Below are 48,517 nucleotides of genomic sequence, written 5' to 3'. Positions count from 1 at the left end.
CGTCCTTGCCATCGACCATGCCGGGAGCACCCGATGACCGACCCCCACCTGTTGCAGGCCGCCGCCCAGGGCGACGCCGCCGCGCGTGGCGCGCTTGCCGCGGACTACGCCGGTGCCGGCGCCGAGGAGCGGATCGCGATCCTCGACGGCCTCGGTGCGCTCGCAGCGACCGGTGCACTGCCGGCGACCGAGCTGCTGCTGGAGCTGGTCCACCGGCACCGGATCGCACAGCCGGCGATCACGAGCCTGCTCATCGATCCCGCCGACATCGAGGACGCCGCCCAGCTGACCCTGATCGCGGTGCTGGAGAACATCGCCCAGTTCGAGGGGCGCTCGCGGTTCCAGACCTGGGTGCGCGCGATCGCGCGCAACGAGGCGCTGCAGGTGCTGCGGCGCAAGCAGCGCAAGACCGAGCCCAGCGGCGAGGAGGTCCCCGAGCTGGCGGCGTTCAGCCGCCGGCTCAGCTCGGTCGTCGCCGACGAGCACGCCGTGCGCCAGGCGCTCGACCGGGTGCCCGAGCCCTACCGCGAGGCGCTGATCCTGCGCGAGTTCGACGGCCTCGGCTACGACGAGATCGCCGAGCGGCTCGGCGTCCCCGTCGGGACGGTGCGATCGCGGATCGCGCGCGCCCGTGACCTGCTCGCGAAGCAGACCTGGAACTTCTCCTGAAAAAACTTTCGCGGATCCGGGAACTGGACCCGGGGCGAGATGCATCCCGTGGATGAGGCCGGCCGCAGCGGCGGGCCACAACCCGAAGGAGACATCATGCGTGCCATCCGAATCATCACCCTGGGTGCGGCCGCCGTTGCCGGCGTCGCTGCCTTCACCGCCAGCCCCGCGTCCGCCATCACCGTCGTCGGCGGCCACCTCAACGACACGCTGTACGGCTCGTCCTACCAGGACGACATCTACGGCTACGAGGGCGACGACAGCCTCTACGGCTACGCCGGGCCCGACAACATCTACGGCGGCTACGGCTACGACTACCTCGACGGCGCCGACGGCCGCGACCGGCTCTACGGAGGTCCCGACGGCGACTACATCGCCGGTGTCGGCGGCGGCGACCGGCTCTGGGGCAACGACGGCAACGACACCCTGGTGCCGGGCTTCGGGCCGGACGTGGTGCGGGCCGGCTACGGCGACGACTACCTCTACGTCTACGCCGACGGCAACGCCGACCTCATCAAGTGCGGCCCCGGCTACGACACCGTCTACTACGACGCCACGGACCCGGGCGACGAGTTCTACGGCTGCGACTACTTCTACGCCGTGTGACCCGTGGGCTCGGTGAGGACCCGCGGCAGCTCCCCGGAGCTGTCGCGGGTTCAGCCGCGTCCGCTGCCGGAACGGCGGCCGCGGGTGATGCCCACGAAGTCCTGGTGGATCGGGCTGTCGTCCTCGCGGCGCCAGACGAGCGCCACCTCGGTGGGCGGCAGGTCGCGCACCGGCCGATGGACGACGTCCTTGCGGTGGTGGAGCCGCGCGATCGCCATCGGCAGGACCGCGACGCCCGTCCCGGCGGCAGCGGTCTCGATCGCGTCCTTCACCGACATCGGGGGGAAGGTCAGCTGGTCGACGGTGGGCCGCCACCCCGACCGTTCGGGGAGTACCAGCTGCTCCTCGGCCAGGTCCTCCGTGCCGACCTCGTCCGCCGCGGCGATGAAGTGGTCGGCGGCGGCGACCACCACCGGGACCTCCTCGTACAGCACGACCCGGTGCAGGGGAGTGGGGCGATCGAGGTCCACCGGGAGCCGGACCAGGGCCAGGTCCGCCGTACCGTCGTCGAGAGCGGATCGGGCCTGCTCCTCCTCGACCGGCAGCAGGTCGAGCGGGATCCGCGGGTGGCGCTCCCGCCAGACCTTGGCCCACTTGTCCGGCGTCACGCCGGGGACGAACGCGATACGCAACCGATCCACGCTTCGAAGAATATTGCGGCAACTTCGACGAAACCCTGGTGGCGCGCGCATGAGCCATGCTTAGGGTGCGGCAATCACCCGGCAATCACCCGGCAACCACCCGGCAACGACGCGGCGATGATCGTGCAGCGGCACGCGGAGGAGGAGGCGCGATGACCCACGTGGCTCACGCTCCGGTCGTGCTGCTCAACGCCTCCTACGAGCCGCACGACGTGGTCTCGTTCCCGCACGCGGTGCGGATGCTCTTCCGCGGCGTCGCCGTCGTGCACGAGGCCGACGAGGACCGGCGGATCGGGCCCCACCCGTGGCCCAAGGTGCTGCGGCTGGTGCGCTACGTCGTCGCGAGCTGGATGTACCGGCCGGCGGCGTACGGCCGCGAGGGGGTCCTGCGCCGGGACCAGTACCGCTGCGCCTACTGCGGGGCGCACGCCACCACGATCGACCACCTGGTGCCGCGCTCCCGCGGCGGCACCTGGACCTGGCTCAACACGGTGGCTGCCTGCGGGCGCTGCAACAGTCGCAAGGGGAACCGCACGCCGGTCGAGGCGGGGATGCACCTGCGCTACGAGCCGTGGGTGCCGACGCGCAGTCAGGTGACCACCTGGGCGCACCGCCGCTGAGTGGTCCGCGACCCGCTCCGGCGTACCCCTTCCGGGTCTTTACCGTCCGTGTGACCTCGGTCGCGGAAAGGCACGTGACTGAGCGGTAACTGGAACGCGTTCTAGTGGGCTGGGTCACACGCGACGCCTGCAGAACTTGAAACCGACGGTCTGACTTTGGCTCACTTGTGGAGCAGTGCTTGCAAAAGTAAGCACTTCGCAAGCCAAAGGAAGCGTCGTGAAGAAGCAGTCCACCACCACCCGCCGAGTCCGTCGTGCGGTCGCCGCGCCCGTGCTGATCGGTGCGATGGCGTGCTCTGTTCTCGGGGTCCCGGAAGCCGCTGCCGCTGCCGAGCAGAACACACCCGCCTGGCTCGTGTCGGCCAACGCCCCCGGCCCGAAGGCCGGCAAGAAGGTCCACATCGTGCAGGGCCTGACCGTGCGGCCCACGCCGCTGGTCAAGGTGCTGCCCGTCCACGGCTACCGGATCACCGCGACGTTCGGCAACGCCGGCAGCCTCTGGTCCAGCGACCACACCGGTCTCGACTTCGCCGCCCCCGAGGGCACGGCGCTGCTCGCGGTCGGCGACGCGGTCGTCACCGAGGTCGGCTACGACGGCGCTTACGGCAACAAGACCGTCCTGGAGCTCGAGGACGGCACCGAGGTCTGGTACTGCCACCAGTCCGCGCAGAACGTCTCGGTCGGCCAGCAGGTCTCGGCCGGGGACGTCATCGGCGCGGTCGGCAGCACGGGCAACTCGACCGGCCCGCACCTGCACCTCGAGGTGCACGTCGGCGGCGAGCCGACCGACCCGGCGGTGGCGCTCGCCGGATGGGGCCTCAAGATCTGACCCGAGGGCCAGGCGTCCGGGCAACAATCGGGACCAAAGTCCCGCTAGCCCCGTCGAGAACCTCGCGTTAGTAGGGCATGACCACGACGACCACCGAGCGAATCCCGCAGGCCACCCTGCGTGAGGAGTGGTCGGCGTCGCGGCTCAGCCACTGGGCCCGCAACCTCGAATCCTCCGTCGAGGCGGCGCGTGCTCCCGTGGGCCCGGGAAACCCCACCCCCTCCCGTGGGCGGAATCCGCGGCTGGCCGATGCCCTCCTGAGGCTGGCCGCGGATCCCCGGGCGACGATCCACGAGCGGGCGCTCGCGGCCGACCGGGCCGCCGAGGCCCTGCGCCGCGGCTGACCCGCGCTGGTGTCCTGGGCGGAGCCCCAGGGTCGGTCCCGGGTGGGGCCTCAGGCCTGGTTGAGGAGCCCGAACTCGACGTTGCCGGACGCGTCGATCCCCGCGTCGAGGACCTTGTCGTCCAGCTGTTCGGCCGCAGCCGAGTCCAGGTAGACCCGGGCGCCGTCCTGCTCGACGAGCTGGTCACCTGCGACCGGCTCGTCCGCAGTGGTCACCGCGAGCTGGGTCTCCGAGCTGCTGGTGATCCGCAACCCGGCCTCCGCAGGCGTGTCCGGGTGGTCGGTGTAGCGCTTGACGATCGTGCAGGCGTTCTCAGTGAGAGTCAGCATCGGCTGCTTTCCGAGATAGACAGCAAAGGCATCTCCACCGTGACAGGGCCGACAGCCCCGTTCAAGTCGACCGCGGCGGGGGTGCTGCAACGGTGGTGCGGAAGTGGCCCCGATGCGGCCTCCCGGGCCGACCTTTGCTAACGTTTCCCCGCACTCGTCCGGGTGGCGGAATTGGCAGACGCGCTAGCTTGAGGTGCTAGTGCCCGTATTAGGGCGTGGGGGTTCAAGTCCCCCCTCGGACACCAGCGCTGACCAGCGCAAACACGGACCGAAGGCCCCTCCTCGCTATCACCGAGGAGGGGCCTTCGCCGTTGAATGTCACGGTGAATGTCACGGATGCATTGGCTAGGAGCCGCTGACGGCCCGCGCCAGCACCCCGCCGAGGGCATCCCCGGCCTGGTCCACGTCGTCTTCCCGAGCGAACAGGTAGACGCTCAGGTGGACCGCCAGCGTGTGCCCCAGGAAAGCCGCCGCTCGGACCGGCGGCACCCCGGCGTCGTGGAGCAGGTAGGCCACTGTGTGCCGCGTGGAGTGGTGCCGGATCACCGGCACCCCGGCCTCACCCGCGAGCAGCGCGAACCGGTCTGAGAACGACTTCGGAACCACCGGCTGACCAGCAGCGTCCACCGCGACCAGGCCCGCCGGGTTTGCCCGGCGGTCAATCAGAGACGCCAGTCGCAGGGCCTTGAGCGCCTTCATCGTTCCCGGCTGGATCGAGTCGGGCCGGATGGTCCGCTTCGACGCCGCCGACTTCACCGGACCGAGCATCCATCGGCGCGGGTCAGTGCTGGAGGAGACGGCCACGCGGGTCTGCCGGATGGTGACGGTGCCCCCTTCGAAGTCGACGGCGTCCCAGGTGAGGCCCAGCACTTCCTCACGCCGGAGACCGAGAGTCGAGAGGCGGAAGGCAGCACCCAGCGGATCGGCGTCGGCGGTCCGGGTGAACTTGACCAACTCCTCCGCCGTCCAGCGCTCCAGCCCCTCGTCATCGGCGTGGAGCACCTTCGGGGGCTTGACTCCACGGGCCACGTTCTCGGAGACGATGCGCTCGATTCGGACACCGTGGTCGAGCACCTGCTTGAGGGCGGTGAGCGAAGCCTTGGCGGCGTGCTCGCCGAGGCCCTGACCAGTGCGGCCACCCTCGCGGACCAGCCACGTCCGGAGGCCGACCACGTCGGCGTGGGTGATGGTGTCGACCATGCGGTCCCCGAGGCGGCGACGGACGGGCTTGAGGGCGTGGGAGTAGGTCTCGCGGGTCACCTCCCGGATCTCGCCACGTCGCGATTCCAGCCACCGATCACACAACGTGTTCAACGAGATCCGGTCGGCTATCACCCGACCGGACTTCCGCTCCGCCCGCAACGCCGCGCCCCGGACCCGCACGTGCTCGCGGGCGTCGGAGAGCGTGTCGTGGAGCCGGGTCTCCTGCTTGCGCCGCCCCTGGGCATCGGTGCCCATGTCGAGCGTGGTCCGGTAGCGGACGCCAGCACCGTTGACCATGCGCCGGATCGGTTCGTCGTACTTCGGACAGTGCTGGCAGGTGTAGCCCGTCACCTCACCACGGCGGAGCACCGGAGACCAACGTGGACTCCGACCCCCTTTGCTGCAGGAGACGCACGTGGGCACCTCCGGGTGTCGTCGGCCCAGGTCTCCCGGGCCCTGTGTGTTGACTGTCACTCCTGGTTCTCCTTTTCGGTGGTGGCGGGCTTGGGCGCTCGCCGGGTTTTGGTGGGTGGCTGTCGCTTGCGGCCTGTGGTGGCCATCGGGATCAGGCCGAGGTCGCGGGTCTCGCGAATCCAGTCGTCGATGGTGAACGGGCTGACGGGTGAGAAGTGGGTGATCAGGTCCTTGCGCCGCTTCCCCTGCCGCCAGAGGGCTGCGATCTCTTGTGGACTGGGCCTCTCGCCGGGGAGCATTGGAGTCCGCGAGTTGAAAACCGCCATGCCTTCCTTCTCCTGTTCGATGAGGTGCAGGCCGACGGCTTCCGCGATCCGCTGAACCGGGACGGCGCGGATCATCGACTGGTCGATCCGCTGGCCCTTGCGGGTGGTGAGGATCGTGAGGCCCGTCAGGTACGCGCCTGACGGGCCGCGCTCGATCGTGGCCTCGTAGATCAGGTTGCGCTCCCGGTCCGTGATCCTTGCTCCAGTGACCTCGACGGCGAGTTCGTTCTCCGGGCTCGCGGGAGGGCCGATCGGGCGCTGGTGGCTGCCCAGGCTCGACCGCAGGATCCGGAACGGTGCGACCGACCATTCAGGGCGGGCTGTCTTCATGACCCAAACTCTACACCTAGATCTTTGGGTCCACGAAGTGCCACGCTGAACCTGTGCAGACCACTACAGAGACGCCGGTCGCAGACCTCCCGACCGTCACCCTCGCTGACTTGCGAGAGGGGTCGGTGACGATCCCGGTCTACCACCCCACGGAGCCGAGCCTGTGCGCAGTGCTCCGCTGCTCTCGGGCACACGGTTACCGGCTCGCACGGACGGGCAAGGTGCCGACCGTTCGCTTGGGTGGCGCAGTGCGCGTCGTCGTGCCTGTACTGCTCAAGGACGTGCTCGGGGTCGACCAGTGACGAGCCGCTTCCGGCCGTTCGAATGGATCGAGGCGGTGTACACAGCGATTGGTGAAGGTCGTCTGACAGCGGCTCAGGCTGCCGTGGTGCTTGCACTCCTCAAGTTCTGCGACAACAAGACGGGTGAGAACGCTTGGCCGACGGTGTCAACGCTGTCACGCCGGACGGGGCTCTGCGAGCGCTCCGTGCGCTACGCCCTCAAGGCTGGAGTCGAGGCCGGCGTGCTGATCGAAGGCCGTCGAGGTGGCGGCCAGGGATCCTCGGCCAAGGGCACCACCTATCACCTCACCTCGCTGAACTCCGGCATCGAGTTGCCCGAGTTGACCGAAACGCACTCCGGCAGCGTGGTGCCTCAGTCGAAGAACTCCGGCGCGAACTCCGGCACGAACTCCGGCACGAACTCCGGCAGCGTGGTGCCTACAACCGAGCCACCGAGCCACCGAGCCACCACTACTAGCCGTCCTACGTCATTCCTCACGCGCGAACTCGCCGTACTGGGGATCGAGGAGGAGGCTGTGGAAGCGTTCTGCGACCACCTCCGTCGAGACCGAGGCGTGAAGAACCCGACCGCTTGGCTGAACCAGGTGCATGTAGCGGGTGACCTCCCCGACGTCGTTGCCGACTACCTGGAGCCGGTGACCGAGCCCGCCTCCACCGGGACCGGTGGTGTCGGCAACTTCCACCGCGATGCCGACCGTGAACGGCTCCGCCTGATCGGCGAGCAGGCCGGTGCTGATGCCACCGCAGTCGAGGGCATTGCGGCGCGCTTGTTGGCCTACACCAGCGCCGGAGGGCCGCTGATGTTCGAGGAGGCCGAGCAGATGGTTCGCGACCTGCCTACGGCGCAGTCGTACGAGGACAAGCGCAGCCAGATCGAGGAGGAGACGTCATGACCTATCCCGTCGTCACGGTCGTCGTCAGCGGCGACAACCGTGCGTCGGTCGAGGATGCACGCGAGGTGATCGACCGTGCCCTCGCCGCAGCTGGGTTCCCACCGCGTCGGGCTCGACACCTCCGAATGGTGTCGACACCGACCGATCTTCCTTGCGCCGCTCCAGTGCCCCCTGGAGGTGTCGCATGACCTCGGTGACGTGGGCGCTCGCTGATGCGCTGGGTATCAGTCCGGCACCTCCTAACCCTCGTTTGGCGGCGACCCTGGCGGGCTGGTGGTCCCGGCCCCGGCTGATCGGCTGCCAGTCGCTCAAGCGCGACCCGAACGCGCCGTGGTTCGTGCTCGCACCCGACCCGGCAGTGGTCTGCGGCGGGTGCCTGGCCGAGCGGTACCCCGAGGAGCGGCGGTGTCTGTACTGCCACGGCCACGTTGCCCCCGAGGACGAGGTGGCCCTCGTCTACGAAATGAAGACCGTGACCGTCGTCGCCCGCGCTCACGAGCAGTGCCACGAGAGCGACGTTGACTAGTGGACTTCCGCCCCGATACCCCGAAGCACTTCGGACCGATCCCCGTCCGTCGCGAACACCTGCCCGCCGCACACCAGGGCCGCGCCGACCAACAGAAGGAGACGACGGTGCCTCGACCGAACCGGAAGCCCAAGGGCGAGACCGTCCGCCAGCGTGAGATCCGAGAGGGCCGCGAGGCCAACCGGCGCAAGCGCCGTAGCGCGCGGATCACTCTCGCTCCGGACTCGCCGCCGATCGACCCCGGCACCGGCAAGCCCTACCGGCCTATGTCGCGCGCCGAGGTCATGGCGGCGATGGAGGGCCGCGCCTGGGCGGGTGACGCCGCCGACGTGAAGACGTTCACGCCGTGCTCGCGTTGCGGTGGGCCGTGCGGGACCTCCGCGCCCTACTCCCAGCCCTGGCGGACCCACCGCGCGTGCCGGTCAGGCACCACGATCCAGAGCCGTGTGCGGGCTGCGGTCGCGGAGTTGTTGGGGTTCGAGATCGGGTTCTCCGACGCCGGACTGATCGCCACCCAGGTGGCGGTGGCGAACTTCCGCGACCTCCTCGACGCTCAGCCGCACACCGAGCCTGAACGGGCCTGGGGCCACGTCAACAAGCGCAAGTTGCGCAAGGCGGTGGAGGCACTCCCTGCCCTCCGCTCTGAGGCCGGTCTCAACCCGCACCCCTGCGCGTCGGGGCCGTGCGCTTGGTGCTCGATCCGGCTCGCGACGGGTTGGGTCAACGAGGGCATGAAGTGGGCAGACGGCTCCCCGGCTCCCTTGTGCGGCACCTGCTCGGCGCAGTGGGTGCGCCGAGGTGGACTCAGTGGACGGCTGTCGAAGACGTTCTACGAGGACCAGCGAGGCCCCGGCTACAACGTGCTCCTGGGCTACGACCAGCCGATGGGCAACGGCCCCGACCCGGCATTCCGGCTTTACGCGGAGGTAGCACCCGCCGACCACCCCGGCTACGACGAACGGTTCGGCTACATCGCTGCGCCAATGCGGCCCGGCACCCCGGAGCACGCCGAGCGGATCGAGCGCGAACGGGCCGAGGCCCTGGCCCGTGTTGAGCAGCGTCGGGCCGACCAGGCCAAAGCCGTCCGTGTGCGGGCCGAAATCTGGGGATATGGAGCCACGCAGTGAGCGACGACAACCAGACCGTGACGTCCGCACCGCAGCCTGTGCGGAAGGTGCGCGCCGACGCCCGCGAGCGCGCCGAACAGGTGTGGGCTATGCGACTCGGCGGTGCCACCTGGGACCAGTGCGCCAAGACCGTCGGCCTGGCGACCCCCCAGAGCGCCATGCGATGCGTGCGGGAGACCTACGGAGAGGTGCCGCAGATTGATCGCGAGGAGTTGCGGCACCTGTGGCGAGAGCGGACCGAGGTGCTGTGGCGGCAGGCCATGCGCGACGTGCTCGACCGCCGCCAAGGTGCTGTGATCGCAGCGACCAAGGTTGCCAGCCTCGCCTCGTTCCTGGACGGCCTGGGGGCACCGCAGCGGGTCGAGGTCGGAGTGCTGCACATGCTCGCCGACCTCGACGCACTCATGCAGGAGGAGGGGCTGTGACCGAAGACGAACAGGTGGACCGGTTCGTGCACCGGGTCCTCCACCTGCGCGCCCGCAAGGGCACCTTGGCCTTCTCGGAGGCGTGCCTCGTGGCCGACTGCTGGGGTGAGCCGCTCGACTCCGCGCCGCAGTGGGCTGTGGACCTCGCCAACGTGGGGGAGCCGGGCGCGAGGTGGTGCCCGCGCATCAGCCCAAACCTGAACCGTTCGGAACCCTAGATGCGCGTGAAGTAGTCGTACTGAAGCCGGACGGAGTCGAGGCGGTAACCCCGGCGATTGGTGACCCGCGTGGTGGCCTTGACCGTGTCCCGCTCTGGTCGTGACCACCTTTTCGTGACCTCTCCAGGGCTACAGCACAGAGTTCGTCCCGCCACGACGACCCGAAGGTTCTCGGCATCCTTCGGCACGTTGAAGGTCATCGTGGCCGTGATGCTGGCACCTCCTCTGCATTGCAACACGACCGAGTCGGGTCGTGCGGAGGCGACTCGGTGGTCGCACGCGCCACGGCTTGCAAATGCGATGCGGTTGTAGATCGCTGGCTTGAAACTCTTGTCGAAGTGGTGGCGAGTTCGTGATGTCGCGACCTCGACGGGCACCGTGAAGCGTTGCAGTGAGCCGTGGCCGTCATGGGTAGTGAACGAGAACAAGTAATTCCCCGGTCTCGCCCACCGATTGTTACGGTCACGCCCGTCCCAAGTGATCTGGGTGAGATGCCCTTGGATGCGTCCACTGAAGCCGCCGAACTCGGGATCGTCGTGCGTGCTGATCGAGTAGAAAATGTCCTCGGTGCCCGCCAGATAGCCGTGATTAAACGACCAGCGAATCTGAGCGGTGTCGAGGTATCGGTCCTGAACGATCGGATAGAAGACTTCCGTCGATCCGTCGTCGGTCATGTACGGACCGTCAGTTGAGAAGAAGCGATGGATCAGTTCGGTACCGGGGGACGGTGATCCGAGAACGAGTTCGCAATCGCTGCGCCCAGTGATCGGGGGGATGTTCCACGAGAGATTGGTGGTGGCACTGACGACAGTGAATGAGTCGTCAGACCAGTGATACTGCTGCAAGTCGTTGGTGTTGTCGTAGGTGCACTCCAAGGTGATCCAGTACTCACGAGGCCTCGCGTGGGTGAAGTCCACCGTGATCGGTCCAGTCCACCCCGCCGGGACTGTGGCGCGCGAAGCAGGACTCTTGATGACTGGTACGCCCGTACCGTCCGCAGCATGGGCGGGAATGGCAACAGCGACTAGGGACGCGCACCACAGCAGCGCAAGAGCGCAGCGTCCGATCCGGAAATTTCTGCCGATCATGCTGGTGTCCCTTGGTCGCGTGCAGTCTCAGACGACGATGGCACGCACAGTGCCTCACGTCAGACGATCGCTGCGAATCGCGGGACATCACCACGGTCTCGTGATGCATGCTCGGTTACGTGTCGAGGGAGCCGGGTGCCGTCGGAGGGTCTATCCGATCTTCTTCCAGACGCCGCACCCATCGGTGTCGAAGTCTTGACCGAGGCTGAGGGTGACCGTCGGGAAGCCGCCTGACGGCAGGTCGTTGGCGATGATGTCCTGGCCGTTGCTGCCTGAGCGGTAGATCGCCCAGTAGCAGTTGGACGAGACGCCGTTCGACCTGTAGGTGCCGGGTGGTTTGTCGCGACCGATGGTCCAGATACCGTTGCCGATCGAGGGCACTGGCGGTACGTAGGGCTTGGAGTGGCCGGTCTTGAGGCAGGCCTCGAACACCACGTCGACGAATCTCGTTGCCTGTCGCTCGGTCCAACCCCACTCGTTAGCGCCTTGCTTGGTCAATACCTTCATCCAGGACCGGCGATCTGAGCGGTAGAAGAAGTTGCCTGGTTTCTCGCCACTGATCGCGCGGCATGAGTCGGCGACGGGTGGCTCGGGGGTCTGGGCCCGTTCGATGTACGAGTGACCGAACCCAGCATCGTTGAGAGCGTCGAGCACGTCGCGGAACTTTCCGTAGTCCTGGGGATCGAACATCCACGGGCGCTCTGCCAAACCTGTCTCCCAGCAGCCCTCGATGATGGCGTCCAGCAGCACTTCGGCGAGCACTTCGTCGTCGTTGTACTTGCCGGGGAAATCGTTGGCGATCCTGTTGACCTGGTTCCTTCGGGACGCTCCACGCAACTGAGTGTTATCGACAAAAATGCAGGTCGCCGCGAAGAAGTCATCCTGATCGAACGTCGTGACTTCCTGGACATAGCGATCCCGAACCGGGAATTTTTTGGGCAAGTACTCGTCCAAGTACTCCGCGATGGGGCCGTAGGTCGGCCTGAACGTCGGGGTTGAGGTGGGAGATGGCGACGGCGACGGCGACGACGTCGATGTTGGTGGTGACGAGGCGGACGGTGACTCGGACGACTTCTCCTTGTCGTCGTCACCGCATGCAGAGAGAGATCCGAGAGTGAGCGCCACCAGCCCAGCGACGACCATGCGAAGTTTCGGGCTCATGCGGGGCAACCTAATCGCGGAGATCGAAGGCCGGGGCGAAATCGGGGATACCGAGTTCCCCGGCTGTTGGGCCCTGTCGGTGCCGGTTCAGATCCATTCGTTAGGCGGCCTGGTGGCATTCCACGCGGCACTGCTCAGTTCGTCCGCGAGGGCTTCGAGGTCTTCCCGGACCTGTTCAAGTTGGTCGGCGCTCCAGTCCTGCCGCTGCTCTCCACGCTTCCTCCACCGGAGCCCGGTAATGTGACCGGGCTTTGTCTGATTCGTGTAGAGCCACGTGGAGTGGACGATTTGGTCGCGCGTGCTCATCGCCGCACTGATCCTTGAAAGCAGGTTGCGCAGCCCGGACTCGACGGCGTCGTCCGCGACAACGCCCTCGTTCAGCAGTTCCTTGAGTTTGGTGATGAGTGCAGACGCTCGATCGCCCTGGGTGGCCGAAAGATCGTCGGTGCCTGCAAGTTCGGACACGGCAATCTCCAAGTGAGACTCCATCCAGTTGCCTGCGTGGCAGATAGCACCGACCTGGCGGTGGGTCTCGGCGAAGCGTTCCAGTCGCTTGGGGGTGTTCGGATGCACGACAGCCCTCAACGATGCGCGGTCGACGGGATCGGGGCGTGGTCGAGCACAGCGCGCACGCGGTTCGGTGCTGGGTATCGCAGACCGTTCCCCGAGAAGATCCGCTCGGACGGGGCAGACGAACCTGCGCACTGGTCGAGGATCGAGGCCGTCAGCAGCCAGCGACCCGAATACTCCAGCGCGTCAACAACGTCTAGGTCCGCCGCCTGCGCTGTGTGCTTCAACTGGATGTAGGTGCCATAAAACAACTCGGCCCACCGACTAGCGTCGCCGATCCAATTCGACCAGTTGTCGCTCACAGATGCACTGATCGCGCTGGGCACCCGGTGCTCGCGGACCTTCCTTGCCCATCGGGCCTTCGGGTTGCGAGCGTTACTGGCAGTCCAGTACTCGAACGCGGCAGCCGTAGAGAGGAGTCGAGACTCAGGTGTCTGGTTCTGGAACAGGCGGTGTCGGACGATCGGCGTGACGGCGCGGGGTCGGGTCAGGCAGATCGTCACCCAGGCCGCGAGACCTTCGAGGTCGTTGATGTCAGCGAGCGTGAAAATTGGGAACTCGTTCGAGTCCGGCTCGACTGTTTCGTTCGTCATCGTGTCGTCCCAAAGCACCGCACGCTTGCGCGAGTCCGGGTCGAGTTGAGCGATCCCCGTGGCCGCAGTCACGGGCTTCCAGTGCGCCACGGACAGCAGTCCGTGAACGGCATCGAGGCGGACGACATGTTCGGAGAGGGGCCGACGATGGTTGGACCGGAACCCGATCTTGAGCGGTCGACTAATGGACCGGATATCGGGCGGTCCAGTAAGGGTCCATCCGTGCTCGATCGTCAGGTTGAAGTCCGCGTCGAGCGAAACGTTTCGCTCCTGCTCGCTGCGCACCTCGATGCGCCAGCCTGGCTCGCCGTCGTCGCTGATCGGCTCGTCCACGTGTCCGGGACGGCCAGACCATGAACCGAGGCCGAGGTAGAACAGTTTCGTTGCGGCAACGGTGTCGTCGTCCACCTCTTCGTGCGGGGCGTTGATCAACATGTTGCTGGCGTGCCAACGCACAACCTCGGCGCGCACTTCACCGTGCGTCGAACTGCGACGGTAGGACCGGATCGGCGCGAGAACTGTTCCGGCCTCGGTGATGCCGAAGACGGTATTGCTGTTGGACAGATCGTCGACCCACTTGGCTCCCGGGTCCTTTTCCGTACCGGCCAATACGGCGATGACGGCAGCATCGGGGCCGAGTTGAACGTGCCCGTCGAAGTACTCCTCGCGTGGAGGGTCGGCAAGCATCTGGAAGTTGCCGACGACGCCGGTGCGTAGCAGCGGAAGCGGTTCAGGGAACACGGGACCTCCTCGATGGATCCGGACCGGGCCATGATGCCTGTCGACGTCCTCGGCACCCGAACGAAATCTGTAAACGAAAAGTCTGGCGCAGACCATGCCTGGTTGACGGAACGCCCAGCGAACAGCGCGGACAGGCGCGCCGGGGAATCGGGAGACCGGGGGCCTCCAGTGTCACGGGGATGTCACAGAATCCGTACCAACGTGGACAACTCAGGACCACAGGGACGACCGCATCCGAGACGCGGAACCATTGTCGGACCTGGCCGACGACCTGAGATCACGTCCTATCTGCATTGAGGTGCTAGTGCCCGTATTAGGGCGTGGGGGTTCAAGTCCCCCCTCGGACACCAGATCGGCCCCGATCTCCGTCTCACGGAGACCGGGGCCGGGGTCATTTTCACGGTGGTACTGTCGAGAGTGCTGTCGTCTCCGGCGCGCCCTCAGGCCGCGCGGTGAATAGGCGACCGGAGAGGCCGTCATGGCCACCATCGCAGCACCGTCTCTTCGTCTCCAACCGAAGGACCTGACACGGCGTCCCTACGGCGGCGGCTGGTGGCCGTCCGGGGCCGGGGTGTCCAACGAGGTGCTCGACCTGGTCCAGCGCTGGCCGGCCGGGCTCCCGACCATCACGCGTTACGCCTACATCAGCGACGACTGGGACCAGAGCGAGGCCCGGGTGCCCGCGGAGTACCGCACCCGGACCTTGATCCTCGTGCTGAGCGACCGGTCGACCTGTCGCCTGGTGCAGATCCCGACCGAGACCCCGCCCGAGGTGGCCGAGGAGCTGTTGACGGAGGCCTGCGACCCGTTCTCGAAGTGGCTCCGGGTCGACTTCGTCAGCACCTACCGCGGTCGACGCGAGGCGGAGCCGGCGGCCGACCTGGCCGGCGCCTGACCGCCAACGTCGTGGCGACCGCCCCGTAGCGATCGGGAGATTCTTGCGGGCGCCCTGGACTCCGCGTTCGAACATATGTACGATGGCGGTAGCCGTCCACGAGATTCAGTTCTAGGACTCCCCGGCACCAGGCAACCGGCTTCATCGTCGTTGTTCGCCGTGCTCGTGAGGGGTCGTCGTGGTTGCTCAGCCTGTGTCGCCGCAGCATCCGATCGTGGCGTGCGCGGAGTCGATGCTGGCTGCGTTGGACGAGGTCGTCGACGCCCAGCCGGTGTATGCCTCGCCGGCGGACAAGCGGGCGGCGGTGGTGGCGTTGGAGAAGGTGGCGCGGCGAGTGGCCGAGCTGCGGTTGCGGGTGGTCGCCGAGTGCGGCGAGGTGGCCGATGCGGATGCGGCCCGCGACGTGGCGGGGTGGCTGGCCTTCCAGACCCAGGCCGACGTCGGAGCGTCCCGCGCTGAGGCCCACCTGGCGGTGGCGGTCGCGTCGCGCTGGCAGCGGGTCCAGGCCGGGATGGCCTCGGGCGCGGTGTCGTTGGAGCAGGCGCGGGTGATGGTCGCGGGCCTGGAGGCGCTCCCTACCCACGTCGGTCTCGACGTGATCGCACGGGCAGAGGAGCACCTGGTCGGTCTGGCGGCGGTCCACCGTCCGGCCGAGCTGCGCCGGATCGTGCGCCATCTGTTGCACGTGGTCGCCCCGGAGATCGCCGAGGCTGAGGAGGCTCGCCGGTTGGAGGAGGAGGAGCGGTCCGCGTGGGAGAAGACGCGGTTCAGCTACCGCAACCTCGGCGACGGCACCAGCCGCGGACGGATCGTGATCCCGGAGGCCCTGATGGCCCGGTTGCTGACCTACCTCGAGGCCTTCGCCTCTCCGCGCAAGAGTGCCGATGCGCTGGGCGGCGAGGAGGACCGGATCCCGCACTCGCGCAAGCTCGGGCAGGCGTTCTGCGGCCTGCTGGAGCACCTTGACCCGAGGCAGCTCCCGGTTCATGGTGGCGACGCGACGACCGTGATGGTGACCGTCTCGGTGGAGTCGCTCACCGCCGACCTGGCCACCGGTGGCTTGATCGACGCGGACCTGTCCGCCGGTGACAACCTGTCCGCCTCTGCGATCCGCCGGTTGGCGTGCAGCGCCCGGATCATCCCCGTCGTTCTCGGCGGGGAGGGCGAGATCCTCGACCTCGGCCGCAGCAAGCGGCTCTACTCCCGAGCCCAGCACAAGGCGATGCGGCTGCGCGACCAACGGTGTCGCGCCGAGGGCTGCACGATTCCCGCGACGTGGTGCGAGGCCCACCATCTCAAGCCCTGGTCCGAGGGCGGCAAGACCGACCTCGGCGACGGGGTGCTGGCCTGCGTGTGGCACCACCACCGGTTCCACGACCGACGATTCAGCTACGAGATCCTCAGCAACGGCGACATCCGCTTCCATCGACGGCGGTGAGGATCCCCCCGTCGCCCGGGGCTAGTTCCGCGCGCTCCGGGGCAGGCGGACCGTCACGTTCTCGAGGTCGTCCTGGCTGTTGCCGCGCCATGCCATGGGAGAGACCTCGACCTCCTGAGGAAGGTCGTCGAGGCAGCGTCGGGTCGGCGGGATCGTGAGGACGACGATGCCTTCCTTCCGGTCGACCTTCGCGGCGGGGCGGCAGCCGGTGCGGACGCCGTCCTCGCCGGCGATCCAGGGACGGTCGCCGTCGGCCCACTTGAGGACCTTGTCGTCGAAGGAGCTCTTCGAGTTGACCTGGATGATGAGCTCGGCGGGACCCGAGGCCGGCTCGAGCGGCTCGGTGTAGACCACCTCGATGACGAGACCGCGCTCGTCGTACTCGATCCGCGTCTTCTCGACATCGATGTTGACCGGGTCGCCGCCGGCATCCTGGGTGTCGCCGACCGGGTCGTGGACGACCACGACGCCCGGTGCGGGCCTCTCGGTCGACGGGGAGTCGCTCGCGTCGGTGTCATCGTCCCCGTCGCTGCAGGCGACGAGGAGCAGGGAGAGGGCGACGACAGCCACCCGCGTCCGTCGGCGCCCGGTCCCCGAGCGCTCAACCAAGGCCGAGTGCCTTGCGTCCGAGCACGAAGGCGCCCGCGCCGAAGAAGCCGAGCAGGGCGAACCCGACGGGCTGGCCGCCGTCGGAGAAGAGCAGCGCGGCGCCGGCCAGCGCCGCCACGAGGCACAACAGCGCCACGACGAGCATCGGCACCTTGACCTGTCGGGATCCCACGGCCGCACGATAGCGGCACGGAGTCAGAGGGCTTCGACCGCGCGGGCGGCGATCCGGCTGCCGAGGTCGTCGAGCTCGGCGAGCAGGTCGCTGGCGCCCCAGATCTGGTTGCGGGTGCGCTGGGTGAGCGGTGCGATGACCCCGGTGGTGGCGAGCCGCTCGATCGCCCGGTAGGAGGCGGCCGTCGTGAGCCCCAGGCGTTGCTCGATGTCGTCGGCGGTCAGGACCGGTACGGCGGTGAGGGAGTCGAGCACCACCGCGGCGGCGCTCCCGGCCCGCGGCTCTCCGGCGCGGCTGCGCCAGTCGGCGGGCATCTCGGCGAGTCGGTCGGCGGTGACGGCCGCCTCCTCGGCGGCCACCGTCGCGGACCGCGCGAACGCGCGGATGATCGGGCCCGCGTCCCCTGCGCGGTAGTCGCCGAGGGTCGCGAAGTAGTGGTCGCGACGGGCGACGAGTGCCGACGCGATCGGGATGACGACCCGCCGTGCCACGCCGCGTTGGCGGAGGACGGCAGCGGCGACGGCGCGCCCCACCCGTCCGTTGCCGTCGGTGAAGGGGTGGATCGACTCGAACTGGGCGTGGGCGATCGCCGCTTGTCCGACGACGGGTACGTCGTCGCGGGTGGCGAAGGTCAGGAGATCGGCCATCCTGGGGCCGACGAGGTCGGGCGGCGGAGGGACGTAGAGCGCGTTGCGCGGGGAGTGGTCCGACCCGCCGATCCAGTTCTGGACGTCGCGCCACCGGCCGGCGTACGGCTGCTCGGCAGCGTCGTCCGTCATCAGCCGTCGGTGGGCGTCGGTGATCGCGGACACGGAGAGCCGGCCGGCGAGAAGGCGGTCCATCGCGCCTGCGGCGGCCACCATCGCGGTCGCGGAGCTGTTGGCTCGGACGCCGTGGAGGGCGCGCGCGAAGTCGTCGATGCTCGCTTCCTCGTGCTCGATCTTCGAGGACGCGACGGACTCGGCCCGGAGCAGCAGAGTGGTCAGCGGACGCAGGTGCTCGCCGCGGGTGGCGTCGACGGCCGCGATGGCACGAACGGCACGATCGCACTCGGCCAGGAGATCGTTCGGCAGCGCAGGAACCAGGGTGGCGATGTCGGGCGGTAGTTATTCTCACTTATCCTGATAAGTGAGAATAAATCCAGCGTTGTTCTCACTTGTCCTCGTGCGTTGTGGCGGGCGCCGCGTCAGAGCTCCTGCTCGTAGGCCCACATCGTCGGGCCGCCTTCGGCCTCGGTACGGCGGAAGCCCGCGGCCTCGTAGGCGCGCTGGGCGGAGACGTCCTCCTCGCTGGTGACCAGGAAGACGTAGTCGGCACCCGCCGCGCGGGAGCCGTCCAGCACCGCCGCCAGGAGGGCACGCCCGAAGCCCTCCCCACGCCGCGGCGGTACGACGTACAGCTCGGCCAGGTACGCCTCGAACGCGTCGCTCCACAACGACCGCTGGAGCCGGACCGCGGCGACGCCGACCGGGTCGCCCGCGTCGTCCCTGGCGAGGAGCAGGATCGTGCCGCCGTCGGCGAGGCGCGCGCGGAGGAAACCCGCGAGGACCTCCGGCTCCGGGGCCGGCTCGTCGTACTCGGCGTTGAAGTCGTGCAGCAGCCGGGCCGCCGCGAGGAGCGCCTCGGCCGCGTCCGGGGTGACGTCGTCGATCACCAGGCGACGGTACCGACGGAGGTGGGTAAAGGTCCTGCGATTTCGCCGCGACCGGGCTCGCCCGTGGCCTAGCGTCGCCAGCACCCGCACCTCCCCGGGGGGACTCCCATGCCACGACCCGCGCACCGCCTCGCGGCCCTCGCCTCGGCCGCCCTGGCGGGCGCCGCCACGCTCGCCGCCCCGACGTCGAGTCCGTCGGCGGCCGCGCCACCGGCGGCGGTCGCTGTTCCCGAGCCCGCGTCCGAGCGTGCGTCGAGGCTCGCCCCCGCCGTCTGCGGCAGTGGGGCCGGGACCGGGCAGACCAACCTCCAGACCTCCGACGGTGCGACCCACACCTACTACTGGCGGATCCCGTCGACCGCCGCGCCGGCGACCGGGCGGCCGGTCCTCATCTGGCTCCACGGCGACGGCGGGACGGGCGCCGGGCGGGCCAGCGCCTTCTGGCCGTCGACCGACCCGTCCGGGGCCATCATCGTCACGCCCAACGGCACGAACCAGACGTGGAACCACCGGGCCGGCGACGTCCCCGGGACGCCGTACGACAGCCAGTTCCTCAGCCACATCATCACCCAGCTGCGGACGTGTGCGTCGGTCGACAAGGCGCGGATCTTCGTCGGCGGCTCGTCGCGCGGCGCGTTCATGCCGTACTACCTGCTGATGCGGAGCTCGACCCGTGACCTGATCGCCGGCGTCGCCGTCAACGCGGGCCTCGTCTACTGCCAGGGCGACGACCCGGAGTGCGCGGAGAACAGCGACCCGGTGCGGCACGCCAGCTCCGCGCGGATGATCCACCTCCACGGCACCAACGACGCCGCCGTCGCTCCGCCGCCGACGGCGGCGTACCACAACCCTGTGGACTGGGACGTCGACTGGCGGGTGTTCTGGCCGATGCAGTACTGGGCGCGCCAGCACGGCTGCTTCACCGACCAGACCGGCGGTCCCAACAACGGGGTGCTGAAACAGACCTACACGGTGTCCGGTCGAACGGCGAGGGTCTACGACCTCAGCGGCCACGGCGCCGCGTGCGCCAGCTACCAGCTCATCCTCGTCACGAACGGCGGACACGTGATCAGCGGCCAGGAGTCGCGGATCTGGTCGTTCCTCATGGCCGGGAAGCGGAACCTCTGTGGCGGCCGGGTCCCGACGATCATCGGGACCAACGGGGCTGACACGATCAACGGCACCGGCGCGGGCGACACGATCCTCGGACAGGGCGGCGCCGACACCATCAACGGGAACGCGGGCGCCGACCGGCTCTGCGGGGGCGCGGCCGACGACGTGCTCAACGGCGGGGCGGCCAACGACTACCTGCTCGGCGGGCCCGGCGCGGACTGGCACTCGGGGAGCACCGGTTCCGACACCGTGATCGCCAAGGACGGCGAGAAGGACACCCGCGTCGACTGCGGTGCCGACACCGACCCGGTCGCGACGCGGGACGCGATCGACCCAGCGGCCATCAGCTGCGGCTGACCGACGCCGGCGGAGCGGGCTGTCGCGAGCCGCGTGCCAGGATGGCGCCATGGACGAGGTCGTCGACATCTGCCGGGACCTGATCCGCATCGACACGACCAACGACGGGTCCGACAGCGGGCCGGGGGAGCGCAAGGCTGCCGAGCACGTCGCCGCGCTGCTGGAGGAGGTCGGCATCGAGGCGCGGATCATCGAGACCGCACCCGGCCGGACCAACGTCGTCGCCCGGTGGGGCGGTGACGGGACGCGGCACGACGCGCTGCTCCTCCACGGGCACCTCGACGTCGTACCGGCTGCGGCGGAGGACTGGACCGTCCACCCGCTCAGCGGCGAGGTCCAGGGCGGCTACGTGTGGGGGCGCGGCGCCGTCGACATGAAGGACTTCGACGCGATGCTGCTGTCGGTGGTGCGGGAGCGTCAGCGCAGCGGGCGGGTGCCGAGCCGGCCGACGGTGCTCTGCTTCACCGCCGACGAGGAGGCCGGGGGACACCTCGGTGCCGAGCTGCTGGTCCGGGACCACCGGGACCTGTTCGAGGGCTGCACCGAGGCGGTCGGCGAGGTGGGCGGCTGGAGCACGACGGTCCGCGGCCGCCGGCTGTACCTGATCGAGGCGGCTGAGAAGGGCATGGCGTGGATGCGGCTGACTGCCCGCGGCCGGGCCGGTCATGGGTCGATGATCAACCCCGACAACGCGGTCACCCAGATCGCGGCGGCGGTCGCGCGGATCGGTGCCTACGAGTGGCCGGTGCGGCTCACCCCGACCATGCGGACGCTGCTCGGCACGGTCGGTGCCCTGGTCGGGACCGACGTCACGCCGGAGAACGCCCGCGCTCTGGTCGAGGAGTTCGGGGGCGCCACCCGGATGCTCGGCGCCGTCCTCAGCAACACGACGAACCCGACGATGCTGTCCGCCGGCTACAAGGTCAACGTGATCCCGACCGAGGCCACCGCCCACATCGACGGCCGCACCCTGCCCGGCTACGAGGACGAGTTCTTCGCGACGCTCGCCGAGCTGTGCGGCGAGGACATCAGCGTCGACTACGTGTCCAACCAGGCCCCCTGGGAGACCCCGTACGACGGTGCGCTCGTCGACGCGATGACCCGCAGCCTGGTCGCGGAGGACCCCGACGCCCTCGTGGCGCCGTACCTGATGAGCGGCGGCACCGACGCCAAGCACTTCCGCAGCCTCGGCATGCGGACCTACGGCTTCACGCCCCTCCGCCTCCCGGAGGACCTCGACTTCACCGCGCTGTTCCACGGCGTCGACGAACGCGTCCCCGTCGACGCCCTCCAGTTCGGCGCCCGCGTCATGGACCGCTTCCTTGACCAGGTGTGAGCGCCACCTCGATCATCACGTCCAGCTCGCCCGTCTCTCCCTCGGTCAGGGTCACCGACGCCGAAGCGGGCGCTCCTGAGGCGAGATCGAGGTCGGGATAGGAGATCGTCGCGGTGTAGGTCCCCGCCTCGACATCCAATTCGAGGCGCCCTTCGTCGTCCAGGACGCTCGACTCCACCACCTCGCCGCCGCTGAGCACCTCGACGTCGGCCCCTCGTGCCGGCAGGACCTGGCAGGCCTTCAGGTCGGCGTCGCAGAGATCGACCGATCCGGAGACGACCAGTGTGGTCGCATCAGCCTCGTCCTCGCAGGCGGTGAGCATGGGGACGGCCAACAGCACGAAGAGAAGGAGTCTCACGCTCGAACGGTAGCCGCGTGTGCTGGCCTGCGTCGGCCACCACCGGGCGTTCAACACGCGCGTGTCCAGGTCCCCGACTGGCTCGACGCCACCCAGTGGTCGTCGGAGTCCGACCACTGCATCCCGAAGCCGCTCAGCGAGACATCGAAGCCGGTCAGGGACGTGTCGTCCCAACCATGTCCGTAACGACTGAAGATCTGGAGTGTCCTCCCACACGGGATCACGTCGATCCCCATCGAGATGACACCTGTGTGCAGGTTGTAGTCAGGGTTGACGACCGTCTCGTAGAGCTTGTCCTGGGCGCGGTAGGTGGCACCCTGCGAAGAGTTCTCCTCCGGGTTGGTCGGTTCGAAGCAGCCGAACTGCGACCAGTTCCGACCGACGTTGTCCCGGCCACAGAACGCGGCCTCGACGACCCGGTTGATGACCCGGCGGTTGAACCGGAAGCCGAATCCGTCCTTGCCGCCGACGTTGCACGCGTTGTCTGCGCTGCTGCAGTTGCCGTCGAAGTACCAGTAGTCCGCCGAGGACTTCCACTCGAAGCTCGCTGTGACGAAGTAGCGGTGCTGTTGGGTGTTGTAGAGGACGTACGGGCGGGGAAGCGAGATATCACCGTTGTCGGTCGCCGTCGGGGCGATGGTGGGGATATCGCTGACAATCTGGAGGCCGTGCTCGGCGAGCTCTCGGCGATGGGCACCGAGATCGCCGCTCAGGCTCGCAAGGAACGAGTTGACTCGATGGAAGGATCGTCGCTCCCGTGGGCTCACTGGCGTCGACTTGCCGCCGCCGAAGTCCGATCGGGGCTTGGCGACGGCGTCGAGGGTCGCGGCGCCCTCAGTCGTCGTGGCGGGCGCCGCCATCGTGGCGGCGCCCAGCATGGCGGCGACTGCAAGCGCCGCTCGAGTGGCCTGTTTGAGCATCGCGACGCGCATGAAGTTCCCCCGAGGTCGAAGCGGCACCAGTAGCGAGGTGCAGGTGCGGAGGCGCGAGCGTAGGTCGCTCGGGCAGGGAGGGGAAGGACACCCGTAGCGCGATCAGGTAACGCTGAATCAGATGCGGCAACGAATCCCGCGGGGAGATCGTTGGAAGAAAAAGCTCCGACGTTCAGGCGGTGCGGACGGCGCGGATGATCTTGCGGCGCAGGATCACGCGGCGGGTGCCGTCGGGGGAGATGCGGACCCGGACGAGCTCCCAGCCGCCGTGCTCGGCGCGCTCGACGAGGAACCTGGTGACGACATTGCGGGAGTACTCGCGGGAGAAGGTGACCTTCTCGAACTGCCACTCCACGCCGCCGCTCCGCATCATGCGACCTCCGAGACGTCGTCGAGGGCGGCGCGGATCTCCGGTGGCAGCTCCTTGTCCTCGACGGTGAGGGCGCCCTTGAGCTGGGCGGCCGTGCGCGCGCCGACGATGGGGGCGGAGACGCCGGGACGGTCGCGGACCCACACGAGCGCGACCTCGAGCGGGGTCCAGTCGAGGCCGTCGGCCGCGCGGACCACGGCCTCGACGATGCCGCGGCTGCGCTCGTCGAGGTAGCGCTCGACGAAGGAGGCGAAGATCGGGGAGGCGGCGCGGGAGTCGCCCGGGATGCCCGAGCGGTACTTGCCGGTCAGCACGCCCCGCCCGAGGGGCGACCACGGGAGGATGCCGAGCCCCATCGCGTGGCTGGCCGGGACGACCTCTCGCTCGACGTCGCGGCTGAGCAGGGAGTACTCGACCTGCGTCGAGATCAGCGGGACCCTCCCGGGGACCGCGCGCTGCCAGGTCGCGGCCTGCGCCGTCTGCCAGCCCGTGAAGTTGGAGATGCCGACGTAGCGGGCCTTGCCCGAGCCGACCGCGGCGTCCAGCGCCCCCAGCGTCTCGTCCAGCGGCACCTCGTCGGACCAGATGTGCACCTGCCACAGGTCGACGTGGTCGGTCCCGAGCCGGCGCAACGACGTGTCGAGGCCGTCGAGCAGCGCCCGGCGCGACGTGTCGGTCATCCGCTCCTGGCCACGCCGCCAGATCCCCGCCTTGGTCGCCAGCACCACGTCGTCACGTCGTACGACGTCACCCAGCAGCGCGCCGACCTGCTCCTCGGAGCGCCCGTCGGTGTAGCCCGCCGCGGTGTCGATGAGCGTCCCGCCGGCCTCGCAGAACGCGATCAGCTGGTCGCGGGCCTCGTGCTCGTCGGTGTCCTTGCCCCACGTCATCGTGCCCAGCCCCAGCCGCGACACCCGGAGGCCGCTGCTTCCGACGTACCGCTGCTGCATGGGGCACAACGTAGTCGGTCACGGCAACGGGGCGGCTGACGGCTCGCCCAGGAGGTTTCCGTAGGATCCCCGATCGTGGCGGACTTCCTCCAGGCACTGGTGCTCGGCACGCTCCAGGGGCTGACCGAGTTCCTGCCGATCTCCAGCAGCGCGCACCTGCGGATCTTCCCCGAGCTGTTCGGCTGGGGCGACCCGGGCGCGGCCTTCACCGCGGTCGTCCAGATCGGCACCGAGCTCGCCGTCCTCGTCTACTTCCGCCACGACATCGGCCGGATCGCGAAGACCTGGACGCTGTCGCTCTTCAAGCCGGAGTACCGCGGCCACCTCGACGCCCGGATGGGCTGGTTCGTGATCATCGGCTCGGTGCCGATCGTGATCCTCGGCATCTTCCTCAAGGACACGATCGAGGACAGCTTCCGCAACCTCTGGCTGATCGCGACGATGCTCATCGTCATGGGCCTCGTCCTCGGTGTCGCCGACAAGTGGGGCGGCAGCGAGAAGAAGATCAAGCAGATGACCATGCGCGACGCTGTCCTCATGGGCGCCGCGCAGGCGATGGCGCTGGTCCCCGGCGTGTCCCGTTCGGGTGCCACGCTCTCGATGGGCCGGATCCTCGGCTACGAGCGTGCGGCGGTGACGCGCTACGCGTTCCTGCTGGCGATCCCGGCCGTGGTCGGCGCCGGCGTCTACTCGCTGCAGGACATCCCCGACGGCGACAACATGTACGGCTGGGCGCCGACCCTGGTCGCGACCGTCGTGTCGTTCGTGGTCGGGTACGCCGCCATCGCGTGGCTGCTGAAGTACGTCAGCCACCACACGCTCGCGCCGTTCGTCGTCTACCGGGTGCTGCTCGGCGCCGGTGTCATGGCGCTCATCGCCGCCGGCGTGCTGAACGCCTGACCGCCCGCTCGACGAGACGCTGGCGACGGGACGCTAGAACCAGCCTGATCGCTTGAAGAGCAGCCAGAGCCAGCCCGACACGCCCCCCATCAGCAGCAGGGCGAACGGGTAGCCGAAGTACCAGCCCAGCTCGGGCATGTGCTCGAAGTTCATGCCGTAGATGCCGGCGATGAGCGTCGGTACGACGATGAGCGCGGCGCCCGCGGAGATCTTGCGCATGTCGTCGTTCTGCTGGACCTGGATCCGCGCCAGGTGCGCGTCGAAGGCGGTCGAGAGCAGCGCGTCGAGCGTGTCGATCGCCTCGGTCGCGACGGCGAGGTGGTCGCCGACGTCGCGGAAGAACGGTCCGGCCTCGGGGAGCACGCCGGGGACCGCGCCGACGGTGAACCGGCGCATCGGCTCCCGCAGCGGCAGCACCGCCCGGCGGACCTCGGCGAGCTCACGCTTGAGGGTGTAGATGCGGACGGAGTCGTTGGTGCGCTGCTCCGAGAAGACCGACGTCTCGACCTCGTCGACGTCGATCTGGAGCTCTTCCATGACGGCGAGGTAGCCGTCGACGACGGTGTCGCACACGGCGTAGACCACGGCGGAGGGCCCGTGGCTCAGCACGTCGTGCTGCTCCTCGAGGCTGTGGCGGGCGTCCTTGAGCTGGGACCCGCGCCCGTGGCGCACCGTGATGACGAAGTCCTCGCCGACGAAGAGGTTGATCTCGCCGGTCTCCACGGCGTCGTCCTCGTCGACGTACCAGAGCGTCTTGAGGGTGAGGAACAGGCTGCCCTCGTACAGCTCGAGCTTGGGCCGCTGGTGGGCGACGACCGCGTCCTCCACGGCGAGCTGGTGGAGCCCGAACGCCTCGGCGATGTCGGCCAGCTCGAGGTGGCTGGGTTCGTACAGCCCGACCCAGACGAAGTCGTGCTCGCCGCCGGCTGCCGCGGCCCGAAGTGCCGGGTAGTCGTGCACCGTGCAGTCGACGGGGACCCGCTGGCCTCTGCGATAGACGGCGCTGTCGACGATCACGAGACCACGCTAGTGGCTACGCTCACGTTCGTGGCGACGGTGATCCTGGTGCGACACGGCCGCACGACGGCCAACGCTTCCGGCGTGCTCGCCGGGAGGCTGCCCGGCATCCGGCTGGACGAGACCGGCGAGCGGCAGGTCGCGGCGACCGGCGAACGGCTCGCGGTGGTACCGGTCGCGGCCCTCGTGACCAGTCCTCAGGAGCGGTGCCGCCAGACGGCGAAGGCGATCAGCGACGCCCGCCCGGAGCGGCTCAAGGCGGTCACCGAGAAGGGCCTGGCCGAGTGCGACTACGGCGACTGGCAGGGGCGGCCGCTGCGCGAGCTGGCCAAGGAGCCGTTGTGGAGCACGGTGCAGCGCCACCCCTCGGCGGCGGCGTTCCCCGGCGGCGAGTCGATGGTGGCGATGCGGCATCGCGCCGTCGAGGCCGTACGACGCCACGACGCCCGGGTCGAGGCCGAGCACGGACCGGGAGCAGTGTGGGTGGCGGTGAGCCACGGCGACATCATCAAGTCGGTCCTGGCCGACGCGCTCGGCATGCACCTGGACCTGTTCCAGCGCCTCAACGTGGACCCGGCGTCGGTGTCGATCGTGCAGTACACCGACGACCGGCCCTACGTGCTGGCGTCCAACACCCACGCCGGCGACCTCTCCTGGCTGGTCCGTCCGGCCGGGAAGCGCACCCGTCGTACGGGCGCAGCGGTGGGGGGCGGTGCCGGGCCCGACCCCGTCACCGAGGACTCGTAGGCTGACGGCATGCCGATCGTCCACGCCTTCGACCCGCCCGAGCGCTTCGTCGCCGGCACCGTCGGCGAGCCCGGCGCCCGGACCTTCTTCCTGCAGGCCCGCGAGGGCACCCGGGTGGTCAGCGTGGCGCTGGAGAAGCAGCAGGTCGCCGCGCTCGCGGAGCGCGTCGACGAGCTCCTCGACGAGGTCATGGCCGACGCCCGCACGACCACGGTCATCCCGGCGGTCGCGCCGGTCGGCCTGACCGACGAGGACCCCCTCGACCTCCCGATCGCCGAGGAGTTCCGGGCCGGCACGATGACGCTGTCGTGGGACCCCCAGGCCGAGCGGGTGGTGATCGAGGTCTTCCCGGTCGGCGAGGAGATGGTGGGTCTCACCGACGACGCCGACGAGGCGATGGTCCCGGAGGAGCAGGAGCCGTCCGAGGTGTTCGTCGTGCGGATCGAGGCGGGCTACGCGCGCGCGTTCGTCCAGCGCGCCTCCAAGGTCATCGGCGCGGGCCGGCCGGACTGTCCCTTCTGCGGGCAGCCGATCGACCCGGAGGGCCACCTGTGCGTGCGCGCGAACGGGTTCAAGCGCCGCCCCGAGCAGTGAGCCGCGGCCAGTGACGGGCGGCGCACCGGAGATGGAGCTGCGCGGGCGCATCATGCCGGCGTCCAACGCGACGTTCCTCGCCGAGCTCGACGGGCAAGAGGTCGTCTACAAGCCGGTGGCGGGGGAGCGGCCGCTGTGGGACTTCCCCCACGGCACGCTCGCCGACCGCGAGGTCGCGGCCTACCTGCTCAGCGAGGCGATGGGGTCGGACGTCGTCCCTCGCACCTGGCTCGGCGACGGGCCGCACGGGCCGGGCATGGTCCAGGAGTGGCAGGTGGTCGCCCCCGATGTCGACGCGGTCACCCTGGTCCGGGCCGGCGGGACACCGAAGGGCTGGTTCTCGGTGTTCGACGGCGTCGACGACCGGGACCGCGAGGTGACGCTGGTGCACGAGGACTCCGAGGCGCTGCGCCGGATGGTCGTGTTCGACGTGCTGGCCAACAACGCCGACCGGAAGGGCGGCCACGTGCTGCCGATGCCGGACGGCCACCGCTACGGCGTGGACCACGGCGTCACCTTCCACCACGAGCACAAGCTGCGCACGGTGCTGTGGGGCTGGGCAGGCAGCCCGCTGTCCGACGAGGAGAACCTGCTCGTCGACCGGATCCGCGCGGCCGTGGGAGGCGCGCTGGGGGAGCGGCTCGCGCCGCACCTCACCGACCTGGAGATCCACGCGCTCGAGCGCCGCGCCGAGCGGCTGCTCTCCCGCGGCCGGCTGCCCGGGCCCGACGGCGGCTGGCCGGCGATCCCGTGGCCACCGTTCTGATGTCCTGACCGCGGCGGATAGCATCGCGCCATGCGCGCGTGGACGGCCCCCGAGGTCCCGAACCTGTCCGTGGCCGGCCCTGCGGTCGCCGTCCACGACACCGCGGCGAGCGGTCTGGTCACCACCGCCCCCGACGGCCCGGCGAAGCTCTACGTCTGCGGCATCACGCCGTACGACGCCACGCACCTGGGCCACGCCAACACCTACATCGCGTTCGACCTGCTCAACCGGGCGTGGCGCAACGCCGGCCACGAGGTCCGGTTCGTCCAGAACGTGACCGACGTGGACGACCCGCTGCTCGAGCGGGCCACCAAGGTCGGGGTCGACTGGGTCGAGCTCGCCCAGCGCGAGACCGAGCTGTTCCGCCAGGACATGCAGGCGCTGCGGGTGCTCCCGCCGGACGCCTTCGTCGGCGCGGTCGAATCGATCCCGCTGGTCATCGCGCTCATCGAGCGGCTCCAGGCGGCGGGCGCGGTCTACAAGGTCGAGGACGACCTCTACTTCTCCGTGACCGCCGACCCCGCCTTCGGCGAGGAGTCGCGCTACGACCGCGAGACGATGCTCGCGCTGTTCGGCGAGCGCGGCGGCGACCCGGACCGACCGGGCAAGAAGGACCCCCTCGACTGTGTCGTGTGGCGCGGTGAGCGTCCCGACGAGCCGGCCTGGGAGAGCCCGTTCGGACGCGGTCGTCCCGGCTGGCACATCGAGTGCGCCGCGATCGCGCTCGACAACCTCGGCGGCACCATGGACGTGCAGGGCGGCGGCAGCGACCTGGTGTTCCCGCACCACGAGATGTGCGCCGGTCACGCCCAGGTCGCCACCGGTGCGCCCTACGCGCGCGCCTACGCCCACGCCGGCATGGTCGGCTACGACGGCGAGAAGATGTCGAAGTCCCGCGGCAACCTGGTCTTCGTCTCGGCGCTGCGCAACAGCGACATCGACCCGATGGCGATCCGGCTGGCGCTGCTGCGCCACCACTACCGGGCGGACTGGGAGTGGACCGACGACCTGCTGTGGGTCGCGGTCGACGACGTCGCCCGCTGGCGCTCTGCCCTGGCCCTCGGAGCGGGTGCGCCGGCGGAGCCGGTCGTCACCGAGGTGCTGGCAGCGCTGGCCGACGACCTCGACGCTCCGCGCGCGACCGCTGCGCTCGACGCCTGGGTGGCGGCGACCCTCGGCACCGACGGCCTGGCGGACACCAGCGACAGCGACGCCGCGGCGACGCTGCTCCCGGTGCTCGACGCAGCCCTCGGCCTGTCGCTCTGAGCGCTACGAGTCCTCGTCGGTCCGGCGCTTGAGGTAGCGCTCGAACTCGCGGGCGATCGCCTCGCCGGACGCCTCGGGCAGGTCGGCGGTGTCCCGCGTCTCCTCCAGCGAACGGACGTAGTCGGCGATGTCGTCGTCCTCCTCCGCGAGCTCGTCGACACCGCGCTCCCAGGCGCGGGCGTCCTCGGGGAGGTCGCCCAGCGGGATGCTCACCTGGAGCAGGTCCTCGATCTGGCCGATGAGCGCGAGCGTCGCCTTGGGGCACGGCGGCTGGGCGACGTAGTGCGGCACGGCCGCCCAGTACGACGCCGCCGGGATGTCGAGCTTCACGCAGGCGTCCTGCAGCACACCGACGATGCCGGTGGGTCCCTCGTAGGTGGACTGCTCGAGCTTCATCCGGTCGACGAGGTCGGGCTCGGTCGCCGTACCGGTGACCGGGATCGGGCGGGTGTGGGGCGTGTCGGCGAGCAGGGCACCGAGGGTGACGACCAGCTGGCCGCCGAGGTCGTCGATGCAGGCCAGCAGCTCGGCGCAGAAGCCGCGCCACCGCATGCTGGGCTCGATCCCGCGGACCAGGATCACGTCGTGGTCGAGCTCCGGAGGAGAGGCGACGGCGATGTGGGTGCTCGGCCAGGTCAGCTTGCGGTATCCGTTGTCGTCGACGCCGACGGTCGGCCGGTTGACCTGGAAGTCGTAGTAGTCCTCGGGATCGATCGCGGCGACGATCCGGGCGTCCCACACGTCGATGAGGTGGTCGACCACGGCGGAGGCCGCCTCGGCTGCGTCGTTCCAACCCTCGAACGCTGCGATCACCACGGGCCGGACCAGGTCCGGCGTGTCCTCGATCTCCATCACCTCGTCGAGGTTAGTGCCAGCATGCGGGAAATCGCTGGCGGGTCGGGCGTGCCGGTTAGGATTGCTGCTGCCGAGAGGCGTTGCAACGGACCACCCAACGGAAGGTCCGCCACGCTCGGTGATCTCCAAGGGCGCCTTCCGAATCGGAAGGATGTGGCATGGCATCGGGTACCCACGGCTGGCAGCCGGACGCGACCGACGAGCTCACCGCCCTGTTGCGGGAGCGGATCGTGATCCTCGACGGCGCCATGGGTACGGCGATCCAGCGCGACCGCCCGGACGAGGCCGGCTACCGCGGTGAGCGGTTCGCCGACTGGGAGTCCGACCTCATCGGCAACAACGACCTGTTGACGATCACCCAGCCGCAGATCATCGGCGGGATCCACCGGGAGTACCTCCAGGCCGGCGCCGACATCATCGAGACCAACACGTTCAACTCGAACGCGGTCTCCCTCGCCGACTACGGCATGGCCGACCTCGACTACGAGCTGAACTTCGAGTCCGCCCGGCTGGCGCGCGCGATCTGCGACGAGGTGGCCGCGGCCACCGGCAAGAAGCGCTACGTCGCGGGTGCGCTCGGCCCCACGACCCGCACCGCGTCGATCAGCCCCGACGTCAACGACCCCGGCGCGCGCAACGTCTCCTACGCCGAGCTCGCGGACGCCTACCTCGTCGCGGCGCGCGGCCTCGTCGACGGCGGCTCCGACCTGCTCTTCATCGAGACCATCTTCGACTCGCTCAACGCCAAGGCGGCGATCTTCGCGGTCGAGACCCTGTTCGAGGAGACCGGCCGACGCTGGCCCGTGGTCATCTCGGGCACCATCACCGACGCCTCCGGCCGGACGCTGTCCGGCCAGGTGACCGAGGCCTTCTGGAACGCAGTCCGCCACGCCAAGCCGCTCGCGATCGGGCTCAACTGCGCGCTGGGTGCCCCGGAGATGCGGCCCTACATCGCCGAGATGGCCCGGATCGCCGACACCTACGTGTCGTGCTACCCGAACGCCGGCCTCCCCAACGCGTTCGGCGAGTACGACGAGTCCCCCGAGCGGCAGGCGAGCTATCTCGCCGAGTTCGCCGAGGCGGGCCTGCTCAACATCGTCGGCGGCTGCTGCGGCACCACACCTGCCCACATCGCCGAGATCGCGAAGGTCGTCGAGGGCAAGCCGCAGCGCGTCGTGCCCGAGATCGAGGTCGCGACCCGGCTGTCGGGCCTGGAGCCGCTGAACATCACCGAGGACTCGCTGTTCGTCAACATCGGTGAGCGCACCAACATCACCGGCTCCGCGCGCTTCCGCAACCTGATCAAGGCCGAGGACTACGACACGGCTCTCTCGGTGGCGCTGCAGCAGGTCGAGGTCGGGGCGCAGGTCATCGACATCAACATGGACGAGGGCATGATCGACGGTGTCGCCGCCATGGACCGGTTCACCAAGCTGATCGCGGCCGAGCCCGACATCAGCCGGGTCCCGGTGATGATCGACTCCTCCAAGTGGGAGGTCATCGAGGCGGGCCTGAAGAACGTCCAGGGCAAGCCGATCGTCAACTCGATCTCCATGAAGGAGGGCGAGGAGAAGTTCATCCGGGAGGCCCGGCTGTGTCGCAAGTACGGCGCTGCGGTCGTCGTGATGGCCTTCGACGAGCAGGGCCAGGCCGACAACCTCGAGCGCCGCAAGGAGATCTGCGGCCGCGCCTACCGGATCCTGACCGAGGAGGTCGGGTTCCCGGCCGAGGACATCATCTTCGACCCCAACTGCTTCGCCCTGGCCACGGGCATCGAGGAGCACGCCACCTACGGCATCGACTTCATCGAGGCGTGCGCCTGGATCAAGGAGAACCTGCCGGGAGTCCACATCTCCGGCGGCATCTCGAACGTCTCGTTCTCCTTCCGGGGCAACAACCCGGTCCGTGAGGCCATCCACGCGGTCTTCCTGTTCCACGCCATCAAGGCCGGCCTGGACATGGGCATCGTCAACGCGGGCGCGCTGGTGCCCTACGACTCGATCGACCCCGAGCTCCGGGACCGGATCGACGACGTCGTCCTCAACCGGCGCGAGGATGCCGCCGAGCGGCTCCTCGAGATCGCCGAGCGCTTCAACAACGCCGGTGACCCGAAGGAGGAGGCGACGGCGGCGGAGTGGCGCAGCCTGCCCGTACGGGAGCGGATCACGCACGCCCTGGTCAAGGGGATCGACGCCGACGTCGAGGCCGACACCGAGGAGCTCCGCGCGGAGATCTCGGCCGCCGGCGGTCGCCCGATCGAGGTGATCGAGGGTCCGCTGATGGATGGCATGAACGTCGTCGGCGACCTGTTCGGCGCCGGCAAGATGTTCCTCCCGCAGGTCGTGAAGTCGGCCCGGGTCATGAAGAAGGCCGTGGCCTACCTGCTGCCGTTCATCGAGGCGGAGAAGCAGCCGGGCGACGTGGAGACCACCAACGGCACCATCGTGATGGCGACCGTGAAGGGCGACGTCCACGACATCGGCAAGAACATCGTCGGCGTGGTGCTGCAGTGCAACAACTACACGGTGATCGACCTGGGCGTGATGGTGCCTGCCCAGAAGATCCTGGACGCCGCCAAGGAGCACGGGGCCGACATCATCGGGCTGTCCGGACTGATCACCCCCTCGCTCGACGAGATGGTCAACTTCGCGGTCGAGATGGACCGTCAGGGCCTGGACATCCCGCTGCTGATCGGTGGCGCGACCACCTCGCGCGCCCACACCGCTGTCAAGGTCGCGCCGCGACGCAGCGGACCGGTGGTCTGGGTCAAGGACGCCTCGCGCTCGGTGCCGGTGGCGGCGGCCCTGCTGGACGACAAGCAGCGCCCGGCCCTGCTGGAGGCCACGGAGTCCGACTACGCCAGCCTCCGGGAGCGCCACGCCCAGAAGAACGAGCGGCCGACCCTGACGCTGGAGAAGGCCCGGGCCAACCGGACGCCGATCGAGTGGGACGGCTACGTCCCGCCGGTCCCGGCGGCCGGTCCCGGCGTCCGCGTCTTCACCGACTACGACATCGCCGAGCTGCGCGAGTACATCGACTGGCAGCCGTTCTTCAACGCCTGGGAGATGAAGGGCAAGTTCCCCGACATCCTCAACAACCCGGCGTCGGGGGAGGCTGCCCGCAAGCTGTACGACGACGCCCAGGACATGCTGGACCGGCTCATCAAGGAGAAGTGGCTCACGGCCAACGGCATCATCGGCTTCTTCCCCGCCAACGCGGTCGGCGACGACATCCAGGTCTACACGGACGAGACCCGCACCGAGGTGCGCACGACGCTGCGCAACCTGCGGCAGCAGGGCGAGCACCGCGACGGCGTGCCGAACCGGTCGCTGGGCGACTACGTCGCGCCGAAGGACACCGGGCTCGAGGACTTCGTCGGCGCCTTCGCGGTCACGGCCGGCCTCGGCAGCCAGGACAAGATCGCCGAGTTCAAGGCGGACATCGACGACTACAGCGCCATCCTGCTGGAGTCGCTCGCCGACCGCCTCGCCGAGGCTTTCGCCGAGCGGATGCACGAGCGGGTGCGCAAGGAGTTCTGGGGCTACCAGCCTGACGAGGACCTGAGCAACGAGGCCCTGATCGGCGAGAAGTACGTCGGGATCCGGCCCGCGCCCGGCTACCCGGCCTGCCCGGAGCACACCGAGAAGTCGACGCTGTGGGAGCTGATGGACGTCGAGGCCAGCACCGGCATCGAGCTCACCGAGTCGATGGCGATGTGGCCCGGCGCCGCCGTCAGCGGTTGGTACTTCTCCCACCCGCAGTCCCAGTACTTCGTCGTGGGTCGACTGGCTCAGGACCAGGTCGCCGACTACGCGACCCGCAAGGGCTGGACCCTGAAGGAGGCCGAGCGCTGGCTCGGCCCCAACCTCGGCTACAACCCGGAGGACTGAGCGCCGGAGGACTGAGCGCCGGAGGACTGAGCCGGGCTGGCGGTGGGAGCTATCCGACCGTCACCCTGGCGAGGACGACGTCCTTGTCGGCGCTGGTCCCGCCGGACGGGATCGCGTGCAGGTAGGCCTTGCGCACGGCTCCCACGCTCGCACCCCTCGGAACGGTGAACCTGATGGTCACGTTGGTCCTGGCGCCGGGCGCGATCGCGGCGGTCGTGAATTCGCCCGCGTTGACCTGGTTCGTGACGTCCTTGCCGGCCACCCAGAAGGACACTCTCGCGCCGGCGCCGGCGATGCCCGACGCCAGGACGTAGGCCTCGTCGACCGTACCCGTGTTCTTCACCGACACGAGCACCCGGGCGAACTGGCTGCGCGGGACCTTGAGGGCCAGGGTCTGGTCGGCGCCCACGTCGTTCAGGCTCCGGTCGACGATCCCCGTGCCCTTCCACGGGCCGTCAGGCAGGCGCCGGAGAGCCGAGTCGGTGTCGTGGTCGACGGCCTCGCTGTCGTCGTCCAGGACGGTCACCGTCGTCGTCGTGACCTGTGCCCCGGGTGCGGTCACCTGGAAGCCCCAGGTCTCGTTGCCCTCGGCGACGGTGTCGGCGTAGATGTAGCCCCGCAGCTCGCGGTAGTACTCACCGGGACGGAACGTGACCTTGGTGGTCGCGAAGGAGATGTCGGCGGGATCGGCGCCAGGCAGGCTGATCGTCGCCACGGTCGTCCCGGTGAGGTCGCCGCCGCGAGACAGCGTGACCTGGAAGGGACTCCAGGCCCCGTTGCTCTCCTCGGTCCAGCTGATCGTGTCGACGAGCAGGCTCGGGGCGGTCGGAGCGGTGCTGGTCGCGGTGACGGTGCCCGATCCGCTGAGCGTGTTGTGGACGTAGTCCTGCTTGCAGAACCCCTGACAGGTCGACGAGGCGGCGATGGCGTAGCTGCCGACGGCGAGGTTCGCAGGGACCACGCGAACCGCGGCGTCCCCGGTGGTCTGGGTCGGTTGGCCGGTACTCGGGTTCCAGGCGAGGTCGATCGGCATCGGTTGGGTGGGTCCCGCGCCCGGCCAGTCCCGGAACCCGGGGACCGGGATGCCGGTGACGTCGACCGGGCTCACCAGCACCTTCGCCCCCGCGCCGGCGCGGACCTCCGTCGACCGGACCTCGACGGCGTTCGGCCAGTTCAGGGGTGTCTTGTTGCGGTTGCTGGACCCGGTGACCTCGTGGTGCGCGCCGTCGTACACGAACCAGCGGCCGCCGGGACCGTTGTGCTCGACGAAGTCGGGGCCCAGCCCGGCCACGGTCGGGTCGTACCGGTAGTCGACGCGGGTGCTGCCGAGCACGACGTTGTCGCTCGCGCGGTGGACGGTGGCGGTGAAGGACAGCGGGGAGGCCTGGAGCGTCGCCTTGTTCACCGCGGCGAACGGGCCGAAGGCGCCGACGTCGAAGATCCGGTACTGGGTGACGCCCGTGAACCGGAGGTAGGCCGTGGTGCCGCTGCCGCCGGCGACCTTGAGCGGGATCCCGTTGCTCATCGTCGTCGGCGCCCCGTTGGGGGTGCCGGCGTGGTTGACGACGTAGGTCGTCGTCCCCACCGCGACCGCGCGCATCAACAACGAGGTCCGGTTGTCGCTCGCAGCGCGGTCCCAGGTCTTGTAGTTGTCCGTCACCGCGTCGACCATCACGACGACGGGCGGCGGTGGAGCCGGGATCGCTGCGGCGGTCGCTCGGGGTGCTGCTGCCGTCGTGGCTGCGCTCAGTGCGCCGCCCAGCATGACCGCCGCCAGTGCACCGCGCAGCACGGACCGTGCTCCCATGACGCCATCCCTCGTTCGTCGCCGTTGGCCGAGACCCCTCGGCTGGCGAATATACGGCGGCGAACGGGACCGCGCCGACGATCGGGGAGAGAGGTCTGCGTCCTGCGGACGAACAGTCGAGAGTTCTTCCCTTTCCGCACGGCCACGGGTGGTGCCTCCCTAGAGTTCGAGCGTGCTCACGACCCGCGCTCGACGCGCCCCGCTCGCCCTGGCGACCTGTTGTCTCCTGGTGATCACCGCCGCCTGCAGCGGCAGCTCCGACGACAGCGACGGCGACGAGGGCGGGGGCGCCGGCGACGCCGCCGTCGAGCACACCGGCCGGGAGGGTGACGGCTGGACGGTGCTGCACTACTCGATGGCCGACACCGACCTGGAACCGTTCATGGTCGAGGACGTCAACGAGCTCGGCACGGTCGGCTCCAACGAGAACCTCCAGATCCGTGAGCTGATGGACCGCTCGGTCGACTACGGCGACGACGAGGTGCTCGACCAGGGGACCTGGGTGGGTGGCCGGGTGCTCGACCTCGGCGCGCCCGGCGCCACCGAGCTGGTCGAGGACCTGGGCGACGTCGACTCGGCCGACCCGCAGGTGCTCGCGGACTTCATCGCCGACGGGATCGAGGCGCACCGCGCCGGCCACTACGCCCTGATCATCAGCGACCACGGCGCGTCCTGGCCGGGCATCGGCCCGGACGAGGGCAGCGACTGGGACGTGCTCGACCTCGCCCAGATCACCGAGGGCATCGCGGCCGGCCTCGAGCGGGCCGGCGTGGACAAGCTCGACCTGCTCGGCTTCGACGCGTGCCTGATGGCCAACTACGAGGTGGCCAGCGCCGTCGCGCCGTACGCCGACCGCCTGGTCGCCTCCCAGGAGCTCGAGCCCGGACACGGGTGGGACTACGGGTCGCTCCAGCTCCTCGCCGACGACCCCGACGCCACCGCCGACGCGTTCGGCACGGCGATCATCGACGGCTTCGAGCAGCAGGCGCTCGACCAGGGCACCGTGGACGAGATCACGCTGTCGATGACCGACCTGACCAAGATGGACGAGGTCGACGCCGCCGTCGCCGACTTCGCGGCGGCCCTCGCGGAGCAGGCCACCGACGTGGCGCCCGCCGTCGGACAGTCCGAGGCGTCCACGCTCTCGTTCGGCAAGAGCCCGGACGCCACCCAGGACAAGCACCTCAGCGACCTCGGGCTCCTCGCGGTGGCGATCGGTGAGGCAGCGCCCGAGGTGTCCGAGCAGGCCGACGCCGTGGTCGACGCCCTCGACCAGGCGGTCGTCGACGAGGTGTTCGGCCCCAGCACCGCCGGGGCGACCGGCCTGTCGATCTATCTCCCGCCGCTGGAGGAGCTCGCCGACGGCGCCTACAAGGACGTGGCGAGCGCGGACCCGTGGGCGGAGTTCCTGGCCGCCTACTACGCGGCGGGCGACGCGATCCCCGAGGAGGAGCTCCCCGAGTTCACCGACCCCGACGCGGGTCCGGAGGTCTCCTTCGACGCCGAGGGCGTGACCCTCGCCGGCAACTTCGACGTGGCAGCGCTCGACAACATCGTCGAGGCCACCATCAGCTATGCCCTCGTCAACGACGACGGCTCGATCTCCTACTTCGGCGAGGAGGCCGTCGACGTCACCGAGGACGGTGACCTCGCGCTGGCCGAGGGCTCCTACGACCTCAGCTACCTGGAGCTCTCCGACGGTGAGGACAGCGCCTACGCCTACGTCGACATCTCGGTGAGCGCGGACCTGAGCACGGTCAGCTTCGACGTCCCGCTCACGTACTACGCGTCCTACGACCCCGACCAGGTCCCTCAGGAGGCCCTGCTGTCGATCGTGTTCGACTCGGCGTCGGGCGAGTTCACCAGCGAGACGCTCTACCTCTACGACGAGCTGTCCGGCGGCTACGGGGAGCTCGCGCCCGACCCCGAGGGCATCATCGTCCCCGACGTGCTCACCCTCACCGCAGACGGCGAGGAGATCTGGGAGCCCACGACCGACGTCGGCCTCTACGCAGACATCCCCAACCTGAGCTACCAGTTCGTGCCGCTCGACCCGGGCACCACCCTCCAGACCGACCTCAGCGTCTACGACTTCGGAGGCAACTCCAGCACCCTCAGCACGGTCATCGAGGTGCCGTGACCGGCGAGCCCTAGGGTGGGGCCGTGCCCGAGACCGAACGCAGCCTCCCCGCAGCGGTCCTCTGGGACATGGACGGCACGCTCGTCGACACCGAGCCGTACTGGATGGCGACCGAGATCGAGCTCGCCGAGGAGTACGGCGCGACCTGGACCACCGAGGACGCTCAGCTCCTCGTCGGCAACAGCCTGCTGTACTCCGGGGAGTACATCCGGCAGCACATGGGGATCCCGCTCACGCCGGAGGAGATCGTCGAGCGGTTGCTCGACGGGGTCGTCGCCCGGGTGCAGCACGCGGTCCCGTGGTGCGCGGGCGCGCGCGAGCTGCTGCTGGCGCTCAAGGAGGCCGGTGTGCCGTGTGCGCTGGTCACGATGTCCTACGAACGCTTCGTCGCGCCGATCCTCGAGCACCTGCCGCCGGAGACCTTCCGCGTGGTCGTGACCGGTGACCAGGTCGACCGGGGCAAACCGCACCCGGAGCCCTACCTGACCGCCGCCGCGGCCCTCGGGGTCGCTGCAGAGGACTGCGTCGCGATCGAGGACTCGCCGACCGGCGCCACCTCCGCGGCCGCCGCCGGCTGCCAGGTGCTCGTGGTGCCCAACCACGTCGCCGTACCGGCGGGGGAGCGGCGCACGTTCCGCGACTCGCTCGTGGGGATCACGCCCGCCCAACTGAAAACGTTGCCGGATCGAGACATACCAGCGGGGGATCTTCCCTAGCCCCTCACTCGGGCCCGGAGTATCTTCCGCACGGAGTCCGGCCCCCGATCGGCGGGGACCGCCTGGATCGATTCTGAGGTGACACTCGTGAAGCGGAAGCAGTTCTTCGCGCTCGTGGGAGCGGGAGCTCTGGCCGTGAGCCTGGCGGCTTGTGGCGACGACGAGCCGGGCGGGGGCAACGGCGGCAACGGCAACGGCGACGTCGGCGGCGAGACCGGGGTCCCGTGGACCCTGGGCACCACCGACACCGTGACGGCCCTGGACCCGGCCGGGTCCTACGACCTGGGCTCGAGCACGCTCGAGTACAACCTCTACCAGACCCTCGTGACGGTCCCGGCGAACTCGACGGAGATCGTGGGCGACGCTGCCGAGCAGTGCGTCTACGACGACCCGCAGACGCTGACCTGCACGCTCAAGGAGGGCCTGAAGTTCTCCAACGGCAACGACCTCACGTCCTCGGACGTGAAGTACAGCTTCGAGCGCTCGATCGCGATCCAGGACCCCAACGGCGCGGCGATCTACCTGCTCGGCAGCATCACCGACAGCGCGGACGACGGCACCGTCACGCTCACCGAGGGGGCCATCGAGACCCCGGACGACACGACGGTGATCTTCAACCTCGACAAGCCGGACACCACGTTCCAGTACGTCCTCACCTACCCGGGTGCAGGGGCGATCGTCGACGAGGAGACCTTCCCGGCCGACGAGAAGCTCGCCGACGACGCGGTCGTCGGCTCCGGGCCCTACAAGCTGGCCCAGTACAAGGCCGGCGAGCAGGCGACGCTCGAGGTCAACGAGGAGTACGCCGGTGACAACGTCGCCGCCGCGCCGACCGTCTTCGTGAAGTACTTCTCCGAGGCCTCTGCCCTCAAGCTCGCCATCGAGTCCGGCGAGGTCGACGTCGCCTGGCGCAGCCTGAGCCCGACCGACATCTCCGACCTCTCCGAGAACCCGGACGTCGCGGTCGCCACCGGCCAGGGCGCCGAGATCCGCTACTGGGTCTGGAAGGTCGACGGTGACGGCAGCAGCAAGGAGGCCGCCGTCCGCCAGGCCGCCGCTCAGGTCTTCGACCGTGAGGCGATCGCTGAGAACGCCTACGACGGGACCGTGGACCCGCTGTACTCGATCGTCCCGCCCGGCTACGCGGGTCAGTCCGACGCGTTCCTCGACACCTACGGCGAGCCGGACGTCGACAAGGCCGCGCAGATCCTCGCGGACGCGGGCATCGAGACCCCGGTCGACCTGACCGTCGGCTGGACGCCCACCCACTACGGCCCCGCCCTCGAGGACGAGGCCAACGAGCTGGAGCGCCAGCTCGAGGAGAGCGGTCTCTTCGACGTCGACCTGAAGAGCACCGAGTGGGAGCAGTACCAGACCATCTACAAGGAGGGCGCCTACGACCTCTGGGCGCTCGGCTGGTTCCCGGACTACCCGGACGCCGACACCTACCTGTCGCCGTTCGTCGTCGACGGTGGGTTCTTCCAGAACGGCTACAGCAACCAGGCTGCCAACGACCTGGTGTCGGAGGAGCAGGGGGCGTCCGACCCGGCCGCCCGCGAGGCCGCCTTCGGCGAGCTGCAGCAGATCATCGCCACCGACGTCCCGTTCATCCCCTCGTGGGTGGGCCAGAACATCGGTGTCTACCGCCCGGAGATGCAGGGCGTCGAGGACACCCTCGACCCGTCCTTCATCTTCCGCTTCTGGCTGGTCAGCAAGAGCGGGGAGTGATCGCGCACTGACAGAACGTGGGGGGCGGGCCCAGGGCCCGCTCCCCACGTCCCTGCGCGGAGACGAATGCGATGACTGGCTCCAGATCTGGATCCTTGCCGCGCTACATCCTGCAGCGGGTGCTCCTCGTCATCCCGATGATCTGGGTGATCCTCACCCTGGTGTTCATCGTGCTGCGAGTAGCGCCCGGTGACCCGGTGTCGGCGGCTCTCGGTGGCAAGCTCAACGACGAGGCGCTCGATCAACGGCGGGAGGCGCTCGGCTTCAACGACCCGCTCATCCAGCAGTACTGGGACTACCTGACCTCGGTGGCGCGACTGGACTTCGGAACGACCTTCAGCGACAACCAGACCGTCCTGCACGTCGTCCGCGACAACGGTGGCGCGACGCTCAGCCTGACCCTGGCGGCCTTCCTGATCGCCCTGCTGGTCGGCATCCCGCTCGGCCTGGTCGCCGGCCGCTACCGCGACACCTTCCCGGACGTGGCGATCCGGATCTTCGGCATCCTGTCCTACGCCGCGCCGATCTTCTTCGTGGGGTTCCTTCTCCAGGCGTACGTCGCCAAGCCGCTCGGGCTGCCGACCTCAGGGTCCGCCGGCGTCGAGACCGTGTACTACATGGAGCGCGACGGGCTGAACCGCACCCACATCCTGTTGTTCGACGTGTTCCTGAGCGGCAACAGCTACTACATCGAAGACGCCCTCAAGCACCTGCTGCTCCCCGCTGTGACACTCGGCCTGCTCATCTGCGGTGTCTTCATCCGGCTGGTCCGCGTCAACATCCTGCAGACCATGCAGAGCGACTACGTCGAGGCCGCCGAGGCCCGCGGGATCGCACAGGGCCGGGTCACCCGACGGCACGCCTTCCGCAACGCGCTGGTCCCGGTCATCACCGTCATCGGCCTCCAGTTCGCACTGCTCCTCGGCGGTGCCGTGCTGACGGAGTCGACGTTCAACTGGCCGGGCCTGGGCCAGAAGCTGGTCGAGTACATCAACGACCGCGACTACGTCGCCGTCCAGGGCATCGTCACCATCTTCGCGATCGCGGTGGTCCTCATCAGCCTGCTCGTCGACATCGTCAACGCACTGATCGACCCGAGGGTGAGGTACTGATGCGCACGCTGCTCCGCACCCTCGCCAAGCCGTTCACCGAGACCGCCGGCCTGGCCCGATGGATGCTCGTCATCGGCCTGGTGATGACGTCGCTGTTCGTCGTGCTCGCGATCTTCGCGCCGTGGATCGCGCCCTACGGGTTCGCCCAGGCCTCGTCCGGCGGCGTCGACTTCCCCAAGGCCGGGGCCCCGAGCGGTGACCACTGGTTCGGCACCGACCGGCTCTTCTTCGACGTCTACTCACGCACCGTCTGGGGCGCTCGGACCGCGATCGAGGTGGTGATCCTCTCGATCGTCATCTGCGTCGTCGTCGGTGTCCCACTGGGCCTGGTCTCCGGGTACTACGGCGGCTGGCTCGACCGGGTCCTGGTGCTCGTCATGGACGCGATGTTCGCGTTCCCGTCGTTCCTGCTCGCCATCGTGTTCTCGTTCCTGCTCACCGGGCTGCTCGGCGGCACCGTGCTGGCCGTTGCGCTGTCCCTGTCGGCGATCTACGTCCCGCAGTACTTCCGTGTGGTCCGCAACACGACCGTGAGCGCCAAGGAGGCGACGTACGTCGAGGCGGCCCGCGCCATCGGCGCCAGCGACTTCGTCATCATGCGGCGCTACCTGCTCAACAACGTCGTCCAGAGCGTGCCGGTGCTCGGCACGCTCAACGCCGCCGACGCGATCCTCACCCTGGCCGGGCTCGGGTTCCTCGGGCTCGGGATCCAGTCGACCGACGCGGCCGAGTGGGGTCACGACCTCAACCGGGCCCTGGCCGACGCCGGCTCCGGCATCTGGTGGACGGGCCTCTACCCGGGCCTGGCGATCGTGCTGCTGGTGACCGGTCTGACGCTCGTCGGCGAGGGCCTCAACGAGACGTTGAACCCGACGTTGCGGGTCCGCCGACTGCTGCCGGTCGTCATGACGCCGCGAGAGGAGCGCTGAGCCGCGATGAGCTTCGCGACGAGCAACGAGCCGACCCTGGAGCCGAGCAGCGAGCCGGTGATCTCGGCCCGCGACGTGCGGGTCTGGTACGGAACCACGCGCGGTGCGATCCGCGCCGTCGACGGGGTGAGCTTCGACATCGCGCCGGGGGAGACGCTCGGCCTGGTGGGGGAGTCCGGGTGCGGCAAGTCGACCCTCGGGCGTGGCCTGATGGGCCTGCTGCCGCCCGGCGCCAAGCGGGACGGTGAGGTCTGGTACGACGGCAAGGACGTGCTCTCGATGCGCGCCAAGGACTCCTACCGCCTGCGCGGCACGGACCTCGGCATGATCTTCCAGGAGCCGCTGACCCGGCTGAACCCGCTGCTGCGGATCTCGGCGCACTTCGAGGAGACGATCAAGCAGCACGAGCCGGGGCTGTCGAAGCAGCAGGTCCGACAGCGGGCGCTGGACGCGCTCCGCCAGATGGGGATCCCGCCGACCCGCTACCGCTCCTACCCGCACGAGTTCTCCGGCGGGATGCGGCAGCGCCTCATGATCGCGCTGGCGCTGGTCCTCCAGCCGGCGTTCATCGTGGCCGACGAGCCGACCACCGCGCTCGACGTGCTCGTCGAGGCCCAGATCGTGCAGATCCTCAACGACCTGCGTCGCAACTTCCGGACCTCGTTGCTGCTCATCACCCACAACGTGGGGATCGTGGCGGAGGCGTGCGACCGGGTCGCGGTGATGTACGCGGGCCGGATCGTCGAGGAGGGGCGGGTGTCCGACGTGTTCGAGAACCCGCAGCACCCCTACACCCGCGAGCTGCTCCGCTCGACGATCTCGCTGCGGACCACCGGCCTCAACTTCATCCCCGGCTCGCCGCCGGACCTGGTGGACCCGCCCGACGGGTGCCGGTTCCACCCCCGCTGCCCCGATGCGATGGCGGTGTGCGCGACCCGCAACCCGATCAACATCGAGCGGCCGACCGGTGGTCGGGTCGAGTGCTGGCAGGTCGGTCCGCGCGACCAGATCCCCTCGGGTGGCACCCGCCCGCTGAAGCAGGAGGAGCTGGCCGTTGCCGACGAAGCCTGAGACCCCCGACGCCGACGCCCAGGGCGCAGGTGTGGAGGCGGGACCGATCATCGACGTCCGCGGCCTCGCCGTGCACTACGGCCTGCGCGGCGGCAGCCTGGCGCGGCTGTTCGGGCGGGACGCCGGCGTCGTCAAGGCCGTGGACGGCATCGACCTCACCCTTCAGCCGGGGGAGGTCGTCGGGCTCGTCGGCGAGAGCGGCAGCGGGAAGTCGACGCTCGGCCGGGCCCTGCTCGGACTTGCCCCCGCCACCGAGGGCTCGATCAGGTTCCGTGGCCAGGACCTGGCCACGCTGAGCCGCCGCCGGCTGCGCGACCTGCGCCGCCACATCCAGATGGTGTTCCAGGACCCGAGCGCCGCGCTCAACCCGGCGATGACGGTGGAGGTCGCCGTCGGCGACGCGCTGCGCGTCCACGGGATGCGCTCGGCCACCGAACGACGGGCCAAGGTCGTGGACGCGCTCGAGCGGGTCGGCCTCTCGCCGGTGGAGCTGTTCCTCGAGAAGTACCCGCGCGACCTGTCCGGCGGCCAGAAGCAGCGCGTCGTGATGGCGCGCGCGATCATCACCGGCCCGAGCGTGCTGGTGGCCGACGAGCCGATCTCGATGCTCGACATGTCGGTGCGCGCCAAGATCCTCCAGCTGATGCTCGACCTCAAGCAGGACCTCGGGCTCACCTACGTCTACATCACCCACGACCTCGCCAGCGCGAAGTACTTCTGCGACCGGATCGCGATCATGTACCTCGGGCGGATCGTGGAGATCGGGCCGACCGAGGAGATCTTCGCGAACCCGCGCCACCCGTACACGAAGGCGCTGCTCCGCGCGATCCCCGACCCCGACCCCGGGCGCCAGCTCCCGCGCGACCTGCCGCGGGGCGAGGTGCCCGACGCGGCGGCGCCCCCGCTCGGCTGCGCGTTCCACCCGCGCTGCACGGAGGCCGTCGCCTCGTGCGGCTGGGAGTCGCGCGACCTGCGGACGCTCGTCGAGGCCCACTGGACCCGTCGTACGCCCGAGGCGTTCGAGGCCGAGAGCGCCTCGGTCGGGTCGCTGGACCACCTGGACCGACCCGCGACGAGCGCCACCCTGGGCAAGGACGGACCCGAGGCGATCAAGGGCTTCCTCGACCAGGTCCGCGCCGAAGCACCCGACGACCCGATCTGGACCGGCGTGCAGACCATCACCGACGAGGGCTCCGGCGTCCGCGTGCACTTCCACGAGGGCGTCGACCCCGCGCTACGTCGCGCCGGTGGGGTGGACGTCGCCTGCGTGCTCTATCCGGAAGAGCCGTCCGGGGTCTGACCTCCTGGGGCCTGGCCGGCTCGGGCGTGGTCCGCGGGCTCCTTGACCGGCAGCGGCGGGGGCGTCCCGCCGTAGGCCGGGCACAGGGCCTGGTGGGAGCACCAGCGGCACAGGGCACTGGGGCGGGGCTGCCAGTCGCCCGTCTCCTTCGCCGACCGGATGGCCTCCCAGACCGCCTGTGCCTTGCGCTCGGTCGCGAGCAGGTCGGCCTCGTCCGGCTCGTAGAAGAGGATCTCGGTGTTGCCGAGGTAGATGAGCTGGATCCGCTTCGGGATGACCCCGCGCATCCGCCACAGGACGAGCGCATAGAACTTGAGCTGGAACAGCGCGGCCCCCTCCGAAGCCTCCTTCGGAGCTCGGCCGGTCTTGTAGTCCACCACCCGGATGGCTCCGTCGGGAGCGACGTCGACCCGGTCGACGACGCCGCGCAGCAGCAGCTTGGTGTCGGTGAGCGTCTCGACGTAGAGCTCTCGCTCGGCGGGCTCGATGAACCGCGGGTCCTCGAGGGTGAAGTAGCGGGCGAGCACCTCGCGGCAGGACAGCAACCAGTGACCGGCGGCGGCGCCCTCGTCGTGATCGGGGAAGAGGGCGGCGAGGGCCGGCTCGGCGGCGAGCAGGTCCTCCCAGGTCGGCTCCACCATCGCGTCGGCACGCTCAGGCGTCCGCTCGGCGGCCGGCAGGTCGAAGAGGTCCTCGAGGACCTTGTGGATGACGGTCCCGCGGACGGCGTCCACCGAGGGCGGCTCGGGCAGCCGGTCGATGGTGCGGAACCGGAAGAGCAGCGGACAGGTCATGAAGTCGCCGGCGCGCGACGGCGACAACGCGCCGAGGACCTCGACCCCGTCGACCTTCGTGCCGACCCGCTCCGCAGGGTCGATCGGCACCACCCCCGGGGGTGGCGGCGCGGCGGTCGGGGAGGTCATGGCCAGGACGCTAGGGCACAGCACCGACACTGCTCACCCGTTGGATAGCCTCGACACGTGTCCACGAGCGAGTCCGACCGTCGCCGGCCGCCCCGCGCACCGGCGCCTCGGGGCACCCTCCGCATCGGCAGCATCGCGGGGAGCGACGTCCTGGTGTCGTCGTCCTGGTTCCTGGTGGCCGCGCTCATCGCCTTCGTGATGGCGCCCCGCGTCGACCAGATCCAGCCGGGTCTCGGCGGCTGGAAGTACGTCGTCGGGGTCTCCTTCGCGATCGTCCTGTACCTCGCCGTCCTCCTCCACGAGGCGGCCCACGCGATCGCGGCCCGGCGCTACGGGTTCGAGGTGCACTCGATCACGCTGCACTTCCTCGGCGGGGTGACCGCCATCGAGGGCGAGGCCCGCACGCCACGCCAGGAGTTCTGGATCGCGGTCGTCGGCCCGATCACCTCCCTCGCCGTCGGCGCCAGCGCCGCCGCGCTGTGGTTCGTGACGCCCGACGGCCTGCTGCGCCTCACCGTGGAGGGCCTGGCCGGCGCCAATCTGCTGATCGGGCTCCTCAACCTCGTCCCGGGCCTGCCGCTCGACGGCGGCCGCGTCCTCAAGGCGGCGGTCTGGCGGATCACCGGGCGGGTCGAGACCGGCATCGCCGCGGCCGGCTGGGGCGGCCGGGTGGCGGCGGCCGCGGTGTTCCTCTGGCCCTTCGTCCAGGAGAGTGTCACCGGACTCGAGACGACCCTCCTCGACGTGATCCTGTACGGCGTCATCGCCCTGTTCCTCTGGAGCGGCGCGTCCCAGGCGATCGCGGTCGCCCGGATCCGTGCGAAGGTCGCGCGCGTCGTCGCCCGCGACCTCGCCCGTCGTACCCTCGCCGTCCCCGACGACCTGCCCCTGGCCGAAGCCATCCGCCGGGCCCGCGACCAGCAGGCCGGCAGCATCCTCACCGTCTCGACCGCGGGCGACCCGCTCGGTGTCGTCGACGAGGCCGCCGTGCGCGCCATGCCCGAGGACCGGCAACCCTGGGTGGCGGTCTCCGTGGTCACCCGAACGGTCGAGGAGGGACTGCGGCTGCCGGTCGGCATCACCGGCGCGGAGCTGCTCGACGCGATCCGCCGCACGCCGGCGAGCGAGTACCTGCTGGTGGAGCCCGACGGAGCCGTCTACGGCGTCCTGGCGACCGCCGACGTGGAGCGCGCGGTCCAGGCCGGATAGTCTCCCGGTCCGTGAGCCAACCCGATCACGGAGTCCCCGACGACCTCGACGACGTCGCCGCCGAGGCCTGGTCCGGCGTGCACCGCGGTCCGCTGCGCGCCGGCGAGTGGGTGCGCCTGGTCGACGGCAAGGGGCGCAAGCACAACTTCAGCCTCGAGCCCGGCAAGCGGTTCTTCTCCAACCGTGGCCACCTCGACCACGACGAGCTCATCGGTCGCGAGGAGGGCTTCACCGTCACCTCCTCCGCCGGTGGCGAGTACCTCGTGTTCCGGCCGCTCCTCTCGGAGTTCGTCGTGTCGATGCCGCGCGGCGCGGCCGTCGTCTACCCGAAGGACGCCGCCCAGATCGTGGCGATGGCCGACATCTTCCCCGGCGCCCACGTCGTCGAGGCCGGCGTCGGGTCCGGCGCGCTGACCTGCTCCCTGCTGCGGGCGGTCGGACCGCACGGGCGGGTGTCGTCGTACGAGCGACGCGAGGAGTTCGCCGAGGTCGCGCGCAAGAACGTCACGCAGTTCTTCGGTGCGGCCGAGGCCCCCGACGGTCCGGTCCACCCGGCCTGGCAGCTGACCATCGGCGACCTCGCCGAGGCGCTCCCGGCGTCCGGGGAGAGCTGCGACCGGATCATCCTCGACATGCTGGCGCCCTGGGACTGCCTCGACGCCGCCGCCGACGCGCTGCGCCCCGGCGGGATCGTCTGCGCCTACGTCGCCACGACCACCCAGATGTCGCGTTTCGTCGAGACGGTGCGCGTCCACGGCGGGTTCACCGAGCCGGCGGCCTGGGAGTCGCTGGTCCGGGACTGGCACGTCGAGGGCCTCGCGGTCCGCCCCGGGCACAAGATGATCGGCCACACGGCCTTCCTCGTGACCGCCCGGCGGATGGCACCGGGGGAGAAGGCGCCACGCAAGACCCGGCGCCCGGCCCCGGGCGCCTACGGGCCGGACTACACCGGTCCGCGGGCGGAACCGGTCGAGGGATCCCTCGACGGGCACCTGGACGACGCTGCGGACGACTGATGGGCCGGCGGTTCCTCCTCCTGTCGATCCGCACGGAGGAACGTGCCGCGCTCGAGGAGCACGCGGCGTTCGCCCGGTTCCTCGGCGTCCCGGTCGACGACCTGCCGCGGATCGAGCTCGGTACGGCGCCCCTGCCACCCCTCGACCTCGACCAGTGGGCGGGGATCATCCTCGGCGGCGGCGCCTACAACGCCTCCGACCCCGAGGAGACCAAGTCGGCCGCGCAAGCGCAGGCCGAGGCCGACCTGGCCCGGCTCCTCGACGAGGTCGTGGAGCGGGACTTCCCGTTCCTGGGAGCCTGCTACGGCATCGGGACCGTGGGGCGGCACCAGGGCGCGGTCGTCGACCGGTCGTTCCCCGAGCCGGTCGGTCCGGTGAGCGTCGAGCTCACC

The 48,517-nt window shown here is 69.7% G+C and carries 51 protein-coding genes, 1 tRNA gene and 1 riboswitch; of the genes, 32 read left to right on the top strand and 20 right to left on the bottom strand.

Annotation, left to right across the window (positions count from 1 at the left end; translation table 11 throughout):
- Both H0487_RS06085 and H0487_RS06080 read left to right on the top strand, forming a co-directional pair.
- The coding region (locus H0487_RS06085) for an RNA polymerase sigma factor (protein ID WP_220793124.1) at nucleotides 1-669 on the top strand (669 nt) is incomplete at its 5' end.
- Nucleotides 670-765: 96 nt separating this feature from the next.
- Nucleotides 766-1,275, top strand: a complete 510-nt coding sequence (locus H0487_RS06080; RefSeq protein ID WP_183093327.1) for a calcium-binding protein — start codon at nucleotides 766-768, stop codon at nucleotides 1,273-1,275.
- A gap of 50 nt (nucleotides 1,276-1,325) precedes the next feature.
- On the opposite strand, the gene H0487_RS06075 is transcribed toward H0487_RS06080, so the two are convergent.
- A complete protein-coding gene (locus tag H0487_RS06075; RefSeq protein ID WP_312855838.1) occupies nucleotides 1,326-1,916 on the bottom strand; it encodes a LysR substrate-binding domain-containing protein in 591 nt (196 codons plus the stop codon).
- Between the two features lie 152 nt (nucleotides 1,917-2,068).
- On the opposite strand from H0487_RS06075, the gene H0487_RS06070 reads away from it, so the two are divergent.
- From H0487_RS06070 to H0487_RS06060, 3 genes are all read left to right on the top strand, one after another.
- The gene (locus H0487_RS06070; protein WP_183093325.1) at nucleotides 2,069-2,536 is read left to right on the top strand and encodes an HNH endonuclease; all 468 of its coding nucleotides are present in this window, start codon (nucleotides 2,069-2,071) and stop codon (nucleotides 2,534-2,536) included.
- A 217-nt stretch (nucleotides 2,537-2,753) separates the two neighbouring features.
- Nucleotides 2,754-3,365, top strand: coding sequence for a M23 family metallopeptidase (locus tag H0487_RS06065; RefSeq protein WP_220793123.1), 612 nt, complete (start codon nucleotides 2,754-2,756; stop codon nucleotides 3,363-3,365).
- A 77-nt stretch (nucleotides 3,366-3,442) separates the two neighbouring features.
- Entirely contained in the window at nucleotides 3,443-3,709 is a 267-nt protein-coding gene (locus tag H0487_RS06060; protein ID WP_183093324.1) for a hypothetical protein, read from the top strand.
- A gap of 50 nt (nucleotides 3,710-3,759) precedes the next feature.
- Here H0487_RS06060 and H0487_RS06055 read toward each other — a convergent pair whose 3' ends face one another.
- On the bottom strand, nucleotides 3,760-4,038 hold the full coding sequence (locus H0487_RS06055; RefSeq protein WP_183093323.1) for a Fe-S cluster assembly protein HesB: 279 nt from the start codon (nucleotides 4,036-4,038) through the stop codon (nucleotides 3,760-3,762).
- A gap of 156 nt (nucleotides 4,039-4,194) precedes the next feature.
- Here H0487_RS06055 and H0487_RS06050 point away from each other — a divergent pair.
- Nucleotides 4,195-4,283, top strand: a tRNA-Leu gene (locus H0487_RS06050).
- 100 nt (nucleotides 4,284-4,383) lie between these two features.
- Here H0487_RS06050 and H0487_RS06045 read toward each other — a convergent pair.
- Both H0487_RS06045 and H0487_RS06040 read right to left on the bottom strand, forming a co-directional pair.
- Nucleotides 4,384-5,592, bottom strand: a complete 1,209-nt coding sequence (locus H0487_RS06045) for a site-specific integrase (RefSeq protein ID WP_183093322.1) — start codon at nucleotides 5,590-5,592, stop codon at nucleotides 4,384-4,386.
- 119 nt (nucleotides 5,593-5,711) lie between these two features.
- Nucleotides 5,712-6,311, bottom strand: a complete 600-nt coding sequence (locus H0487_RS06040; protein ID WP_183093321.1) for a hypothetical protein — start codon at nucleotides 6,309-6,311, stop codon at nucleotides 5,712-5,714.
- A gap of 298 nt (nucleotides 6,312-6,609) precedes the next feature.
- Here H0487_RS06040 and H0487_RS06035 point away from each other — a divergent pair, with 298 nt between their 5' ends.
- The 5 genes from H0487_RS06035 to H0487_RS06015 all read left to right on the top strand — a co-directional run bounded on the left by H0487_RS06035 (nucleotide 6,610) and on the right by H0487_RS06015 (nucleotide 9,802).
- Nucleotides 6,610-7,506: a helix-turn-helix domain-containing protein gene (locus H0487_RS06035; protein ID WP_183093320.1), complete on the top strand. Its 897-nt coding sequence runs from the start codon at nucleotides 6,610-6,612 to the stop codon at nucleotides 7,504-7,506.
- Nucleotides 7,507-7,690: 184 nt separating this feature from the next.
- Nucleotides 7,691-8,032, top strand: a complete 342-nt coding sequence (locus H0487_RS06030) for a hypothetical protein (RefSeq protein WP_183093319.1) — start codon at nucleotides 7,691-7,693, stop codon at nucleotides 8,030-8,032.
- Between the two features lie 107 nt (nucleotides 8,033-8,139).
- The gene (locus H0487_RS06025; RefSeq protein WP_183093318.1) at nucleotides 8,140-9,159 is read left to right on the top strand and encodes a hypothetical protein; all 1,020 of its coding nucleotides are present in this window, start codon (nucleotides 8,140-8,142) and stop codon (nucleotides 9,157-9,159) included.
- On the top strand, nucleotides 9,156-9,584 hold the full coding sequence (locus tag H0487_RS06020) for a hypothetical protein (RefSeq protein ID WP_183093317.1): 429 nt from the start codon (nucleotides 9,156-9,158) through the stop codon (nucleotides 9,582-9,584). Before H0487_RS06025 ends, H0487_RS06020 begins: the two co-directional genes overlap by 4 nt.
- Nucleotides 9,581-9,802, top strand: coding sequence for a hypothetical protein (locus H0487_RS06015; RefSeq protein ID WP_183093316.1), 222 nt, complete (start codon nucleotides 9,581-9,583; stop codon nucleotides 9,800-9,802). The genes H0487_RS06020 and H0487_RS06015 overlap by 4 nt, the downstream gene beginning before the upstream one ends.
- Here the strand turns inward: H0487_RS06015 and H0487_RS06010 are convergent.
- The 4 genes from H0487_RS06010 to H0487_RS05995 all read right to left on the bottom strand — a co-directional run bounded on the left by H0487_RS06010 (nucleotide 9,799) and on the right by H0487_RS05995 (nucleotide 13,955).
- Nucleotides 9,799-10,719 (bottom strand): hypothetical protein, encoded by a 921-nt coding sequence (locus tag H0487_RS06010; RefSeq protein WP_183093315.1) that lies wholly within the window; start codon nucleotides 10,717-10,719, stop codon nucleotides 9,799-9,801. The genes H0487_RS06015 and H0487_RS06010 overlap by 4 nt on opposite strands.
- A gap of 321 nt (nucleotides 10,720-11,040) precedes the next feature.
- Nucleotides 11,041-12,051, bottom strand: coding sequence for an Rv1352/Rv1906c domain-containing protein (locus H0487_RS06005; RefSeq protein ID WP_183093314.1), 1,011 nt, complete (start codon nucleotides 12,049-12,051; stop codon nucleotides 11,041-11,043).
- An 87-nt stretch (nucleotides 12,052-12,138) separates the two neighbouring features.
- Entirely contained in the window at nucleotides 12,139-12,624 is a 486-nt protein-coding gene (locus H0487_RS06000; RefSeq protein ID WP_183093313.1) for a hypothetical protein, read from the bottom strand.
- 8 nt (nucleotides 12,625-12,632) lie between these two features.
- Nucleotides 12,633-13,955: an ApeA N-terminal domain 1-containing protein gene (locus tag H0487_RS05995; RefSeq protein ID WP_183093312.1), complete on the bottom strand. Its 1,323-nt coding sequence runs from the start codon at nucleotides 13,953-13,955 to the stop codon at nucleotides 12,633-12,635.
- A gap of 478 nt (nucleotides 13,956-14,433) precedes the next feature.
- On the opposite strand from H0487_RS05995, the gene H0487_RS05990 reads away from it, so the two are divergent.
- Nucleotides 14,434-14,850 (top strand): DUF5994 family protein, encoded by a 417-nt coding sequence (locus tag H0487_RS05990; RefSeq protein ID WP_183093311.1) that lies wholly within the window; start codon nucleotides 14,434-14,436, stop codon nucleotides 14,848-14,850.
- A 214-nt stretch (nucleotides 14,851-15,064) separates the two neighbouring features.
- Nucleotides 15,065-16,288, top strand: a complete 1,224-nt coding sequence (locus tag H0487_RS05985; RefSeq protein WP_312855837.1) for an HNH endonuclease signature motif containing protein — start codon at nucleotides 15,065-15,067, stop codon at nucleotides 16,286-16,288.
- A 21-nt stretch (nucleotides 16,289-16,309) separates the two neighbouring features.
- Here H0487_RS05985 and H0487_RS05980 read toward each other — a convergent pair whose 3' ends face one another.
- From H0487_RS05980 to H0487_RS05970, 3 genes are read right to left on the bottom strand one after another with little or no spacing between them, the layout of a single operon-like run.
- Complete coding sequence (locus tag H0487_RS05980; RefSeq protein WP_183093310.1) at nucleotides 16,310-16,858, bottom strand: hypothetical protein; 549 nt, start codon at nucleotides 16,856-16,858, stop codon at nucleotides 16,310-16,312.
- Nucleotides 16,859-16,889: 31 nt separating this feature from the next.
- Entirely contained in the window at nucleotides 16,890-17,069 is a 180-nt protein-coding gene (locus H0487_RS05975) for a hypothetical protein (protein WP_183093309.1), read from the bottom strand.
- 23 nt (nucleotides 17,070-17,092) lie between these two features.
- Entirely contained in the window at nucleotides 17,093-17,911 is an 819-nt protein-coding gene (locus H0487_RS05970) for a Fic family protein (RefSeq protein WP_220793122.1), read from the bottom strand.
- Between the two features lie 51 nt (nucleotides 17,912-17,962).
- Here H0487_RS05970 and H0487_RS22870 point away from each other — a divergent pair, with 51 nt between their 5' ends.
- Nucleotides 17,963-18,175, top strand: coding sequence for a hypothetical protein (locus tag H0487_RS22870; protein WP_220793121.1), 213 nt, complete (start codon nucleotides 17,963-17,965; stop codon nucleotides 18,173-18,175).
- A gap of 80 nt (nucleotides 18,176-18,255) precedes the next feature.
- On the opposite strand, the gene H0487_RS05965 is transcribed toward H0487_RS22870, so the two are convergent.
- Nucleotides 18,256-18,723 carry a GNAT family N-acetyltransferase gene (locus H0487_RS05965; protein WP_183093308.1) on the bottom strand — a complete coding sequence of 156 codons (468 nt, stop codon included), beginning with the start codon at nucleotides 18,721-18,723 and terminating at the stop codon, nucleotides 18,256-18,258.
- A gap of 108 nt (nucleotides 18,724-18,831) precedes the next feature.
- Between H0487_RS05965 and H0487_RS05960 the strand changes: the two genes are divergently transcribed.
- Together H0487_RS05960 and H0487_RS05955 are read left to right on the top strand one after the other, a co-directional pair.
- Complete coding sequence (locus H0487_RS05960) at nucleotides 18,832-20,193, top strand: hypothetical protein (protein ID WP_183093307.1); 1,362 nt, start codon at nucleotides 18,832-18,834, stop codon at nucleotides 20,191-20,193.
- 49 nt (nucleotides 20,194-20,242) lie between these two features.
- Complete coding sequence (locus tag H0487_RS05955; protein WP_183093306.1) at nucleotides 20,243-21,529, top strand: M20/M25/M40 family metallo-hydrolase; 1,287 nt, start codon at nucleotides 20,243-20,245, stop codon at nucleotides 21,527-21,529.
- On the opposite strand, the gene H0487_RS05950 is transcribed toward H0487_RS05955, so the two are convergent.
- The 4 genes from H0487_RS05950 to H0487_RS05935 form a co-directional block, all read right to left on the bottom strand.
- On the bottom strand, nucleotides 21,501-21,887 hold the full coding sequence (locus tag H0487_RS05950; RefSeq protein ID WP_183093305.1) for a hypothetical protein: 387 nt from the start codon (nucleotides 21,885-21,887) through the stop codon (nucleotides 21,501-21,503). The genes H0487_RS05955 and H0487_RS05950 overlap by 29 nt on opposite strands.
- Before the next feature lie 50 nt (nucleotides 21,888-21,937).
- Nucleotides 21,938-22,765, bottom strand: a complete 828-nt coding sequence (locus H0487_RS05945; protein WP_183093304.1) for a hypothetical protein — start codon at nucleotides 22,763-22,765, stop codon at nucleotides 21,938-21,940.
- Nucleotides 22,766-22,991: 226 nt separating this feature from the next.
- Nucleotides 22,992-23,192 (bottom strand): DUF5703 family protein, encoded by a 201-nt coding sequence (locus H0487_RS05940; protein WP_376766667.1) that lies wholly within the window; start codon nucleotides 23,190-23,192, stop codon nucleotides 22,992-22,994.
- Nucleotides 23,189-24,139 carry an aldo/keto reductase gene (locus tag H0487_RS05935; protein WP_183093303.1) on the bottom strand — a complete coding sequence of 317 codons (951 nt, stop codon included), beginning with the start codon at nucleotides 24,137-24,139 and terminating at the stop codon, nucleotides 23,189-23,191. Before H0487_RS05935 ends, H0487_RS05940 begins: the two co-directional genes overlap by 4 nt.
- A 75-nt stretch (nucleotides 24,140-24,214) precedes the next feature.
- On the opposite strand from H0487_RS05935, the gene H0487_RS05930 reads away from it, so the two are divergent.
- The gene (locus H0487_RS05930) at nucleotides 24,215-25,039 is read left to right on the top strand and encodes an undecaprenyl-diphosphate phosphatase (RefSeq protein ID WP_183093302.1); all 825 of its coding nucleotides are present in this window, start codon (nucleotides 24,215-24,217) and stop codon (nucleotides 25,037-25,039) included.
- A 33-nt stretch (nucleotides 25,040-25,072) separates the two neighbouring features.
- On the opposite strand, the gene corA is transcribed toward H0487_RS05930, so the two are convergent.
- The gene (gene corA, locus H0487_RS05925; RefSeq protein WP_183093301.1) at nucleotides 25,073-26,056 is read right to left on the bottom strand and encodes a magnesium/cobalt transporter CorA; all 984 of its coding nucleotides are present in this window, start codon (nucleotides 26,054-26,056) and stop codon (nucleotides 25,073-25,075) included.
- Nucleotides 26,057-26,086: 30 nt separating this feature from the next.
- Here corA and H0487_RS05920 point away from each other — a divergent pair, with 30 nt between their 5' ends.
- Genes H0487_RS05920 through mshC form a run of 4 tightly spaced genes read left to right on the top strand, consistent with a single transcriptional unit; the run spans nucleotide 26,087 to nucleotide 29,429 of the window.
- The gene (locus H0487_RS05920; protein WP_183093300.1) at nucleotides 26,087-26,803 is read left to right on the top strand and encodes a histidine phosphatase family protein; all 717 of its coding nucleotides are present in this window, start codon (nucleotides 26,087-26,089) and stop codon (nucleotides 26,801-26,803) included.
- Nucleotides 26,804-26,812: 9 nt separating this feature from the next.
- Nucleotides 26,813-27,397 (top strand): Rv2134c family protein, encoded by a 585-nt coding sequence (locus tag H0487_RS05915; protein ID WP_183093299.1) that lies wholly within the window; start codon nucleotides 26,813-26,815, stop codon nucleotides 27,395-27,397.
- Between the two features lie 10 nt (nucleotides 27,398-27,407).
- On the top strand, nucleotides 27,408-28,163 hold the full coding sequence (locus H0487_RS05910; protein ID WP_312855836.1) for an Rv2133c family protein: 756 nt from the start codon (nucleotides 27,408-27,410) through the stop codon (nucleotides 28,161-28,163).
- A 30-nt stretch (nucleotides 28,164-28,193) separates the two neighbouring features.
- Nucleotides 28,194-29,429 (top strand): cysteine--1-D-myo-inosityl 2-amino-2-deoxy-alpha-D-glucopyranoside ligase, encoded by a 1,236-nt coding sequence (gene mshC / locus H0487_RS05905; RefSeq protein ID WP_183093298.1) that lies wholly within the window; start codon nucleotides 28,194-28,196, stop codon nucleotides 29,427-29,429.
- Between the two features lie 3 nt (nucleotides 29,430-29,432).
- Here mshC and H0487_RS05900 read toward each other — a convergent pair whose 3' ends face one another.
- Nucleotides 29,433-30,284, bottom strand: a complete 852-nt coding sequence (locus tag H0487_RS05900) for a PAC2 family protein (protein ID WP_183093297.1) — start codon at nucleotides 30,282-30,284, stop codon at nucleotides 29,433-29,435.
- 66 nt (nucleotides 30,285-30,350) lie between these two features.
- A riboswitch (S-adenosyl-L-homocysteine riboswitch) is annotated at nucleotides 30,351-30,428 on the top strand.
- A 14-nt stretch (nucleotides 30,429-30,442) separates the two neighbouring features.
- Here H0487_RS05900 and metH point away from each other — a divergent pair.
- Nucleotides 30,443-34,174 carry a methionine synthase gene (metH, locus tag H0487_RS05895; protein WP_183093296.1) on the top strand — a complete coding sequence of 1,244 codons (3,732 nt, stop codon included), beginning with the start codon at nucleotides 30,443-30,445 and terminating at the stop codon, nucleotides 34,172-34,174.
- A gap of 49 nt (nucleotides 34,175-34,223) precedes the next feature.
- Here metH and H0487_RS05890 read toward each other — a convergent pair whose 3' ends face one another.
- Nucleotides 34,224-35,981, bottom strand: coding sequence for a hypothetical protein (locus tag H0487_RS05890; RefSeq protein WP_183093295.1), 1,758 nt, complete (start codon nucleotides 35,979-35,981; stop codon nucleotides 34,224-34,226).
- Nucleotides 35,982-36,153: 172 nt separating this feature from the next.
- Here H0487_RS05890 and H0487_RS05885 point away from each other — a divergent pair, with 172 nt between their 5' ends.
- From H0487_RS05885 to H0487_RS05855, 7 genes are all read left to right on the top strand, one after another.
- Nucleotides 36,154-38,121 (top strand): clostripain-related cysteine peptidase, encoded by a 1,968-nt coding sequence (locus H0487_RS05885; RefSeq protein ID WP_183093294.1) that lies wholly within the window; start codon nucleotides 36,154-36,156, stop codon nucleotides 38,119-38,121.
- A gap of 23 nt (nucleotides 38,122-38,144) precedes the next feature.
- The gene (locus H0487_RS05880; protein ID WP_312855835.1) at nucleotides 38,145-38,837 is read left to right on the top strand and encodes an HAD family hydrolase; all 693 of its coding nucleotides are present in this window, start codon (nucleotides 38,145-38,147) and stop codon (nucleotides 38,835-38,837) included.
- Nucleotides 38,838-38,924: 87 nt separating this feature from the next.
- Nucleotides 38,925-40,565 carry an ABC transporter substrate-binding protein gene (locus tag H0487_RS05875; protein ID WP_183093293.1) on the top strand — a complete coding sequence of 547 codons (1,641 nt, stop codon included), beginning with the start codon at nucleotides 38,925-38,927 and terminating at the stop codon, nucleotides 40,563-40,565.
- Between the two features lie 95 nt (nucleotides 40,566-40,660).
- On the top strand, nucleotides 40,661-41,677 hold the full coding sequence (locus tag H0487_RS05870) for an ABC transporter permease (protein WP_246383015.1): 1,017 nt from the start codon (nucleotides 40,661-40,663) through the stop codon (nucleotides 41,675-41,677).
- Nucleotides 41,677-42,606 carry an ABC transporter permease gene (locus H0487_RS05865; protein WP_183093291.1) on the top strand — a complete coding sequence of 310 codons (930 nt, stop codon included), beginning with the start codon at nucleotides 41,677-41,679 and terminating at the stop codon, nucleotides 42,604-42,606. The genes H0487_RS05870 and H0487_RS05865 overlap by 1 nt, the downstream gene beginning before the upstream one ends.
- A gap of 6 nt (nucleotides 42,607-42,612) precedes the next feature.
- Nucleotides 42,613-43,677 carry an ABC transporter ATP-binding protein gene (locus tag H0487_RS05860; RefSeq protein WP_183093290.1) on the top strand — a complete coding sequence of 355 codons (1,065 nt, stop codon included), beginning with the start codon at nucleotides 42,613-42,615 and terminating at the stop codon, nucleotides 43,675-43,677.
- On the top strand, nucleotides 43,661-44,977 hold the full coding sequence (locus H0487_RS05855) for an ABC transporter ATP-binding protein (RefSeq protein ID WP_183093289.1): 1,317 nt from the start codon (nucleotides 43,661-43,663) through the stop codon (nucleotides 44,975-44,977). The genes H0487_RS05860 and H0487_RS05855 overlap by 17 nt, the downstream gene beginning before the upstream one ends.
- On the opposite strand, the gene H0487_RS05850 is transcribed toward H0487_RS05855, so the two are convergent.
- Nucleotides 44,950-45,900 carry a RecB family exonuclease gene (locus tag H0487_RS05850; protein ID WP_183093288.1) on the bottom strand — a complete coding sequence of 317 codons (951 nt, stop codon included), beginning with the start codon at nucleotides 45,898-45,900 and terminating at the stop codon, nucleotides 44,950-44,952. The genes H0487_RS05855 and H0487_RS05850 overlap by 28 nt on opposite strands.
- Nucleotides 45,901-45,957: 57 nt before the next feature.
- Here H0487_RS05850 and H0487_RS05845 point away from each other — a divergent pair, with 57 nt between their 5' ends.
- From H0487_RS05845 to H0487_RS05835, 3 genes are all read left to right on the top strand, one after another.
- Nucleotides 45,958-47,109, top strand: coding sequence for a site-2 protease family protein (locus H0487_RS05845; RefSeq protein ID WP_312855834.1), 1,152 nt, complete (start codon nucleotides 45,958-45,960; stop codon nucleotides 47,107-47,109).
- A 77-nt stretch (nucleotides 47,110-47,186) separates the two neighbouring features.
- Complete coding sequence (locus H0487_RS05840) at nucleotides 47,187-48,125, top strand: tRNA (adenine-N1)-methyltransferase (RefSeq protein WP_183093329.1); 939 nt, start codon at nucleotides 47,187-47,189, stop codon at nucleotides 48,123-48,125.
- Nucleotides 48,125-48,517: type 1 glutamine amidotransferase family protein (locus H0487_RS05835; protein WP_512698504.1), on the top strand; the 393-nt coding region annotated here is incomplete at its 3' end. The genes H0487_RS05840 and H0487_RS05835, both read left to right, overlap by 1 nt.

It is taken from the genome of Nocardioides stalactiti, assembly GCF_014180715.1.
Classification (GTDB): Bacteria; Actinomycetota; Actinomycetes; order Propionibacteriales; family Nocardioidaceae; genus Nocardioides; species Nocardioides stalactiti.
This window is presented reverse-complemented; position numbering and strand designations above follow the sequence as displayed.

Excerpts from the sequence above, each read along its gene's own strand:
- H0487_RS06080 (WP_183093327.1), top strand. The coding sequence starts at position 766 with ATGCGTGCCATCCGAATCATCACCCTGGGTGCGGCCGCCGTTGCCGGC.
- H0487_RS06070 (WP_183093325.1), top strand. The coding sequence starts at position 2,069 with ATGACCCACGTGGCTCACGCTCCGGTCGTGCTGCTCAACGCCTCCTAC.
- H0487_RS06060 (WP_183093324.1), top strand. The coding sequence starts at position 3,443 with ATGACCACGACGACCACCGAGCGAATCCCGCAGGCCACCCTGCGTGAG.
- H0487_RS06055 (WP_183093323.1), bottom strand. The coding sequence starts at position 4,038 with ATGCTGACTCTCACTGAGAACGCCTGCACGATCGTCAAGCGCTACACC.
- H0487_RS06040 (WP_183093321.1), bottom strand. The coding sequence starts at position 6,311 with ATGAAGACAGCCCGCCCTGAATGGTCGGTCGCACCGTTCCGGATCCTG.
- H0487_RS06030 (WP_183093319.1), top strand. The coding sequence starts at position 7,691 with ATGACCTCGGTGACGTGGGCGCTCGCTGATGCGCTGGGTATCAGTCCG.
- H0487_RS06005 (WP_183093314.1), bottom strand. The coding sequence starts at position 12,051 with ATGAGCCCGAAACTTCGCATGGTCGTCGCTGGGCTGGTGGCGCTCACT.
- H0487_RS05990 (WP_183093311.1), top strand. The coding sequence starts at position 14,434 with ATGGCCACCATCGCAGCACCGTCTCTTCGTCTCCAACCGAAGGACCTG.
- H0487_RS05970 (WP_220793122.1), bottom strand. The coding sequence starts at position 17,911 with ATGGACCGCCTTCTCGCCGGCCGGCTCTCCGTGTCCGCGATCACCGAC.
- H0487_RS05960 (WP_183093307.1), top strand. The coding sequence starts at position 18,832 with ATGCCACGACCCGCGCACCGCCTCGCGGCCCTCGCCTCGGCCGCCCTG.
- H0487_RS05955 (WP_183093306.1), top strand. The coding sequence starts at position 20,243 with ATGGACGAGGTCGTCGACATCTGCCGGGACCTGATCCGCATCGACACG.
- H0487_RS05945 (WP_183093304.1), bottom strand. The coding sequence starts at position 22,765 with ATGCTGGGCGCCGCCACGATGGCGGCGCCCGCCACGACGACTGAGGGC.
- H0487_RS05940 (WP_376766667.1), bottom strand. The coding sequence starts at position 23,192 with ATGATGCGGAGCGGCGGCGTGGAGTGGCAGTTCGAGAAGGTCACCTTC.
- H0487_RS05935 (WP_183093303.1), bottom strand. The coding sequence starts at position 24,139 with ATGCAGCAGCGGTACGTCGGAAGCAGCGGCCTCCGGGTGTCGCGGCTG.
- H0487_RS05915 (WP_183093299.1), top strand. The coding sequence starts at position 26,813 with ATGCCGATCGTCCACGCCTTCGACCCGCCCGAGCGCTTCGTCGCCGGC.
- mshC (WP_183093298.1), top strand. The coding sequence starts at position 28,194 with ATGCGCGCGTGGACGGCCCCCGAGGTCCCGAACCTGTCCGTGGCCGGC.
- metH (WP_183093296.1), top strand. The coding sequence starts at position 30,443 with ATGGCATCGGGTACCCACGGCTGGCAGCCGGACGCGACCGACGAGCTC.
- H0487_RS05890 (WP_183093295.1), bottom strand. The coding sequence starts at position 35,981 with ATGGGAGCACGGTCCGTGCTGCGCGGTGCACTGGCGGCGGTCATGCTG.
- H0487_RS05865 (WP_183093291.1), top strand. The coding sequence starts at position 41,677 with ATGCGCACGCTGCTCCGCACCCTCGCCAAGCCGTTCACCGAGACCGCC.
- H0487_RS05860 (WP_183093290.1), top strand. The coding sequence starts at position 42,613 with ATGAGCTTCGCGACGAGCAACGAGCCGACCCTGGAGCCGAGCAGCGAG.
- H0487_RS05850 (WP_183093288.1), bottom strand. The coding sequence starts at position 45,900 with ATGACCTCCCCGACCGCCGCGCCGCCACCCCCGGGGGTGGTGCCGATC.